A 57,671-nucleotide genomic window follows, 5' to 3' on the forward strand; every position below is an offset into this window, starting at 1 on the left:
TCCTACCGCCCTGACCGGCGCCCGTACGCGGTGTTCGACTGGGATAACACCTGCATCATGAACGACTGTGAAGAAGCCCTGCTGGTCTACCAGATCAATCATCTGCAGTACAAACTGACGCCCGATGAGTTCGCTGGGGTGGTGCGTCAGGACGTGCCGAATGGCGCGTTCATGAAGGACTACACCACGGTGGACGGCAAGCCGGTCAAGATGGAAGACATCGCCAGCGACGTAGAAGCCGATTACCGCTGGTTGCACGCCAACTACAAGGGGCTCGCCGGCGACAAGAGCCTGGAAGAGATTCAGGCCAGCGAGCAGTACAAGGACTTTCTCGCCAAGCTCTACTTCATGTACGACGCGATCTGCGACAGCTACCCGGTGGAGATCGGCTATAAGTGGATTCTGTATTTCTACAAGAACATGACCACCGCTGAATTGCAGGCGATGGCCGAGGCTTCCAACAACTACGCCATCGGCGACGCGCTGCGCAAGGTCACGTACGAGAGCTCGCGTACGTCGCCGGGCAAGGCCGGGGTGGTGGCGGCTACGCACTTTCATGGCATCCGCATCCATGAGGAAATCCGCGGCCTGATGCACACGCTGCGCGCCAACGGCATCGACGTCTATATCAGCACCGCCTCGATCGACGATGTGGTACGCGTGTTCGCGGGCAATCCTCACTATGGATACGGCGTGCCGCCTGAAAATGTGATTGGCCTGCGCATGGCGATGGAAGGTGGCAAGTACACCACACGCTATCTGCCGGACTGGCACTTCAACTACGGGCCGGGCAAGACCGTCGGCATCAAGAACGTGCTGGTTAAACACAAGGGCTATGGCCCGGTGTTGGTGGCTGGCGACAGCGACGGCGACGCCTGGATGCTGCGCGACTTCAACGATACGGCGGTGGGGGTGATCGTCAACCGCATGAAGAAGGGCGAGATCGGCGCCGACAGCCAGCAGGCCGCGACCCAGTTGGGCACCCCGAACGCCCGCTTCATCCTGCAGGGGCGCAACGAGCATACCGGCCTGATGATTCCCGACGAGAAATCGCTCAAGTACGGTAAAGACGAGCTTAAGCTGCTAGCTTGAGGGCACTGGTTCGCGGGTGGTTGGCGGCCATCCGCGAGCTGCGGTTTCGGATAAGAGCTTCGTTGGCGCATGGAAATCCTGGCGATAAGGGCGATCGCGTCCGCTTAAAATACGCGGACACCATCGCCCTTAAAGCTGGAGTTCGGAAGGTGAGTTCGCCGGACGCTTACGGCACGCATTACTCCTTTTCCCTTGTAGCGCCATGAGCCATCACGCAGTTCAAGGGCTTCTCGGGAGCCAGTGGAAGCGAAGGCGGCTGCACCCCGGAGTTGACACCCAGGTAAGTACCCGTAGCGTGGCGCCGCCTTATATATCCTACAAGGAGTAGAGACAGGAATTTTAGAACATCAAAACTGATGACTCTGCCTCTAGTGCTCTTTCAATATACTGAGAGTTAAACTTGAAGAAGTTTCATGCCGTTTGTACCGCCCACCACATTATAACTGTCACCTTTAGTGAGAATGATCCAATCGCCAGGCTGTACCAAGTCACGTTTCAGCAATTCGCCAATGGCTGCTTCGCTTACCATTTCAGAGGGCAATGAGGCAGGATCAAACGCTATTGGATAAACGCCACGGAACAGGGAGGAGCGAGCCTGGGTAGCGCGATGGGGTGAGAGCGCATAGATCGGCACATGAGAACGTAGCCGAGACATTATCAAGGGTGTGAAGCCACTCTCGGTGAGCGAAATAATTGCCTTAACACCTGGAAAGTGGTTCGCCGTGTAGAGCGCGGCCAAGGCTATACTTTCGTCACAACGCCCGAAGGTTGTATGCAGTCGATGACTGGATTTTATATTAGTTGGATGCTTTTCAGCCCCGACGCAAATACGAGACATGGCACGCACTGCCTCGATGGGGTATGCCCCAGCAGCACTTTCAGCGGACAGCATTACGGCGTCAGTGTTGTCCAGCACCGCATTGGCCACGTCTGACACTTCAGCGCGGGTAGGCATCGGACTGGAGATCATCGACTCCATCATCTGGGTCGCGACGATCACAGCTTTGTTGTTGCGCCGGGCATGCAAAATAATCTTCTTTTGGATAGCGATAAGCTCTGCATCTCCAATCTCCACCCCAAGATCTCCCCGAGCGACCATTACCGCATCACTGGCTGCGATCAGCCCATCAAGCGTCTGATCATTGGCAACAGCCTCGGCTCGCTCGATTTTTGACACCAGCCAGGCTGTCCCCCCTGACTCATCACGCAGCTTGCGGGCGTACTCCATGTCCTTGGCGTCCCGCGGGAATGAAACGGCCAAGTAGTCGAGATCCATTTCCGCAGCCAGCTTGATATCAGCTTTGTCTTTTTCGGTAAGGGCAGGCGCAGTAAGCCCGCCCCCCTTGCGGTTGATACCCTTGTGATCGGACAGAGGCCCGCCCACAGTGACGATGCAATTCAAGGCCTCGGGCGTAGTCGACTCAACACGCATAACCACTCGCCCATCATCAAGCAGGAGCTCGTCGCCCACGCCACAATCGTTCACCAGATCGGGGTAGTCGATTCCTACAACTCGCTCATTGCCCGAGGTAAGGGGATGGCTCGTGGAGAACGAGAAAGTATCGCCAACCTTCAGCTCGATCCGTTTGTTAGTGAATTTCGCAATCCGAATTTTAGGGCCCTGCAAATCACCCAACAAAGCCACATGCCTACCGTGTTTGGCAGCAATCTCACGAATCAAGCGAGCTCGAGCAATATGTTCACTTGGAGTGCCATGAGAAAAATTCAAACGCGCCACATCTAATCCGGCCAAGATCAGTTCTTCAATCACTTGCGGCGAGTTACTAGCTGGGCCTAGAGTTGCAACAATCTTTGTTCTACGGAGAGTCATGCCGATACCTTCCAGGGACGAGGATGCCCTCATCTCTCTGAGTAAGTTCGAAAATTTATTGCTGGCTGAGTACCTAGCAATTCAGGATGGGATTGATAGCCGAGACTGCGTACCCCAAAGAAAGTACGCAAATGCCTGAGTCACTCTTCGACGATGTCCACGTCTTTTGTCTCAGCAGATAGGTATACGCAGAGTCCAGAAAACGCCGCGAGAACTATCGTGAGCATGGAGATCGCATAAGGCGTACCGTAATGGCTCAGGAGGAACGCCCCTACAATCGGAGCAGTACCACCACCCACGATTCCACCAACGTTAGTAGACATCGCGAAACCCGTGAAGCGAGCGCTAGGCCCGAAAGCTTCGCCAGTAAACGAAGGCACTGCACCGTATACCAAACCATATCCGGTCATGAACATGCATGACCCAGTGACCATTGGCCAGAACTCGCCGGTTGAAAAGAGGTGCCAGAAAGGAAAAGCTGCGAGCGCGGTCACGATAAAACCAATCAGCATCATGGTACGGCGGCCAATACGATCTGCCAGCGCGCCTGCAAAAGGTACGACCACCAAGTGAGTACAAATTGCAACCATTGCGACTGACAGCACGAAAGCATTGGACAGGCCTAACTCTCGCTGGCCATAGCTCAGTGCAAATACAGTGAAGAGGTAGAAAGTCGAGAAGTGGCAGATATTAGCACCGGCAACCAACAACAGTTGCTTAGGATAGCGAGTGAACAAGCGAAGCGCTGGAGATTGCGACTCGCCAGGCGTGGCAGCCCTCTTCTCGGCAGTCTTTTCAAACACAGGAGACTCGGGAACTTTGGAGCGGACAAACACCCCTACTATCAGCAACGCAAGGCTGGCGATGAAAGGAATACGCCACCCCCAAGCGGTGAAATCTTCTTTGGAAAGCAAGGTACTGACGATCAAAAGCATGCCAGCGGATGCAATGAAGCCAAAGACTGGGCCAATGTTATTGATCGCCGCATAGAAGCCCCTCCTTCTTCTTGGAGCATGTTCCAAGAGCATCAGCACAGCGCCACTGTACTCGCCTGCAAAAGCAAAGCCCTGGATGAAGCGGAGCACGCAGAGCATGATAGGTGCCCAAATGCCAATGCTGGCATGGGTAGGTAAAAGACCAATACCTACAGTGCTCAAACCCATAATGATGAGAGTGAGATACAGCAACTTTTTACGGCCAATCCTGTCCCCGAAATGACCAAGGACAAGCGACCCTAACGGACGTGCGACGAAAGAAATTGCGAATGACGCAAGAGAAGCCAGCCGGGAAACTGTTTCGTCAGTACCTGAGAAAAACAGAGGTCCAAAAATAAGGGCAGCGGCAGTGCCATAGAGGTAGAGGTCGTAGGTCTCTAATGCTGTTCCGAACAGGCTTCCGGCTACAACATTTTTCATGGATTTTTTCTCGCCTTCATCGATGTGATCAAGTTCACTTTCGATAGGGCTCGATATAGAGGTATGCATGGTTTCACCTTTTTTATTGTAGATATGCAAGTATTTTCTTGCTGAAAAGCCCTCAGAGCTTATTCAACACCTCTGAGTGCTTTGACGAAATAATCTCGATCTCCCATCTGCCCACCTTTGAGCGCAATTTCCACATCTTTCAGGTACGGCTCGTGGGAGTGCATTTGGCACAAAGGAGCGCCAGGAGAAATATCAGATTTGATAACCAAGGCATCGGGCGCGAGCACTTTGGTTACTTGGCTCGATGTGTCCCCACCCGAGACCACCAATCTTTTCAACGGGAATGCCTTAAGGATTTCAAGTGCAACTTGGCCTACTTCCATCGCTAGCTGCTTCCCTCCCTGAATCCGCGCTTCATCCCGAGGCAAGCCTTTTTGCAGCATTGCCTTGATCATCTGCTCAATCCGAGAGTCGCCAGGGCCTTTGGCAGTGTGAATCAGCACCGACCGACCCTCTTCAAGGTGAGATACTGCGGCCATGACCACATCTCGTATCGCGGCGCTTTTTCGGGACTCAGTAATCAATGCGGCAGCATCGACTTCAAGCTCCACAAAACCGTAATCAATTGCCGTTTCAATCTGGGACTGACTCAACGGCGAAGCACTGCCTGAGATCACCAATACCTGGTCCGTAGATTTCAGAGGTGCGGCCAGCGACGCTCGTGCCGGAAACACCCCAGCGGTACGCCAATATTGTGTGAGGCCATACTCCACGCCGGATGAACCGACGACAAATACGGGAGCCGCCACTGAGGAAAGCTCTGTCAACACTTGGCCAGCGGTGGTCATATGAGATTCATCGGAACCATCAAACAACACTGCATCGTGCTGCAGTGACATCTCGTCGACTAATCGGCTGAGCTCTGTACTATTTTCGAGTTGACGGATATCAATCTTGCCAATCGACAAGTTTTTTTGCTTGCCGATATGGATACTCAAGTCCGCTTCATGCATCGGGGTGATTGGGTGGGCACTCATGATAGGGTGCCGGTCAATCCTGTGAACCTTGTGATCCGTCTTGGACAAGGCATAGAGGTTGCCGAATACGCAGTAGCGGCCCAGTGCAGGGTTGCCCGCGATGATCGGAACGCCTTTGACATCATAGATGCGGGATGCCAATTCAATAACGTGGCCGATGCTGCCCACGGAGTCGGCGCTGTCAAAAGTAGAGCACACCTTGTAGTGAATCAGCGCTGGCGACAGACGCTTGATGCTCTCAAAAATCTCGGGCAGCACCGCATCCATTTCTGCATTGGACAAAGCACGGCTGTCACCGGCGATGCCGATGGCGTCAAACCCGCCGAGTTCTGCCAGGAGCTCCGGGGTCGGCGGAGCGAGGAACAGGGCACATTTGAGTCCAGCAGCCGTCAGAACCTCTAGAGCATCAGTCGAGCCAGTGAAGTCATCGCCATAAAAGACCAACGGGGGTTTGGGAACTTGGGGGGAGCTCATGACTTATTTGCCTCCAAACTTCTGGAGGGCAGCTGACAGCGCTGGCCTACCCTCTGCATAACGCTCCAGAGGCACTCGCTGTACAGCGGCCTCCCAACCTTCACGCATGCTTTGAACGCCTGCTTCGATACCCATCGGATGACCAATAATGCCGCCGCCAGCGAGGTGCATCAGGTCAACAGATTGAAGCCTGTTGAAAAGCTCAGGTGCCTGGGCCGCCCACTGACCGGAGGAAAACACAGGCATTAGTGGACGCATGCCGGCAAATGGAGCAAGGCAGCTCTTGGCAGAAGAGATTACGGAATCGTCCGCCTCATAGAACTTGCCCTGAATTCCATTAACGTGCAGATGATCGATCCCGGCCAACCGCCAGATCTTCTGATACACCTCGAAAGAGAACCCTAGCTGGGGATAACGGGTCAGAGCTCCCCAGCCATTACGATGACCGTGAATTGGCAACTGGGCATGCTTTCGAATGTGCTCAACCGCCGAATGCCCAACCCAATTCAGGCAAAGCATCACGCAGGTACCACCCGCCTCAAGCACTGCATCTTGGCGACGCATCATCTCGTCGACGCTGCCTGAGATGTTGATTGCATACATGGGCATGCGTCCGAGGCGATCTGCATGCTTGTGAAGCACAGGCATCACTGCACTGAGACGAGCATCAAAAGAAGCGTAGGCAGGATCGATGAGCAGTTCATCATCCTTGATGAAGTCAATACCTGCGGCGCAGAGTTCATCGACCACAGAAGCAGTCTGCTCTGGCGTAAGGCCGATACTCGGCTTGACGATGGTTCCTATGATCGGTCGGTCATCAACACCGGCTAACGCCCTGGTGCCTTCGATTCCGAATTGAGGGCCGATGAATCCGGATGCGAACCGTTCGGGAAGCTCCAGATCTAGCACCCTCAGCCCGCTGACCTCGCCAATCTCAAAGAGATTGCCAGCAATTGTGGTCAGCAACGCAGGGATGTTCGCTCCGATATTGGCTGTGGGGAACGCGATAGTGACCTCACCTCGATGGTAGGTCTGAGAGGGGTTGTGGCGGGCCAGGTAGTCACTTTGCAGAGAAGGGCTCGAAACGGATGGCAGCGGCTCGATAGCTACTACACGAGCACGAGAGCGTTCTTTAAGCTCCGCCGATTCGCCAGGAAGGGAGAGGAAGGTACCACTGGATTGCTCCCCTGCTATTACCTCGCTAACCCGTTCAATCGGATAGCTGCTCTCTACAAAAAATCGGGCAGCAAACTCCTCTCGCCCGGCCTTATGATCGACCATGATGGGTGCCTCAAATCTATTTGTTATTGTAAATCTGCCCGTAATACCCAAGGCGGTTTCAAATCAATATACATTGACCCTGCGTCAATCCAACCGATATGATTTCCGTCGAGCGTGAGAAAAACTCACATTAGAATAGTAACCAGGACCGAGACTTCGGTCTTACGGAGATGCATAGATGACGTCGCCAGTCAGGCCTTCGCTCAATGCTCTACGAGCGTTTGAAATGATCGCCCGCAAAGGGTCGTTCAGCGATGCAGCGGATGCCCTGTGCGTGACTCACGGAGCTATCAGCCGTCATGTCCGAAGCCTGGAAGATTCGTTAGGCGTAATTCTGCTCACCCGAAATGCGCATGGCACCAAACTGACCCCCGAGGGATCACGCCTCGCCTCGGGCCTGGCCAGGGCTTTTGCCTTGATACAAGAGAGCATTGATGAGGTTCGCCCTCGCCCGCTGGAGCTCTCCTGCTCGGCCTCGATCATGATGCATTGGCTGCTACCTCGACTCGCGAAGCTACATAGCAGCTTTCCCACCATGGAATTAGGCTTGAAAACGGGTCACGGCCCTATTGATTTCGCACATGAAGGCGTCAGCGTAGCGATACGCCTCGACAGCATCGAACTACCTCCAGGGATCGAGCCAATACCTTTAACCAGCGAATGGATAGGTGCGATTTGTTCGCCTGCTTATCTGGTTGCGTCCGGCGTCACGGAGGTGAGCGACTTAACCAAAGAGCGCTTGCTAACCACGAAAACGCGCCCCCACGCATGGAAGGACTGGTACTCGACTATTGAGGAAGAACCTGGTGAGCTGCTTGAGATGGAGTATTTCGAGCACTTTTACTTACTGATCCAGGCAGCCAAGCTTGGCTTGGGCTTCGCCTGTGTGCCGCGCATGCTAGTGGAAGCAGAGCTTGAGAGTGGTGCCTTGGTGGCTCCATTTGGCTTTGTGCAAGGGGCAGCCAAATTGGTTCTGTGGGTTTCACCCAATGCAAGGCTACGCCCCGATACAGCAGATTTGGAAAAGTGGATAAAAAACGAGATGGCGCAAAGCTAGACAAGCGCCCGCTTGGGCGCTTGTGATATTGCCGATTACAGGTCGCCTGCGCCCCAGGCCAGGAACCCGCCATCCACAGGCAGAACAACACCATTTACGTAGGCGGCAACGTCAGATGCGAGATAGCTGACTGCGCCGGCAATTTCTTGAGTCGTTCCGTAGCGCTTGGCCGGAATAGCATTGCTATAGGCCTGACGGAAGCTATCGCTGTGCAATTCCTTGGTCATCGGGGTGTCGACCGGGCCCGGTGCGATGGCGTTAGCAGTGATACCATACTCGCTGAGCTCCACAGCCATCTGCCGGGTCAGCGCAATGACTGCACCTTTAGAGGTACCGTAAGCGGTTCGACCCTTGCCCACGGCACGCAGCCCAGCGACCGACGCAATATTGATGATCCTGCCGAACCCATTTTTTCGCATGATTTGAGCGGCGAGCTGGCAGCACATGAACGTGCCAGTGACGTTGATGTGCATGGTCTTGTTGAAAACGTCGAGATCAAACTCCAGGAACGGCATGGTCTTGGCGATACCTGCGGAATTCACCAGCACATCGCATCTGCCGAACTCGGTCTCGATCCAAGAAAATGTATCCGTTACAGACTCCACCGAGGCTACATCTACCTGGCACGCGTCAGCCGTGTACCCCTCCTCTCGAAGCTGTCGCGAAAATCGCTCAGCCGCATCGACGTTGATGTCACAAATGACGACATGATGCCCGTCCTTTGCCAGTGAAACGGCAGCTTCAGCACCGATACCCATCGCACCGCCTGTAACCACGGCGATTTTCTTGTCTGCGTACTTCATCGAAACCCTCTCTTGTTATGATCGCCAAAGCCTTATCGGATCGCTGAAGGCTAGAGCTGCCAGGGTCTTTGCGCAATGGATAAAAACTCGTGCCCAGCATAGGAAAACTCACACAAGCCATCACGAGTAACGGAGTCTGAGTCGCGCCGGATTCTCTAGACACCTTGCAAGCTCATTGCGTCTCGATGTAACCAAATACATCGCTACAAGCATCTTGCCGCGTTGTGCAGATTTCGAGAGCATGGAGTCATCTGTCCCCCACCTCAAGCCATTCGTAAGCATCAACAGCCAGAAGCCAAATCCTCAGTTTTGGCTAGACTCTCTTCGACATGGATATCTGGCGCTTGGAGGGAACGCTATGTGTGATGACGGCAGCACCCATAAACACTCACGAATTGTGATATCTCCCTTTTCCCAGCAGTCCAAACAATGGATCAACACGAGGGAGAACTGGCGTAAAGCCAGGCGCTCAAAAATTGAAGCCAATGCAGAAAGGACCGACCTGGCCGACTATGAATTCTTCACCTTCGACGGGCCTTCGAAAAAGAGGCTCAAAGAGCGTCTGCACAGTTGCATCGGGCCTGATGAGGTCATCTACATCCTGGGACATTGCGCACCAGGAAGCATCAACTTGTCTAAAGAGGTCTCTGCTGACAGCGAATCCATCACTGCCTTTGCGCTAGCTAAAATCTTAAAAGATGACGTCCTGCTAAATAAAAGCTTTGCCGGAAAAATAAAAATTTATGGCTGCAACTCTGCGCTGCCAAACGGCCAGGAAAAATCTTTCGCTCATTCATTTGCCTGCATCATGAAGCTCTATCTGTATCATAACTGCGAGATACATGGGTACGCGGAAACACTCGTGGATGGCTATGTAGGCGCGCATAAAATTGCCACCAGCGATGACGCATTGCTTAAAGCGCTGAACATAATGATTCAAAAAGATATAGCTTTCGGCTCAGGAATAGATTCCAAGTACAACGAGGACCACGCTTTGCGCCCTAGTAAATTCCGGCAAAAAATGGAAATTTCCCAAGAGATGTTGAGCGAGTTCTACAACGGACTAAAATCAAAATAATAGCGGTCGCATTATGCTTAATGCGACTACAGCAAGACGACAGAGACTCATGATGACTGCCACCTGTTGTCCCCAATGATCAACGTCCGGTACCGGACTGGACTAAACCTGCCGTTACTGACCGAAGAACATATTCACTCATGTTCCGGATAGTTTTCGAAATCTCACCGCGCGGTCGACGCTGTTAACCATCTGGGAAGCCGCATGAATTGTCAAAGGGTGCTGGGTAAAACCCGGTCTTGGCGTAATGTACCCAGCCATTTCGCGTGCGACAGTAAGCTGTTGGTCTGTGCCTTGCGCGAGCAAAGCGATAACCAGATTTTCCAGAGCAATCACACGAACACGAAGATGAACCAATTCAGCATTCGACAATTCAGGAATCTCATTAGCTTCCTGAGTCTGGAACGCTTTGGCTGCGTCTTCAGTTTCCCATTTCGAAAGCATAAGCTGGAATTGTTCTGTAATCACCGGCGAATCGGTTTTGTGATTAGGCATAGAGGATTTACCAAAGAGAGGTGAAGGGTGAAACATCAAACCATGATCAGCTGCCAGCAACCAGCAATCAACCACCCTCCTCTTACACAACCTGACAGCCCTTCCCTTGTTCCGCAGCGACAATCAATCGCAACACCTGGAGAGCTCCGACTCCTCCTCGGCTCCCCAGGCTTTATGCCTATTATTCCTCCGATGCAACCAGTCGAGGACCTTTGCGCGTGACCTGTTGCCCGACCGCAAAACGCGCATTGGGCGAACGCACCGTACTCATCTCGCCTTGGGCGTCTTTCACCTCGTAGGCGGTTTCAGTTTTGCCGATGCCTGTCTGCACTGCACTGCCCGCGAAAAAACCGCCTGCTGCGCCGATGATTGCGCCAATCGGGCCGCCTGCTGCGCCCGCCATCATTCCGGTCAAGGCGCCGAAACCCTTGCCAGCGGTTGTGTCAGGGACTTCACGGACGACCTGGTCTGCCTGGCATAACGGAGCCAGCAGTACACACAAGGTAAAACTGAGCGCGATTGAACGAGTCATAACATTGCCCCTTTGGATTGGCGTTAGGTTCTCTACCTAATACACAAACCGGGCCAATATTTTTATCGTTAAATATCAGTAAGTTAGAGATATAAGTGGTCATTATGACTTAACCCGGAATAGGTCATAGTGACCGACAAATAGTCAATATGACCTAGGCTCTGTACGAAAAGGCTTGATACTCGTTCATGCTGCGTTGAAAACAGCCTCGGAATGCTCATGTACTCCAGTACACTCCGCTTCCTCGGCTGTTTTCGCCTTGCCTGACCTTCGTCTCAAGACTTTTCGTACAGACCCTAGCGACGGCCGTGAGCGCTATTTCAGACCCAACCGCTTCGCCAATCGGTGCAGGTTGGCCACGTCCATATCCAGCATTCGCGCACAAGCTGACCAGTTCTCGGCGCAGTTTTTCAGTGTGCTTTCAATCAGCTGACGTTGGAAATCGTCCGTCGCATCCCGCAGCCCCTGGTCAACGCCGAGGGTGGGAACATCCAGTGCAACAGGCGGCATATCCACCTGCTCGGGCAGTTGATTGAAATGCTGCGCTTCGAGCAGCAACTCGTTACTTTGCTGAGTCGCACGCGCAATGATGGTCGCTCGATAGACCGCATGCTCCAGTTCGCGAACGTTTCCTGGCCAGGTGTATTTTCTAAGCAACGACAGGCTGCTGGCAGCCAACGCCACCCTCTTCAACCCCATGCGTTCCCTGCTCTGCTCGCAGAAAAATCCCGCCAGCAATGTGATGTCCTGCTCACGCTGCCGCAGAGGGGGCACGTGCACAGGGAATACGCTTAGACGGTGGAACAGGTCGGCGCGGAACCGATTGTTCAACACCTCCTGTTTCAGATCACGGTTGGTGGCGGCAAGCACTCGAACGTTGACCCGCAGGACGTTATCGTCACCGACCCTTTGCAGGTCGCCGTATTGCAGTACACGCAACAGTTTCGCTTGCAGATTCAGTGACAGCTCACCGATTTCGTCGAGAAACAGTGTGCCGTTATCCGCCATTTCGAACTTGCCGGTGCGATGATGGATAGCGCCGGTAAACGCCCCTTTCACATGGCCGAACAACTCACTCTCGGCCACTGACTCCGGCAGCGCAGCGCAGTTCAGATAGACCAGGGCCTGGCCGGCGCGCGATGAACCTTCATGGATAGCCTTGGCGACCAGTTCCTTGCCGACGCCGGTTTCACCGGTGATCAAAACGTTCAGGTGCGAACCCGCCACCATCTCAATCTCTTTTTTCAGCTGCTGCATGACTTCGCTGAGTCCGACCATTTCGGTGCGGGGCTTGCTCACCGGGGTACGACTGATCGAGACAGGCGTAATGGCCTGACTCTCCAGCTGCTCCACCAGCAACGCATTGGTCAATGCTGCAGACGCGAGGGCTCCCACCAGTCGCAGTTCTTCGTCGCTGAAGTGATCGAACTGTAGCGGGTCCATGCCGTCGATCGTCAGCGCTCCGATCAGCGCCTGGTCCGCGAACAACGGCAAGCCAATGCAGGCGTGCACTTTGAGATCCTGCCGGCTAGGGATCAGTCCGTCATAGGGATCGGGCAAATGACTCTCGGCTGGAAAGCGCACCACGTCCCCGGCGCGGGCGATGGCTTCGAGTCGCGGATGTGCGTCGAGGCTGAAGCGGCGCCCCAGAACATCCGGTGCCAAGCCGTCAATCGCCAGCGGACGGAACTGTCGCTGTTCGTAGCGCAACAAGGCGGAGGCGTCGCAACCCAACAGCTGGCGCAAGGTATTGATCAGGCGTTGAAAACGGTCCTGATGGGAGTTGCCGCTTTGCAGCTGGATAGCAATGCGCGTAAGGGATTCAACGGAAAGACTCATCGCTATGTCACTTTGACCATAAATTAGTCATACAGACAGTAATCGCGCTTTGTCAAAAAGACAATCGATGTTTATTTTATCAGCAAAAACAATGACTTATGACATGGCACGAAGGTTGCCATCTTCCGTGTAGAACTTCATTTCGACACCGAGGTAGGACATGTCAATTCACGTCAAAAACAACATTCATTGGGTCGGCCAGCGCGATTGGGAAGTGCGAGACTTCCACGGCACAGAATACAAATGCCACAGAGGTAGCAGCTACAACAGCTACCTGATCCGTGAAGAAAAGACCGTATTGATTGATACCGTCGATCACAGGTTTAGCCGGGAGTTCGTAAAGAACCTGGCGATGGAAATAGACCTGAACACGCTGGACTGTATCGTCATCAACCATGCCGAAGAGGACCACGCCGGGGCGCTGACGGAGTTGATGTCGCTGATACCCAACACGCCCATCTATTGCACCGCCAATGGCGTGGACTCGATCAACGGCCACCACCATCATCCAGAGTGGAATTTCAACGTCGTACATACCGGCGACACCCTCGATGTCGGCAATGGCAAACAGTTGGTTTTCGTGGAAACGCCCATGCTGCATTGGCCGGACAGCATGATGACGTACATGACCGGCGATGCCGTACTGTTTAGTAACGACGCCTTTGGCCAGCATTACTGCGACGAACATCTGTTTAACGACGAAGTGGACCAGAACGAACTGTTCGAACAGTGCCAACGCTACTACGCCAACATTCTCACGCCGTTCAGTCGTCTGGTCACTCCGAAGATCACCGAGATCCTCGGCTTCAATCTGCCGGTCGACATGATCGCCACCGCCCATGGCGTGGTGTGGCGTGATAATCCGACGCAGATTGTGCACCGCTATCTGGAATGGGCGGCGGACTACCAGGAGGACCGCATCACATTGTTCTACGACACCATGTCGAACAACACTCGCATGATGGCCGATGCCATCGCACAAGGCATTCACGAAGTCGACCCGGGTGTAGCGGTGAAGATCTTCAACGTGTCGCGTCACGATAAGAATGAGATTCTGACCAACGTCTTCCGCTCAAAAGGTGTCCTGGTGGGTTCGTCCACCATGAACAACGTCATGATGCCGAAAGTCGCCGCCCTCCTGGAGGAAATAACCGGGCTGCGTTTCCGCAATAAAAAAGCCTCGGCGTTTGGCAGCTACGGCTGGAACGGTGGTGCGGTAGACCGCATCCAGACGCGCCTGATGGACGCGGGTTTTGAAACCACGCTGTCGCTCAAAGCCAAGTGGCGCCCGGACGGTGACTCGCTTGAGGTTTGCCGGGCCCATGGACGCGAAATCGCCCGGCAATGGGCGCTGCAACCAGCGTCTCTCGCACCGGCCGCACCCGTCGCGCGACCTGCCGCCCCCGCACCTGCGGCCCCCGTATCTGTCGCCGCGGCACCTGCCCAGGCAGAACCCATCGCGGACAATGGCGCGCGCATGCAGTGCAGTGTCTGCCAATGGGTTTACGATCCGGCGATCGGCGAGCCGATGCAGGATGTGCAGCCGGGTACGCCCTGGAGCGAGGTGCCGGATTACTTCCTGTGCCCTGAGTGCTCAATGGGTAAATCGGTGTTCGATGAGATGGCTTCGGAGGCGAAATGAGCAACGAAATTGTCATTGTGGGCTCCGGCTTCGCAGCGCGTCAGGTGGTCAAGAACTTGCGCAAGCTTGATGCAGCGGTACCCATTCGGTTGATCGCCGCAGACAGCTGCGATGAGTACAACAAGCCCGACCTGAGCCACGTTATCAGCCTCAATCAGAGCGCGGACGACATGACTCGCCAGTCTGCGGCGGACTTTGCCGAGATGTATCGGTTGACCCTGAATGCGGGGTGCCAGCTGACTGCGATCGACCGGAAAAACAAGTGCATCAACACGGATGACCAAACATTCAGCTACGACAAACTGATTCTTGCCACGGGGGCGCAAGCCATCGTTCCACCGATTCCCGGGCAAGAGTGGATGGTGACGCTGAACAGTCAGCAAGAATACCGTGATGCACAACAGGCCCTGAGGGACGCACGACGCGTGCTGATCCTGGGGGCCGGCTTGATTGGCAGCGAACTGGCCATGGACATGAACCGGGCCGCAAAGCAGGTGGTGTTGATGGATAAGTCCTGCAGCCTGCTGGCCTCGCTGCTGCCTGCGGAGGTAAGTAGCCGTCTACAGCACCGGTTATGCCAGATGGGTGTGGAAACGCTGTTTAACCAGTCTTTGGTGTCCATTGAAAAGAGAGACGATGGCCTGTTGGCGACTGTGTCCAATCAGCGGCAAATCTCCACCGACGTGATCATTGCCTCAATCGGGTTGAAACCCAATACGGCGATAGCAGCGCAGGCTGGATTGCAGGTGGATCGTGGGATTGAAGTGGACGAGCGCCTGTGCACCTCCGATCCGCACATATTTGCCATTGGCGATTGCGCGCAAATCCAGGGCAAGCTGCTGCCGTTTCTGCAACCCATCCTGTTAAGCGCCACGACCCTGGCGCGTAACGTGCTCGGTGGCGATGAGCAAGTGAAGTTCCCGGCGATGCTGGTCAGGGTCAAGACCCCTGAGATGCCACTGCACCTGGCCGGAGAAACCAGCCGCCAGGACTTGCAATGGCAGATCAACCTTGAGTCGCAGGGGCTGGTAGCCAGGGGGCTGGACATGGCGGGACAGCTACGGGCGTTCGTTGTGAGTGAAGACCATATGAAACAGGCCTTTGCATTGTTGCGGCAACTTGCGTTGTAAACCGAACTTGAAGAGTTCATCCGGACCGCCCCATCAAAAGGCCGGAGTTGTTTGATCGCGATGTGCAGATCGTGCAACCCGGCCCCTCCTCACCTCGACATCCGCAGTATCTGGCTGGAGTTTGGAGATTCTTCCTTGATGGCTTAACGCCATCCGTTGATAATCACGCCCCCAAACAAGCATCCAAGGATTCGATGTGAAAAAGCTCTACCTGGCCCTACCGTTCTGCGCCCTCCTCCTGCAAGGCTGCGGTGTGACAATGGCGCGCTATGAACCCAATTACCAGAATGTCCAGCAGCTCAAGCAACACGCGCCGATGCAGCCCGTGCGCGAAGCGCAGGTGAACGCTGATTCTGGCCAAGGCTCGTTGATGGTGCGCATGAATCCGATCTCTTCGCCTACCGGCAGCGTTCCGTTGCACATTCAGGCCGCGATCAACGATGAGCTCCGCCAGGCTGGCCTGCTCGATCCCCGGGCCGATAGGGAGTTGCAAGTTCAGTTGGTCAAGAACCAGCTCACCGCTGGCATGAGCGACGGCCACGGCGAGTTGGCGGCGCGATTCACGCTGCGCAAAGGTGATCAGGTGTTGTATGAGACCACCAAGGACGTGACGCGTGAGTGGGACAGCAGTTTCATCGGCGCGATTGCCATTCCGGCCGCCGCGAACAACTACAACCCGATGGTGCAAGACTTGCTCAAGACCCTGTACAACGATCCACAGTTTACCCAAGCCCTGAAGTGATCAAATAAAGTGATCAAAAAAAAGAGCCGCAATTGCGGCTCTTTTTCTATCGGCTATCAGCCCCGTGGAATGCGGGCATCGACAGCGGAATATTTCATGCGGTTGTTGTCGACCCAGTTCTTCAGCAGCGCATTGACCTGGCGGTTGAAGGTGTCATTGACAGCAGCCTTCGGCGTGTTGCCTGCCAGCGGCAGGAACCAGATGCCGATCCAGGTGTTGATCGCATCGTGATTGCTGGCCTTGCCCAACGACTGACCACGGTCGTCCAAGGTTTCCAGACTCAGGGTGTACTGGTCGGTTCCCAACGCTGGGATGATCGTGAAGGTGAGGCCGCTGATGAAGGCCAGGACCATTTGCCCGCCATTGGGCGCGTGGTTGTAGAGCTTCAACCGAAGACTGTAGTCGCCTGGTTGTTTTTCGAATTCGTCGAAGGTTACGCGACCAAAGAGACCGGATTCATTGAAGGCGCGCTTGAGCTCCGGCTTTAGCATGTCCCGGGCTTGCGGCATTTCGTTGGCCTTGGCGTTGTCGGGATCGCCCTGATAAAAGTCGAAGTCAACGTAGACGTTCGGCTTGTTCGAGTAATTGGCCATCGACGGCAGATTCACCGGTGCCACTTCGTCTTTGGTGAAACTGGCGCAGCCACTGAGGCTCAAGGCCAGGGCGAGGCCTAGGACTTTTCGCAATTGCATATCGACTTCCTTGCGTAATGAATAAGCGCCTCCCAGGGAGGGCGCGCGAATTCTAGCGGGATCCGCTCGGAATCAAAAGGCCATCATGTCATGCAAGCGGCCCCCCTGCCCTTGCCGCTGTTTGAAACCTACAACGAAGCGCGTTCCTAATCCGGAATGCGATGCCCGAAGAAATAACGCACACCATTCTTGAACCGGCTGGCCTGAGCGTCTTCGAGAAAGGTTTCCAGAAATGCTGACGCATGCATCGGTCTGAACACCCGGTCATGGTAGAAGCAAGAGCAGTCGATGCCCGTGGCACACTCGAAGCGCCGTCGCAGCTCGAAGGGGAAGTAAGGCTCACGCAGGCGCCTTAGAATCCGCTGAGCCAGGCCAACCACACTCAACGGCTCGCCGCCGTCCACACAGACTTGGTCTGTACCGAATCTACCTGCCAGTTCGGCGCATCGGTTCAGCACCGCGTGGCGATAGCTGTCGAGCGAGTCATAGTCCTGGTGATCGCAGAATTCGTATCCTGTCTCCAGGCATTCCGAGAGATGCACCGGCAGGATCTCGGCATCGCTGAGGGTCGCGACCCGTTCGAATGCCGCGAGAACGATGGGAATATCGGCCAGTTTTCCACGTCGCGTCAGCACTGCGCCCCAGGCCAGCGTCAGCTCAAGGCCCACTTCTTCGCAGGCCAGTCGTTTCGCGATGGTGTCGACAGTGGAAGCCGGTCCGGCATCGCCAAGCAGTTCTGCGCACAGGCGACGGTTTACCGGGTGGGTGTCGCCGCTGCCCAACTCTACGAGCCCTGGCATTTGGCTGAAATCGCCAAGCTTTGCCCGTCCCAGGGCTTGCAGCCATGCAAGGTAATCGTCCCTCTGGGGAGGCGTGGTCATTCCGTCAGGGTAGGCAAAATAGCCGCGCCCTTGCCAATCAACCATTTCGGGGTTGCCATAACGACTCCAGTCCATTGTCACTCCTCACAGTCGTCGCTTGCGATGGGTCAGGCTTTTGAAGCCAATGACTGCAGCGTACCAAAGCGCTTGTCCAGATTCCGACATACGGGACACAAGTCGCCATTCTTCTCAAGATTACCTTCTCCGACGGGGCAGCCACCCGCCGCGGCCTTGGGAACCAGGTGATTGACTTGTCGCTCGTCTTGAATCTCGGCCTGCACCGGTGCGCGCCCCAGCTTCGGCGTCAGGTTTGCAACCACCTGGGCTTCACTCGGTACGTTGAACACCCCTTGGTAGGTGTCACGCAGACTGTTCCAGGCACTTTTGTTCGCCGTCCGCTCCGCCGGCGTCACGGGTCGCCTGAATACGTTACACGGCGGAGACGGAACAAGCCGGCTGCTGCAAGTGCAAGGAGGCGTTGCCGTCTTGCGATTGGCCACATCGCTCATCAAGGCGGTGTAAGTAGGCGCATGGGGGGCCACATTGCCGGCGGAGTCCTTCATGTACCAGTCGTCCATCGTCATCGGTTTGCCGGCTGAGTGACGAGGCCCGTTGCAACAGGCGCATTTGTTAGGGCTTTCGTCCTCCAGTTCGCCCCAGCCCACCGCTTCAAGGTTCGGGTTGGGCGCCCCCACGCCAGGCGCGCTGGCGTGATTGCTGGTGGTGATGTCGCAGTGTCGGCAGACATACTTGCCCTCGATCTGAACGTCCATCGACCAGGCCTGGAAATAGGTCTTGCCTGTGATCTGGTGCGTGATCACCGACATTCCCCAGGCCCGGGTTGCCGCTTCGTCGCCGAGCATGGAGGGCTGGTAATAGGACTGCTGTGACAACGCCGCCGGCTTGCGTTGCAGCATGACGGTCTTGGAGCCCTGTTTCAGCGTCGACGAGAAGGACGTATCCGGATAAGGAATCGGAATCGGCCCGGCAGGTGGCCCGGGCGGCGAAAGGCAGACGTCGGGGAACGAGGCAACCACTTTGCCCATGCCGGCTTTTCCGGCGATCTCATTGCTGTTGGCATACACCTCGTGGGACATCTCAGCGCTCCCTCACTGTGGCACTGATAACCGCTGCCGCGCGCGCGCCGTTCGCGGATGAGCTGTGCACCAGGGCAATCGGACCGGGGGCATAGCCACGCGCAAACGCTTGCTCGATCCAAGCCAGTTGTATCGCCCCCAGCGCTGCGCCACAGTCACCGACGTAGCTCGCGGGGTGCCAGAGATCCTGGGTCGCACGCGGTTGCTGCATCAGGCGCGACTGGACCAGTGCCAGGTCCTCGAACCCATAGGCTTCGCCCGACGCGTCACTCAAGCGCCAGGCGATGTCGTGCATGGCCACGCCGGCTTGTGCGATGGCCGCAGCGACAGCCGTGCTCATTCCCAGGCCGAGTTGTGGATCGTCGTTGAACACCGTGGCGGTCTCGTTCCCAATGCCCACGCCACGCACGACCAGGGACGCCGCGCTCATCGGCCGGCGACTGACGAGCAGCACCGCTGCGCCTTCACCGGGGATCACGCCGTCTGAGCGTAGCGAGGTCTTGAGCCGACCGCTCTGCTCCAACCAGAGCAGGCAACGGGGATCCGCGAGCGAATCCACGGCCACGATCAGGCAGGCGTCACGGTCGGCCTGCTCCATGGCGCTCCCTGCCAGACTCAACGCTTCAATGCTTGCGACATGCCCACGGGCCACATGGGCTGCGCCTTTACGTTGCAGCTGCCAGCCTGATCGCGCCTCGACTTGCGTCACGATGCCGTCGATGCGCGAGCCGGGCCTTTCCGGTTCGGACGTACAGAGCAGAAGCGGAAACTCGCCCAGATCCGCGCGCCCCGCCAAGGCGGCACGGCTGTGATCCAGCACCTGAACGAGCATTTCCACGAGCCGGGCACGCCCGTGGAGATCCTCCGCCACCGTGGGCACCCTCGCGCCGATGATCGGTTCCAAGCCGTCTTCGACCCACGGCAACTCCTCGAAGCCGCTGATCCCCGCACGCATGGCCGCTGCGGCCGCCGCAGGTGACAAGCCGACCGCGCAGACCAATCCCAGGCAAGACAGGTAGACGGGCTGCATCATGCCTTCGTCTCCCCATGCCCGACTGCGGTGACCAGGTCAGCCAGGTTGGCAAAATGCGGTTTGCCGGGCTGGTCGGCATAACGGCGCTGGCCGACCTGTATCTCTCGCAGTTGCGCCAGTTTTCGAGGCAGCGCTACCGATGTCCGGCCGAGCAATGTCAGCCGGGCGCCACCGGGGTCGAGGATAACGGTGTCGGCGTGGATGACCGCCTGTACCTGGCGGCTTTCGAAGCGAAAGGTGACCGGGATGTCGAAGGCCGGCGTGTGTGCGACGAACGTTCCACCCGGACTCATATTGGCGCAGGTGAAGCGTGTGTCAGCCTCCAGGCGATCCAACTGCTGGTCGAGCGGCGCCGCCTGGAAATAACGAGTGTCGAAGTTTTCCGGCAGAAACGGACGGCGTGTCTCGAACCAGTGCCGGTCGTATGTTCCGGCGAAACCGATACGCGGGTGCCAGCCCCGGCCGACGGGCGTAAAACCGATGGGTTGCGGCTTATCCGTCCAAGCGCTCATCAGATCGCCGTGGCGCTCCACGTTTGGCAGCCTCGTGTTGAGGATGCTGTCGTCTCGGTCATTGAGATGGAAGCCAACGCCGGTGAGATTACGAAGATCGCTGCCACGTTTCGTCTGATCGTCATGGGACAAGTCGCTGCCACCAAAGGCGCGGTCCCAGGAAAGCGGCATCGAGGTGAAGGGCAACGGTGGCGACGCGATGATGCCGGTGACACCGAGTGTCCACACGCGGTCGCCGCTCACCACGGCGACCTTATGGATACCAGCACCCGCGAAGCCCACCTGTAACCGGGTCACTGGCTCACCGCTTGAAGAAACGGCCAGAGCGTGGACCAGCACATCGACCCGTGGCTTCACCGGTGCAAAGTCAGTCTCGAAACGGACCGAGGTCGTGCCCGGATCGCCGTGATGCTGATCGCAATAGACAAAGGGCACCTGCTCCGGTGCCGGCACGCAGCGACCCTGATCGTTAACGTCAAAGGTCGCCCTGACCACCACAACGCAGTGTTTCTGTCCGCTCTTATCTGTTGAAACAAAGCGTTCGGCGAGAAACGGGGTGGTGTTGCTGGTGATCTGCATGTGCGTGTCTGGCGGCTCGCGCACAACGCCTGGCAGCATAAGAACCCTGTGCCGTGGCGCTACGAGCCCGCGCCTCCTTTTTTGTGGTGCACATTCCTTCTGGTTGTTTTGAACGATAGCACGCAGCTGGCTTTGCGCTTTGCCCGAGGCGTTGGCGACGAGCCGCCAGCAAGATGAAGCGATTCACTGAATCGCTCGCGTTGACCTCAATGCCTCGATAAGCCCAGCCGAAGCACCGTACAGCGGGACATCGCCACGCATGAGCACCTGGGTGCTTCGGCGATAAGCCGCTGCTTCAATCTCGATGCGCTCCCCCACGCGCTTGGCGGTGACGGTGGCGTCCAGCTTGCCGGCCGGGTTCTCGATGCTCACTTCGATATCGGAATACGCTGTTGAGAGTCCTGCGACTCCGGTCGCTACCTGGTTCGCAATGCTTCCTGGCAACAAACACGCCGCCGCGAGACAGCAACCTCCCGAAACCGCCATGGAGGCATGTCCTGTCTGGGGAGTGAAGTATCGCACCGAGATATTGCCGCCATTGCGCGGCGCCCCGACGATGCAAGCTTTCGGGATCGTTTCGCTCCTTTCGATCTCGGCTCGGGTCATCAGCACGCCATCGCGGCGGCGAAGCTGCATCTTGAGCCCCGCCGCTACCCAGACCTTGCGAAGCTCGGCCATGAAAGCGGTATCGTTTTCAAGATCGGCGATCGGCTCATGGCCGGTCTTGCCGAAGCTCGAAGCCTTGGCGATCACCATGGGCACCGCGACATCCACACAGGACACCTCATGCCCTTCAACGGTGTCGACCACCGCGCCGGTCGGCAGCAGCGCGCCGGTCTTGTTACCGACCGGGGACTGCAAAAAGAGATCGACCTTGGGAAATGCCCCAAGCACGCCGGGAATCTCGGCCAGCGCAAACCGCCCATCCTCCTCGCGAAACATCCGGCTGAGGGTGACGACGCCGGTGTTGGTGTTGTGGATTTCGATTTCACACACACCGCTTGCCGGAGGTTCGATCAGGCCACTGTCGACCGCCCAGAGCGGCAACGCCGAGGACATGTTGCCGCAGTTCACACTCCAGTCGATGTCGCCGTGGCCACTGGCAAGCTGCGCGAGCGTGCTGACGATTCGGCGCCCGCCCGGTGTTGGCTCGATGTTCGCCAAGAACACTTTGTTGCTCGTGGCCGGCCCTCGCCCCAGTCCCGATATCTGCCGATTCCCCGGCGCCTGCCCCGTTTGGGGCACGCCCATCAGGTGCCTGAGCAGCTCCGCGCGAAGCTTCTCGTCACTGGGCACCAGTGGCTCCCAGATCACGATCCCCGTAGAAGTTCCCCCTCGCATGTGATGCACCGGGATCTCCACGACGCCACGCCTGAACCGGCAACGGAGATCGTTGCGATCAATCTCCAGACTGATGGACTCGTGCATGCGCGGTTCCCATTGGATAAAGGCTCCATTCGATAGAGCGCCATGAAACCACCAAGTAACGGGCAAAGATACCCGCCGTGCCAAGATCAGCCGCCTGCGTAGCCGGTCGTCGTAATCCCCTCTCCAAACACTCGTGTCGATCCTGCTGGAGAATGCGGTTTAACTGGAGCAACGCAGGGGCCTGCCTTGCAGGCCAGCGGGAGCAAACTCCCTCGCCACGGGGTTGTCGACTGCCTTATGGACAGCATTACCGCCATTCCCGTCTACGCTTGCTGAGGAGACGGATAGGACCGAGCGTCGAATCGATAGACCGATACGGAGATCATCCTGTGGTGGAAAGACAGCAACATGCAGTCAAGACGGCCCACTGACGCCCGAACCCGAGCCAGAGGACGCCGTTGATGCCAATCACGCAAAACAACCGCTTGGTGCAGGTCGACAGCCCCCTCGGCGACGATGTCTTGCTGCTGCAAGGCATGGACGGCAGCGAAGAGCTGGGGCGGCTGTTTCACTATGAGTTGGACCTCACCTCGGAAGACCGGGCGATCACGTTCGACCAGTTGCTGGGCAAGCCGATGGGGCTGACCCTGGAACTGCACGACGGCGGCAAACGCTATTTCCACGGCATTGCCAGCAGTTGTCGGCAACTGACCGGTCATGGTCAGTTCGCCGGTTACCGCGTCAGCCTGCGGCCGTGGTTCTGGCTGCTGACACGCACCTCGGACTGTCGGATTTTCCAGAACAAGACGGTGCCGGACATCATCCAGCAGGTGTTCCGCGACCTGGGTTTCTCCGATTTCGAAGACGGCCTGAGCGGCAGCTATCGCGAGTGGGAATATTGCGTGCAATACCGCGAAACCAGCTTCGACTTCGTCAGCCGGTTGATGGAACAGGAAGGCATCTATTACTACTTTCGCCATGAAAAAGAACGGCATGTCCTGGTGCTGGCCGACGCCTATGGCGCCCACACCACAGCGGCGAACTACGACTCGGTGCCCTTCTACCCGCCCGATCGGCAAATGCGCGAGCGCGATCATTTCTACGACTGGCAACTGGCGCGGGAAGTACAACCCGGTTCCCTCGCGCTGAACGACTACGACTTCCTGCGCCCGCGTGCCAGCCTGGAAGTGCGCTCCAGCGTGCCTCGCGACCACAGCAACGGCGATCACCCGCTCTACGACTACCCCGGCGAATACGTACAAGGCAGCGATGGCGAGCACTATGCGCGCACACGCATCGAGGCGATTCATAGCCAGTTCGAACGCGTGCAGTTGCGTGGCCGCGCCCGTGGGTTGGGCTGCGGTCATCTGTTCAACCTGACCGGCTACGACCGTGGCGACCAGAACCGCGAATACCTGGTGGTGGCCGCCCGTTATCAGATTCGCCAGGATCGCTACGAAACAGGGCAGGAAAGCGGGCAGTCGGAGCAGGACGAGCCGTTCATCAGCGAACTGGACTGCATGGACGCCCGGCAAGTGTTCCGTCCCCTGCCCATGACGCCCATACCCATTGTCCGCGGGCCGCAGACCGCCGTGGTGGTGGGGCCGGGCGGCGAGGAAATCTGGACCGACCAGCATGGCCGGGTCAAGGTGCATTTCCACTGGGATCGCCATGATCAATCCAACGAAAACAGCTCCTGCTGGATACGCGTGTCCCAGGCCTGGGCCGGCAAGAACTGGGGCGCCGTGCAGATCCCGCGGATCGGCCAGGAGGTGATCGTCAGCTTCCTCGAAGGCGATCCGGACCGGCCGATCATCACCGGCCGCGTCTATAACGCCGAACAGACCGTGCCCTACTCGCTGCCGGCCAACGCCACCCAGAGCGGGGTGAAAAGCCGCTCGAGTAAGGGGGGCTCCCCGGCCAACTTCAATGAAATCCGCATGGAGGACAAGAAAGGCGCCGAGCAACTGTTTATCCACGCCGAAAAAAACCAGGACATCGAAGTCGAGAACGACGAGACCCACTGGGTTGGCCACGACCGCCGCAAAACCATCGACAACGACGAGACCGTGCACGTCAAGCACGACCGCACCGAAACCGTCGATAACAACGAAACCATCACCATCGGTGTGGATCGCAAGGAAAAGGTCGGCAGCAACGAAAAAATCACCATTGGCGCCAACCGCACCGAGAACGTGGGGAGCAACGAGACCATCACCATCGGTGCGGACCGGACGGAAAAGGTCGGCGCCAACGAACGCATCAGCATCGCCAGCAACCGCACCGAGGACGTCGGCGGCAACGAGACCATCGGCATCTCGGGCAACCGCAACGAAACGGTCCAGGGCAACGAAGGCATCGAGATCAATGGCAACCAGAACACCCAGATCGGCCAAAGCGAATCCCGCGACGTCGGCCAGAACCGTTCCACCAACATCAAGCAGAACGACAGTCTGGACGTCGGCAAGCACTTTTCCCTCACCGCCGGCGACTCCATCACCCTGACCACGGGCGCGGCCAGCATCACCCTGAAAAAGGACGGCACCATCACGATCAGCGGCAAGAACATCACCGTCGACGGCTCCGGTGCGATCAAGATCGAGGCCAATCGGAACGTGATCGTCAAAGGCCAGAAAATCCTGCAGAACTAGCCATGGAGCGTGTGTCATGACCGTCTCATCCCCGCTGCCCGCCTCCTGCACACCCACTCGCCTGGAGGGCGTCGTCATCGGTGTGCTGCTGGATGTACCCGAGGCGGACGCGCCCGTGGTGGGTTTTCCCGGCTGCCCCGGCGACACGGGCCTCGTCGCGCGCACCACCACGCCCCTGAACCGCGAGGACATTGGCGCCCAGGTGGCGCTGATGTTCGAAGCCGGCGACCCGGCCCGCCCCCTGGTGATCGGTCGCATCCAGCGCCTGCCGCACACCACGACGCCCGTCGTCGCTCACCTGGATGGCCAGCGATTGGAGTTCAGCGCAGAACGCGAAATCGTCCTGCGCTGCGGCAAGGCGAGCATCACCCTCACCCGCGAGGGCAAGGTGCTGATCCGCGGCGCCTACCTGTCGAGCCGATCATCCGGAGTGAACCGCATCAAGGGCGGTTCGGTGCAGATCAATTGAGACCGTCTGCGTAACGAGACACGACCGCCATGGCCCCCCTCTCGTCAATGATCGAGCAACACGCCGAAGAAGCCTGCTTCCTCATCCTGCTTCACGATAACGCCGTGCGTGGGCCCCACTACGACCTTGACGACCTCGGCAAACTGGACGAACGCATCGAAGCCCATCTGGACGGCTTGCGCATCGCCGGCCCGGCGGGCCTGGAGATCCTGCTCGCGCAGCTTGGTCCCCATACTGTCGGCGAGATGTTCGCCAGCGCGGTGCTGGCTTTCGAAGCAGCAGAGGCAAAGGTTTTGTCGCGACTGAGCGGGCATCTGCGAAACGCCGTCGAAACGGAGCGCGGTTATCTGATGGCCTTGGGCTGGCTCGACTGGGAACGAGTGGCGCCCTGGATCGACCTGATGCTCGCATCCCCCGAATCGCTGTTCCGTCGCCTTGGCCTGGCCGCCTGCGGCATGCATCGTCACGACCCTGGCCCCGTCCTGCTGAGCGAACTGTCCCATGCCGATCCCAGTGTGCTGGCACGGGCGGCTCGCACGGCCGGTGAACTGCGCCGGCACGACTTGACGCCGGTCATCGCCGCACACCGTCTCCACACAAACCCAGCCACGCGCTTCTGGGCCAATTGGGCCATTGCGCAGATGGGCGACGGGCCGGCCCTGGAACTGCTGCGCCCGTTCGCTGAACAGCCGGGCGCGCACCAGTACCGCGCGCTCTGCGTCTTGCTGGCCTGGCAACCTCGCGATTACAGCATCGCGTGGATCCGCCAACTGATCCAGAACCCCACGCAACGACGTGTTGGCATCCAGGCCATCGGACTGCTGGGCGATCCTGTCAGCGTACCGTGGTTGATCCAACAGATGAGCGACCTGCCCTATGCCCGCGTCGCTGGCGAAGCGTTCAGCCTCATGACCGGCGCGGACCTGACGTTGCTCGATCTGGAACGGCATGACCTGCCGGATTTCGACGCCGGCCCGAACGACGACCCGGAAGATCCCCATGTCGCCATGGATCCCGACGACAACCTGCCCTGGCCCGACCCGCCGGCAATCGCAGCCTGGTGGCAAGCCCACGGCGCCGACTTCCAGACGGGCATCGGCTATATCCTCGGGCAGCCGCACAGCGAAGGCAGTTTTCAGCAAGCCCTTGCCCGAGGCCTGCAACGCCAACGCATCACTGCCGCCTGCGGCCTCGGCCGTTTTCGGCCGAGCGACGTGCTTTTCCCCACCAGCGCGCCGGCGTGGCGGCAACAACGGTTGTTGGGAGCGCTACAGAATAAGGACTGAGTTGCACCTTATCGGCAATACCGCTCACTCAAGGAAAGTGGAGAAACCCGTGGGAGCAAGGCTTGCCCGCGATACAGACCACACGGTCTGGCGGGGGGAACGAGGCGCCTGCATCGCGGGCAAGCCTTGCTCCCACAATGGAGACACAGTCCCTCGTCACAAATATACTCACGTCTTCGCACGCCACCCCCATGTCTGTTTCAGACCCATACACTGCGATTTCAGGCAAGCTTTTACCCCACCAATTGCCTGATAATGCCCCTCCTGCCCCAACCAGGTAACCGTCCTCGATGAGTGTTTTGAAGACCGCGCTGCGCGACAAGACCTTCGTCTGCGTCATGGAATTCGTGCCCAAGCCCTCCAGCGCCCGCTTTGCCACGCTCGAAGCGGTGATGGCCCGCACCCGGCTGTGCGACTGGCCGCTGGCAGTGTCCATCGCCGATCGCGTCGGCAGCAGCCTGGACATGTCGCCGCTGGACGCTTGCAACAGCCTCACCCAACCGGTGCCGACGCTGCTGCATTTTTCCGGCAAGGATCGCGAGCGCGGCGACCTGCTCGCCCAGTTGCCGCGCATGGACACCGCCGGCCTGGAGCAACTGTTGCTGCTCACCGGCGATCGGTTGCCCGGCCATGTGCCTGGCGAGCGTCCCGTGCGTTATCTGGAGTCCGTCGCGGCGTTGCAGATCGTCCGTCAGGCCCGTCCCGATTGGTTGCTCGGCGCCGCGCTGAATCCATTCAAGTACCGTGAGGAAGAAGGCGGCGCCCAGTATTTCAAGGCCGAGAAGAAACTCGCCGCCGGCGCAGACTTCCTCATCCTGCAATTGGGCTTCGACATGGCGAAGTACCGTGAAGCCCTGGACTGGATGAACCATCAGCCACAGCCCAAGCCCCTGTTGGCCTGCGTCATGGCCCTGACCGATGGCCGCGCCAGGATGCTCGAACACGTCGCAGGCGTGACCGTCAGCCCGTCGATCCGCGCCGTGCTGGCCGCCGAGGTCGCCGTCTCCAAGCAATACGCCAAGGACCGGGCGACCGAACGCCTGGCCTTGCAGATCATCGGCCTGCGGCTGATGGGGTATGCCGGGATCAACCTGTCCGGCGTCCATGAACTCGAACAGTTCCAGGCGCTGGAGCGCGCCCTTGAACCCCTGCTTGGGCAAATTCACACCCTGGAGCAATGGGAAGCGGCGTGGAAAGCCGCCTGGATGCAGGGAAATTTGCCGACCGTCACCTTTCACCCGCCCGAACACGATTGGCACACCGGCCAGCGCCAGGTCAGCGCCTCCACCCGGGAGAAACTGCGCTACCGCCTGCTGGACGCGATGCACCACCAGTTTTTCAGCCGCACCACCGCCCTGAGCAAGGCCTTCGGCTGGGCCGTCACTCGGCCGCTGTGGAGCAACCCAGCGCCTGCGCAGTGGCTGCATCAGCTCGAACGCCGGATCAAACGCCCCTTGGTGGGCTGCGACACGTGCGGGCGTTGCCGGCTTGAAGACACGCTCTACATCTGCCCCGAGACCTGTCCAAAAGGGTTGGCTAACGGCCCCTGTGGCGGAACAAGCCTCAACCGTTGCGAGTTCGGTGATCGCGAATGCGTGCACAGCGTCAAGTATCGCCTGGCGGTCAGCGTGGCGCAGACCCAGGTGCTCACCGACCGACTGATCCCCTGCGTGCAGATCGAGCACCGTCATCGCAGTTCCTGGCCGACCTGGTTCGATGCCGCAGCACCCAAGCCTCAACCCGTGTTGCCCGACGGGTTGCCCGAACTCAACGACTGATTCACTTGCTACTCGATAATGGGACGATGCCCTGGAGCGCAGACAATGGAAAAATGGGTGATCTACGCATGCATCTCGATGTTTTTCGCCGGCTTCACCTCCGTCATCGCCAAGATGGGGCTCAACGGGATAACCGCTGAACTGGGGCTCACCGTTCGCACGCTGTTCGTCTGCCTGTTCGTCCTGATGTTTGCGGCGTGGGCGGTTCCGGTCCAGCAGATCACCCAGGTCACGTCGCAGAACCTGCTGTGGCTTGGCCTCTCCGGCGTGACCACGGCGCTGTCGTGGATTTTCTACTACAAGGCCCTGAAGCTCGGTGACGTCGCCACGGTGGCGTTGATCGACAAAGGCAGCGTTGTCGTCGCGATGCTGTTGGCTTGGCTCGTCCTGCGGGAAGTCATCTCGGTGCGCATGCTGATTGGCGCGGGGCTGATCGTGGCGGGCATGCTGGTGATTGCGAAGAAGTCCTGAGCAGGCGGCCGGCTCGCTTTCGGCCTAGTCGAGGCCCTGCACATTTGCAGGATCGAGCAATCATCCGCTCAAATCGTGCAACCCACGTTGAACATTCCTTCCTATAGTCAACCAGAGCCAATCCCTCTGGAGCTTCGCCTATGAGCGCCCTCAATATCAATGGCCGTGAGTACACGGTCGATGTCGACCCCGGCACCCCGATTCTCTGGACCCTGCGCGACACGCTGGGCATGACCGGCACCAAGTTCGGTTGCGGCGCGGCCCTGTGCGGGGCTTGTACCGTGCATCTGGACGGCCAGGCCATTCGCTCCTGCGTGACGCCCATTGCCGCCGCCGAAGGCAAGAAAATCACCACCATCGAAGCAGCCACCGACGGCAGCGACCCGGTCGGCAACGCCGTGCACGAGGCCTGGGTCAAGCACGACGTGGCGCAATGCGGCTACTGCCAGAGCGGCCAGATCATGAGCGCGACCGCGTTTCTCAAGGCCCAGCCCAAAGGCAAGCAGCCCACGGCGGCCGAAATAGACTCGGCCATGGCCGGCAACATCTGCCGTTGTGGCACCTACGCCCGTATCCGCGCCGCGGTGGCCGATGCCGCCAAAGCCCTTGCCTGATCGGAGCCGACCATGTTGAACGAGATTTTCCCGAACGAGCTCCCCCGCGCCTTGCAGCACATGCTTGACCGCGACGAGGCTGACCGCCCCGCTACACTGCCTCGCCGCAGCTTTCTCAAGATCGTCGGCATCGGCGGGTTGGCCTTGGGTGCGTTCCCGCACCTGGCCCTGGCGCAGCAAACCAATGGCGCCGCAGCCGCGCCGCTCAAGCCGACCCAGCAACCCTCCGCCTTCGTACAGATCGCGCCCAACGGCGAGGTCACGGTGACCATCAACCGCCTGGAGTTCGGCCAGGGCGTGCAGACGGGCTTGCCGATGATTCTCGCCGAGGAACTCGATGCCGACTGGAGCCTGGTGCGCAGCCGCAACGGTAACAGCGACGCGGCCTACATGGACCCGGCCTTCGGCATCCACCTCACCGGCGGCTCCAACTCGATCAAGAACAGCTATACCCAGTACCGCGAACTGGGCGCCCGAGCTCGCGCCATGTTGCTGAGTGCCGCCGCTGCGCGCTGGAACGTCGATGTGGCGAGCCTGAGCACCCAAGCCGGGACGGTGCTGGGCCCGGCGGGCCGTAAAGCGAGCTACGGTGAGCTGGCCGAAGCCGCGATGACGATGCCGGTGCCCGAACAGATCACCCTCAAGGATCCCAAGGATTTCCGCATTATCGGCCATGCCACCAACCGTATCGATGCCAAGGCCAAGAGCAGCGGCCAGCAGGCGTTCGGCATCGACATGCACCTGCCGGGGCAACTCACTGCTGTCGTGGCTCGGCCACCGGTGTTCGGCGCCAGGATCGCTACGCTGGATGACAGCGCCGCGCGTGCCGCCAAAGGCGTCAAGGCCGTGCTGCGCGTGCCGTTGGACGGTGGCGCCGAAGGCGTTGCGGTGGTGGCGGACAGTTACTGGCAGGCGAAACTGGCACGCGATGCGCTGAAGGTGGAGTGGAACACCGCAGACGTCGAGAAAGTGGACAGCGAAAAACAACTGGCGCAATACCGCGAACTGGCCGGACAGCCGGGCCCGCGCCACTTCGATGCCGACATGGCGCCGCTGGCCGGCGCGCCGCATCGGCTGGAGGCCGAGTTCATTTTCCCTTATCTCGCCCACGCCCCCATGGAGCCCCTTAACTGCACCGTGCAGCTGGCCGGTGATGGCGCTCAATTGTGGGTCGGCACGCAGTTCCCCGGTGGCGACGGCGCTGCGGCCGCCAAGGTGCTGAACCTAACGCCCGAACAGGTCCAAGTGAATGTACAGACCGCCGGCGGAGGCTTTGGCCGGCGTGGCGTGCCCACCAACGACTTCGTCGTCCTGGCGTGCGAAGTCGCCAAGGCCGCGCGCACCGCTGGGATCAACGCGCCGATCCGCACCCTCTGGAGCCGGGAGGATGACATCAAGGGCGGCTACTACCGCCCCATGCACCTGCACCGTGCGCGCATCGGTTTCGATGACAGCGGCAAGGTGCTGGCATGGGATCACGTGCTGGTCGGGCAATCGATCCTCAGCGGCACGCTGTTTGGTGGACGGGTGAAAAACGGTATCGACCCTACCGCCACCGAAGGTCTGCGCGACCCTTACCCTTTGCCCATGCGCCTGACGGTGCATCATCCCAAGCTCAATGTTCCGGTGCTGTGGTGGCGAAGCGTCGGCTCCACCCACACGGCGTTCGTGATGGAAACGTTAATCGACGAGATCGCCCGCACGACCGGGCAGGACCCCGTGGCCTATCGGATGAAGCTGTTCGGCGAGCAAAGCCCGCGCCATCGCGCGGCGCTGCAATTGGCGGTGGACCAGAGCGGATACGGCAAGCACCAACTGCCAGCGGGTCGAGCCTGGGGCGTGGCGGTGCACGAGTCGTTCAGTTCGGTGGTGGCCTACGTCGTCGAAGCCTCGGTACAGGACGGTCGCCCGGTGCTGCACAACGTAACGGCCGGCGTGCACTGCAACCTGGCGGTCAACCCGCGCAGCGTCGAGGCGCAGGTGCAAGGCGCGGCGCTGATGGGCTTGTCGATGTGCCTGCCCGGCGGTGCCGTCACCCTGAAAGACGGTGTGGTGCAGCAAAGCAACTTTGCCGATTTCAGTGTGCCGCGCATCACCGACATGCCGCAGATTGCCGTGCACATCGTGCCGAGCGCCGAGCCCCCCACCGGGATGGGTGAACCCGGCTTGCCAGCGCTGGCCCCGGCTTTCGCCAACGCGGTGGCCAGCCTGACCGGCAAGCCGCTGCGTGAGTTGCCGTTCAGGCTGGCGTGACGAGCGCATGAAGGCTGCGCGGCTGCATCGCCACGCCGCACAGCCTTCTTTTGACCAGCACCGTCACAAACGCATTCGCTTGATGTCCCGCTGCGGCGGTGCCCCGAACAGGCGACTGTATTCACGGCTGAACTGCGAGGCGCTTTCATAACCCACCAGCCCTCCCGCACTGCTGGCGTCGACTTTCTGGCTCAACATCAACTGCCGGGCAGTTTGTAGCCGCAATTGTTTTTGGTACTGCAATGGGCTCATGCCTGTCACGGTACGAAAATGCTGGCGAAACGTGGAAGGACTCATGTGGGCTTGTGCCGCCAGATCGTCCATGCGCAACGCCTGGCGAAAATTCAGCTTCAACCACGCCACCGTCTTGGCAATGTGCTGGCTCGGCGAGCCGGCCGCGATGACATGCAGCAATTGCGGCGCGTGAGCACCGCTCAACAGGCGCGCGACGATCTCTTCCTTGATCAGCGGCGCCAGCACGTCAAGCAGGTGAGGTTCCTCCAGCAGGTTGATCAATCGCCCCAGGGCATCGAGCACGGTGCCGTCCAGTGCCTGCACGGTAATCGGTCGAAACGCGTCGTCCTTCATGCGTTGTGACAACTGCAGGCGCTCTGCCACTTGCATCACCAGCGTGCTTTCGAACCGCAGCATCATGCCCAGGAATGGCTCGGCGACGCTGGCTTGGGAGACACGTGAAATGACGGGCAGGTCCACGCAAGCCACCATCGACTGGCCGGGCGCGCAGGCAAGTATCTCGTCGCCGATCATGGCTTGCTTGCAACCTTGCAAGGCAATGCCGATGCCCAAGCCATAGAGGCAGTGTGTCGGTTCAGTGATTGCGTCGCGCCGATGCAGGCTCAAGCCGGCAATGGCGGTCACCTGATCGCCGTCGCCAGGCAAAATCCGGCTGACCGAAGCGGCCAGGCGACGGATGTCGCCAGCGCCCGGGTCGCTGATTGAATCGGTGTGCACATCCCACTCCTTGAAAACATCGGCCCACGACCGATTGCAGGTCATGGACAACACCGTTGGCCATGACCTGCAAGTCGTTGATCCGTTTGAACGCAGTATGCTGGATCAGCGGCTCGGGCCGCTTGCCTGATCGGCGAAATTTCTTGCACGATCCGACGAGCCGAAACGGCTTTGAGTAACACCGAGCCATGTATGACAAGATGTTTCAGGAGTTGTGACTGCACAAAACGAGGGTTTCGCCGAAAACCTAGAGGTTCTGGAAGATGTAGTCGGTGGAACGCCGATCATCCAACGCCACACCCGCCCGCTGCAGTTGTTCGGCCAGCGCCGGCGTCTCGACCCTTACCGTCCAATCCAGGCCTGCCGGTGTCACGGGCGCCTGGTCATGGCGGGCGATCGCTTCAAGCCACCGCGCGCGGTCCGGCTGATACACCGCCAGCGCGTTGCCCTTCCAGGCGGCGACGGTGATGCCCATGGCTTCACACAATGCGAGCTTGGCCTGCGCGTCATCCCTGTCGGCCTGACGGGAGCGTTCGATCTGGTCGGCCAGGATCGGATCGACCACGCGGTCAGTGAATATCACCTCCCCCTCCTCCCAGACCTCGGGAGGACAGATCTTGTCTTTGGTATTCAGGGCAATGAGTGGATTGATTTCCATCGGGTAGATCCGGCAAACCAACGGCCGCTCTTCATAGATTCCGCAACGACCGTCGTCGCCGAGGTTGCTGCATTGCGTCAGCGCATTACCGGCCAGTACTGCAACGACTCGGATTCGAGCATCGCCACTGGTGACCTCCACGGCTCTTTGGGCGCTGTGGGCAAATTGGCGCGGTTGCGTAGGCCAGGTCGACTCATCGAATGCCTCCAGTACCACGGCCACCTCATGCCCGCGCTTGAGCCACTGCCGTGCCTCGTCCAGCGTCAGCGGAATCAGCCGGCCTTTGCAGCAGATTCCACAGCCATTGCAGGCAAAGCGGATCGTGTTGTTTTCCATATCAGCTACTCGTACATATTTTCGACCGCCCACAAAGAAGCCCCGTCACGCGATACGTCTGCGACGGGGCCTCGGGCCGCGAGAGTATGTGGAGCGAAGCGGCGATCCGCTTGCCGGATCCGCCGGCATTTTTGCCTGATCCGAGGGAATTTCAGGTGATCAATCGCGATCGAAACGAACGTGCCACGTCGCAACCGGTCTTGCTCTATGATGTCCAGCATCCCAAAGCCCTGATTGATGGAACCCTCATGACTTTCGATTTCGACCCGGTGTTCGAGCGCCACGGTACCGGTAGCACCAAATGGAGCCGCTACCCGGCCGATGTGTTGCCGATGTGGGTGGCCGATATGGATTTCCCCGCCCCGCCAGTGATCATCGACGCACTGCACAAACGCCTCGAACATCCGATGCTTGGCTACAGCGTGGCCCAGGACAACCTGCGGGCCGCTGTGGTGGCGGACCTGTGGAGCAAATACGCCTGGCGCGTCGAGCCGCAACAGATCGTGTTCCTGCCCGGCGTGGAACCGGGTTTCAACATGGCGCTGCATGCGCTGGTGGAGCCCCGGCAGAATGTCGTGGTGCAGGTGCCCAATTACCCGCCGCTGCGCAATGCGCCGGGCCACTGGCAATTGAACAAGGTCGAACTGCCGTTCACCCCGGTCGGCGGTGAATTCCAGACGCCCTTGGCCGCACTGCGCGAAGCGCTGCAAGGTGGCGGCGCGCTGCTGTTGAGCAACCCGCACAACCCGCTGGGCAAGGTGTTCGACCGTGAAGAACTGCAAGCGGTGGCGGACATTTGCCTGGAGCAGGACGCCTGGATCATCTCAGACGAGATCCATGCCGAACTGTGTTTCGACGGCCGGGTGCACATTCCGACCGCGTCCCTCAGTCCGCAGATCGCCGAGCGCACCATCACCCTGATGTCCGCCAGCAAGGCCTACAACATCGCCGGGTTGAAGACTTCGTTCGCCATCATCCAGAACGCCGAGGTTCGCGAGCGGGTCAACAACGCCCGGGCCGGCATGGTCGACAGCGTCAATGCCCTGGGCCTGGAAGCGACCCGGGCGGCCTACAGCGAAGCGGGTCCGTGGCTCGATGCGTTGAAGGTTTACCTGCAAGCCAACCGTGATTACCTGGTCGATGCAGTGAACACCCGCCTGCCGGGCATCACCATGACCGTGCCCCAGGGCACTTACCTGGCTTGGCTGGATTGCTCCGGCCTGGGGCTGGACGATCCCCACGGTTTCTTCCTGGAACAGGCCAAGGTCGGGCTGAGCGCCGGACTGGATTTTGGCGACGATGCCAAGCAGTTCGTGCGCCTGAACTTCGGTTGCCCACGGGCGCTGCTCGAAGAAGGCATCGCGCGGATGGAACGCAGCCTGAAGACCAGAGGCTGATCACATCCCAGTGGCGAGGGCGCTTGCTCCCGCTGGGGCGCGAAGCGGCCCCAAAGTCTGGCAACTCGGTCTATCAGGCATCTCCGGGGGCTGCTTCGCAGCCCAGCGGGAGCAAGCGCCCTCGCCACAGGATGAGTGCTCGACTTTATTGCATTGCGCTTTTGGCCATGTGGCTGACAATCGCATGGCTGAAGCCCTTGACCTCGTCCCAGCCCAATATCGAACTATTGTCTTGAGACCGCCAGCCATCAGGCTTTGCTCGAAATACTTGCGGCGAGGTCAGTGCCGCTTCAACGGAACTCGAAAAGTTCGACGTGCAGATTGGCTTCCGGAATCCGGCTGATCCGCATCAATTCACGCACCTGGGTCAGCAAGCCCTTGGGCCCACAAAAACTGACATGGACCTTGTTCGGTTCGGCCTGGACCACCGCTTCGCGCAAGGTGTCGGCGAGTTTTTCGACACCGCCGGCATTGCCGACAAACTTCATGCCACGTTCCTGCGCCATCGTTTGCAACCTTGCGGCAGGCGGAAACGCCCGTGAGGGATTGAAGCAATACACCAGGGTGGCCTTGTCGAAATCCTCGCCTTTCGAATCTTGTAACCAAGACACGAACGGTGAGATCCCTACCCCGGCGCCAATCCAGATTTCCCGTTCGGCCTGGGCCTGGCGCCTGAAGCGACCATGAGGCGCGTAGATGTCAGCAAGCATTCCCACCTTGACCTGTTCTCGCAACGTTTCGGTGTAATCCCCCAGCGCTCGGATCACGAATTCGATCTGGCCTTCGGGTCCATGGGCATTAGCGATGGTGAATGGATGCGGTTCACGCAGGCCTTTCTCCTTCATAGCCAGAAAAGCGAACTGCCCGGCCTTGAACGGAAACCCTTTATGCACCGGTTCCAAGGTCAGGTGCACGGCACTTTTGTCGCTGGAAACCGCTGTGACCTGATATTCCCCGGCACGGGCAACAAAGGGATAAAACAGCAGTTTGTAGAGTGCCGCCACCACACCCAGCCCACAGAATGTTGCCACCCAAATACCGGCGGGACTGTTCAGGGTGATCGGTGATTTGAAACTCAACCAGTGCAGGACCACCAGCAGAAACAGTGGCCCGGACAACTTGTGCCACCAGCGCCAGACCTTGTAAGGAATATTACGGTTCAAGGCCAACAGCACAATCATCACCAGGGCGGCATAGCTCAACTGCCGCACCAGCCGTGTCCAGTACTTGGGCAGCTCCATGATCGGCACGCTATTCCACACATCCAGGTTGGCCTTGAACACAAAGTGGTAAGTGGCAAATACCAGCGCCCAGATCCCCATCCACTTATGCACGTCATAGACCCGGTCCAGGCCACCAAACAGATGCTCCACCACCGACCAGCGGCTGGCCAACAGGCACGCGGTCGCCATGTAGATCAATGCGGTCGTGCCAAGCACCAGGCTCAAGGTTGCCGAGGTCAGCCAGGTATAAACAGGTATGTCGATCAGTAACGTCACGGTCGTGATCAGCAGCATGCCGACGATGCTGTACCAGCTTTTCATTGCGAGTGCTCCTATCAGCCATCCGTGGTGATGAGACGGAAATATAGTCGTCCTTGACAATTCCAGAGGAGCCGCATCTTAGGTGACTTGTCGCGAAGAGAGATGATTTCGATCAGTTCTCTTCTGACCTGCAAAACGGTCAGATTTTTTGCGCCCCCAAAATTCCTTGTCTATCCTCCTCGTTGCGTCTCGATTAAGTTTCGTCACGTGCATCGGTACCCCGCTATCCAATAGCAGCATCAAGTGTGATTCGGCCTTCGGATGACTCTTTTTGTCGTGGATCGGTTATCACCGTTCCCAGGTCCGCTTGGCTGGTCCGCAAGGTGTTGTTCCCGAAGTCTGCCCAAGGGACAGTGCTCATGGCTACGATCGTTCCGGCTCGCGACCAGTACCGTGCCTTGGGCCTTTCGACCCTCGCCTTCACCCTCTGCTTTGCCGCCTGGACGTTGTTCTCCATCCTCGGCTTGCAGATCAAGGATGAATTCAGTCTCTCGGACACACAGCTCGGCCTGCTGATGGCGACGCCGGTGCTCACCGGTTCCATTTCCAGGCTGTTGCTCGGCGTGTGGACCGACCGCTACGGCGGACGCTGGGTGTTTGGCCTGGTGATGCTCACTTCCGCTCTGTGCGTGTACCTGCTGACGTTCGCCAACAGCTTCACGATGCTGTTGCTGGCGGCGTTGGGTGTGGGGTTGGCCGGTGGCGGATTCATCGTTGGCACCGCCTATACGTCCGCCTGGTTCGAGCCGGGCCGCCAGGGCACCGCCCTGGGCATCTTTGGCGCCGGTAACGTCGGCGCGGGCGTGACCAACTTCGTCGCGCCGTTCCTGCTGCTTGCCCTGGGCTGGCGCGGCGCGGCGCTGGTGTATGCGCTCGTGCTGGGCGGTATGGGCGTCCTGTTCATCCTGCTGGCCAAGAACGACCCTCAAAGCCAGGACCGCACGGCCCGGCCAATACCGCTCAAGGATCAACTGGCGCCGCTGGCGGAGCTGCGCGTCTGGCGCTTCTCGCTGTATTACTTCTTCGTCTTCGGCGCCTTCGTCGCGCTGGCGCTGTGGTTGCCGCACTACTTGATGGAGGTGTTTGGCCTGGGCCTGGCCGCCGCCGGTTCTGTCGCCGCGCTGTACACCGTGCCTGCCTCATTGTTTCGCATCCTCGGTGGCTGGCTGTCCGACCGTTACGGTGCGCGCAAGATCATGTACTGGACGTTGAGCCTGTCGGTGCTGTGTGCGTTCTTGCTCAGCTACCCACCGACCCGCTACGTCGTCACCGGAGTGCGCGGTGAGGTTGAGTTTTCGATGCGGTTCAGCCTGGTCGGCTTCGCCGTGGTGTTGATGGTGCTCGGGTTTTTCATGTCGCTGGGCAAGGCGGCAGTGTTCAAGCACATCCCGACTTATTACCCGAAACACGTCGGCGTGGTCGGTGGCCTGGTGGGCATGATCGGTGGCCTGGGTGGCTTCCTGCTGCCGCTGACCTTCGGAATGCTCAACGATGTGCTCGGCATCTGGCAGAGCTGCTTCATGCTGCTGTTCCTGATCGCCAGCGGGGCGTTGCTGTGGATGCACTACTCGATCCGCAGGGCCGAGCGCGTCGAGTGGGCCGAACACCGCGAAACCCGCGACCTGCCGGAGCTGTCCACGCCCAGCGCCTTCGTGCTGCGCGAATGGCACCCCGAAGACCCGGCGTTCTGGGCGCAGACGGGCAAACGCATCGCGACGCGCAATCTGTGGATTTCGATCCCCAATCTGTTGCTGGCCTTCGCCATCTGGATGGTCTGGTCGGTCGTGGTGGCGAAGCTGCCCCTGGCGGGCTTCGCCTACACGGCCAATCAATTGTTCTGGCTGGCCGCCCTGCCCGGTTTATCCGGCGCCACCCTGCGAATCTTCTACAGCTTCATGGTGCCGATCTTCGGCGGCCGGCGCTGGACCGCGCTGTCCACCGCGTTGTTGCTGGTGCCGGCGCTGTGGATCGGCTTTGCCGTGCAGAATCCACAGACGCCGTACCTGGTCATGCTGATCCTGGCCTTGCTCTGCGGCCTGGGCGGCGGCAATTTCTCATCGAGCATGGCGAACATTTCGTTCTTCTACCCCAAGCAGGCCAAGGGCAGTGCCATGGGCCTGAACGCCGGGTTGGGCAACCTGGGCGTGAGCACCATGCAGTTCCTGGTGCCACTGGTGATCACCGTCGGCGTCTTCGGCAGCCTGGGCGGACAACCGCAGATCACCCAGGCAGGTACGCCGCTGTGGTTGCAGAATGCGGGGTTCATCTGGGTGCCGTTTATCCTGGTTGCCGCCATTGCCGCCTGGTTCGGCATGAATGACATCGCCAGCGCCAAGTCCTCGTTCAAGGACCAGATGGCGATTTTCCAACGCAAACACACCTGGCTGATGAGTGTGTTGTACACCGGCACCTTCGGCAGCTTCATCGGTTTCTCCGCCGGTTTCCCGTTGCTGGCCGGACGCCTGTTCCCCCATGTCGACGTGCTGAAGTTCGCCTTCCTCGGGCCACTGATCGGTGCCCTGAGCCGCGCTTTCTCCGGTGGCCTGGCGGACCGTTTCGGCGGTGGACGGATCAGCCTATGGGTGTTCGTCGCCATGAGCGGCTGTGTCTTCGGTGTGCTGTTCTTCATCGGCATCAAGGATCAGCCTGGCGCGTTCTGGGGGTTCCTCGCCATGTTCCTGCTGCTCTTCCTGTTCTCCGGCGTCGGCAACGCCAGCACCACGCAGATGATCCCGGCGATCTTCCGCACCCAGACCCCACGCCTGTTTCCCCACCTGCCTGCCGCCGAGCAGGCGCTGCAAAGCGAGAAGGAGTCCGCGGCTGCGGTGGGCTTCATTTCGGCGATGGCCGCCTACGGTGGCTTCTTCATTCCGAAGTCGTTCGGCAGTTCGTTCGAACTGAGCGGCGGCCCGGAATGGGCGCTCTACGGTTTCATCGTTTTCTACGTGCTGTGTATTGCGATGACCTGGTTCTACTACACCCGTCGCAATGCCGAGGTTAGCTGCTAGTCCCTGCCGAGGAGCAACACATGAGCTTCTTCATCGATCGCCTGCGTTATTTGGTCAAGCGTCCGCCGGAATTCGCCAACGGCCATGGCGAGACTCGCGATGAGAGTCGCCAGTGGGAAGACGGTTACCGACAACGCTGGCAATTCGACAAGATTGCCCGCTCGACCCACGGGGTCAATTGCACCGGTTCGTGCAGTTGGAAGATCTACGTGAAGAACGGCCTGGTGACCTGGGAAACCCAGCAGACCGACTACCCGCGCACCCGCCCCGACCTGCCCAACCATGAACCGCGAGGCTGCCCGCGTGGGGCCAGCTATTCCTGGTACCTGTACAGCGCCAACCGGCTCAAGTATCCGCTCGTGCGCAAGGCCCTGGTGCAGCTCTGGCGCGATGCGCTGGCGGTGCACAGCGATCCGGTGCTGGCCTGGGCGAGCATCGTCGAAGACCCACAGAAGAGCCAGCAATACAAATCCATCCGCGGCCGGGGCGGCTTCGTGCGCACCGACTGGGAGGAAATGCAGACACTGGTCGCCGCCGCCAATATCTACACGATCAAGCAGTATGGCCCGGACCGCATCGCCGGCTTCTCGCCGATCCCGGCGATGTCGATGGTGTCCTACGCCTCGGGGACTCGCTACCTGTCATTGATCGGCGGTGTATGCCTGTCGTTCTACGACTGGTATTGCGACCTGCCGCCGGCCTCGCCGCAGGTCTGGGGCGAGCAGACCGACGTGCCGGAATCCGCCGACTGGTACAACTCCGGCTATCTGATTGCCTGGGGCTCCAACGTGCCGCAGACGCGCACCCCGGACGCACACTTCTTCACCGAGGTGCGCTACAAAGGCACCAAGACCGTCGCCATCACCCCGGACTACGCCGAGATTTCCAAGCTCTGCGATGAGTGGATGAGCGCCAAGCAAGGGACCGACTCGGCCCTCGCTATCGCGATGGGCCATGTGATCTTCAAGGAGTTTCACCTGGAGACACCCAGCGCCTATTTCACCGACTACCTGCGCCGCTACACCGACATGCCAATCCTGGTCGAGCTGGAAACCCGCGAAGACGGCAGCCTGGTGCCCGGCAAGCAACTGCGCGCCAGCGATTTCGCCGCCAACCTGGAACAGGCCAACAACCCCGAGTGGAAGACCGTCGCCTGGGACGAAAGCGGTGAACGGTTGGTGGTGCCGCGTGGCTCCATCGGTTTTCGTTGGGGCGAGAGCGGCCACTGGAACCTGGAACCGGTCGATGCCGACGGCGGACAAGTCAGCCTGCGCCTGTCGATGCTGGGCCATCACGACGCAGTGGCTCGTGTTGCGTTCCCTTATTTTGGCGGCATTGAACGCGAGCATTTTCCCAGCGTGCCAGTGCGCGATGTGCTCTACCACCATGTGCCGGCCAAGCGCCTGAAGCTGGCCGACGGTCGTGAGGTATTGGCCGTCACGGTGTTCGACTTGACCGCGGCCAACTACGGCATCGACCGTCACCTGGAGGCCACTGTCGGTGGCAGCGGGACGGACGACGGTGCCAGCGACTACACCCAGCTCAAGCCCTACACACCGGCCTGGCAGGAGGCGATTACCGGTGTACCGGCGGAGCAGATGATCCGCATCGCCCGTGAGTTCGCGCACAACGCCGACAAGACCCACGGTCGTTCGATGATCATCGTCGGCGCGGGGATGAACCATTGGTACCACATGGACATGAACTACCGCGGCTTGATCAACATGTTGATCCTCTGCGGGTGTGTCGGCAAAAGCGGCGGTGGCTGGTCGCATTACGTGGGCCAGGAAAAACTCCGTCCGCAAACCGGCTGGACGCCCCTGGCCTTTGCGCTGGACTGGCACCGTCCGCCCCGTCACATGAACGGCACCTCGTTCTTCTACAACCACTCCAGCCAGTGGCGCTACGAGAAGCTGGACGTGTCCGAGCTGCTCTCCCCGCTGGCCCGCCCCAAGGACTTTCCTGGCAGCCTGGTGGACTTCAACGTGCGCGCCGAGCGCATGGGCTGGCTGCCCTCGGCCCCGCAACTGGATACCAACCCGCTGCGCTTGGCGGCTGCGGCCCAGGCTGCCGGCAAGAGCACCGCCGATTACGTCGTCGATCAACTGAAAAGCGGCCAGCTGCGCTTCGCCAGCGAAGACCCGGACAGCCCGCAGAACTATCCGCGCAATATGTTCGTCTGGCGGTCCAACCTGCTGGGTTCTTCCGGCAAGGGCCACGAGTACATGCTCAAGTACCTGCTCGGCACGCGCAACGGCGTACTGGGCAAGGACCTGGGCAAGGCCGGCACGCAAAAACCGGAGGAAGTGGTGTGGCGTGACGAGGCGGTCGAAGGCAAGCTCGACTTGCTGGTGACCCTGGACTTTCGCATGTCCACCACGTGCCTGTACTCGGACGTGGTACTGCCCACCGCCACCTGGTACGAGAAGGACGACCTCAATACGTCGGACATGCACCCTTTCATCCATCCGCTTACCGCCGCCACCGACCCGGCCTGGGAGGCGCGCAGCGACTGGGCGATCTACGACGGGATCGCGCAGGCGTTCTCGCGCCTCTGTGTGGGCCATCTCGGCGAAGAAACCGACCTGGTCACTCTGCCGCTGCAACATGACAGCCCTGGCGAGCTGGCCCAGCCCGAGGTCCGCGACTGGAAGAAAGGCGAATGCGAGGCGATCCCCGGCAAAACCATGCCGTCGCTGATCGAGGTCAAGCGCAATTATCCCGAGACCTACGAGCGCTTCAGCGCCATCGGCCCACTGCTGGACACGATCGGCAACGGCGGCAAGGGCATTGCCTGGCAGACCCAGGAAGAAGTCGACCTGCTCGGCAAGCTCAACTATCGCAAGCAGGACGGCCCGGCCAAAGGCCGCCCGAAACTGTCCTCGGCCATTGATGCAGCGGAGATGATCCTGGCACTGGCGCCCGAAACCAACGGCCAGGTGGCCGTAAAAGCCTGGGCGGCCTTGTCGAAGATCACCGGTCGCGACCACACGCACCTGGCACGCCCCAAGGAAGAAGAAAAGATCCGTTTCCGCGACCTCGTCGCCCAGCCGCGCAAAATCATTTCCAGCCCCACCTGGTCAGGCCTGGAAGACGAGCACGTGAGCTACAACGCGTGCTACACCAACGTCCATGAGTTGATCCCCTGGCGCACCCTCACCGGCCGCCAGCAGTTCTACCAGGACCATCCGTGGATGCGCGCCTTCGGTGAAAGCCTGATGGTCTATCGTCCGCCGATCGACACCAAGGCCGCCGTCAGCGTCGCCAAGCCCCACAGCAACGGTAACCCGGAAATCGCCCTGAACTGGCTGACGCCGCATCAGAAATGGGGCATTCACTCGACCTACAGCGACAACCTGTTGATGCAGACGCTGTCCCGTGGCGGGCCCATTGTCTGGATGTCCGAGGACGACGCACGGGCCATCGGCGTCAGCGACAACGACTGGATCGAGCTGTACAACGCCAACGGCGCCATCGCCGCGCGAGCGGTGGTCAGCCAGCGGGTCCGGCCGGGCATGGCGATGATGTACCACGCCCAGGAACGCATCCTCAATGTGCCTGGCTCGGAGGTGACCGGCACCCGTGGCGGCATTCACAACTCGGTCACCCGGATCTGCCCCAAACCGACCCACATGATCGGTGGCTACGCCCAGCTCTCCTACGGATTCAACTACTACGGCACGGTGGGCTCGAACCGCGACGAATTCGTCATTGTGCGCAAAATGCACAAGGTCGACTGGCTGGACGGTGAAGGCAACGACTATCAACAGGAGGCAGTGAAATGAAGATTCGCTCTCAGGTCGGCATGGTCCTGAACCTCGACAAGTGCATCGGTTGCCACACCTGTTCCGTCACCTGCAAGAACGTCTGGACCAGCCGCGAAGGCGTCGAGTACGCCTGGTTCAACAACGTCGAGACCAAGCCCGGCATCGGCTACCCCAAGGAGTGGGAAAACCAGAAGAAATGGAACGGCGGCTGGATGCGCAACGCCGACGGCTCGATCAACCCGCGCATCGGCGGCAAGTGGCGGGTGCTGGCGAACATTTTCGCCAACCCCGACCTGCCAGCAATCGACGATTACTACGAACCCTTCACTTTCGACTACCAGAACCTGCACACCGCCAAACAGGGTGACCACCAGCCCGTGGCACGACCGCGCTCGCTGATCTCCGGGCAGCGCATGGACAAGGTCGAATGGGGGCCGAACTGGGAGGAACTGCTGGGGACCGAGTTCGCCAAACGGCGCAAGGACGTCAACTTCGAGAACGTGCAGGCCGACATCTACGGGCAGTTTGAAAACACCTTCATGATGTACCTGCCGCGCCTGTGCGAGCACTGCCTCAACCCGGCGTGCGTGGCGTCCTGCCCGAGCGGCGCGATCTACAAGCGCGAAGAAGACGGCATCGTGTTGATCGACCAGGACAAGTGCCGGGGCTGGCGGATGTGCGTCAGCGGCTGTCCGTACAAGAAGATCTATTACAACTGGAAAAGCGGAAAGTCCGAGAAATGCATCTTCTGCTACCCACGCATCGAAAGCGGCCAACCCACCGTGTGCTCGGAAACCTGCGTCGGGCGGATCCGCTACCTTGGCGTGTTGCTGTATGACGCCGACCGCATCGCCGAAGTGGCAGCGTCGACCGATGACCGCGACCTGTACCTTCGCCAATGCGAGATATTCCTCGACCCCAATGACCCGCAAGTCATTGCCCAGGCCCGCAAGGACGGCGTGCCGGACAACGTGATTGCCGCCGCCCAGGCCTCACCGGTCTACAAACTGGCCATCGATTGGAAACTGGCCCTGCCGCTGCACCCCGAATACCGCACCTTGCCGATGGTCTGGTATGTGCCGCCACTGTCGCCGATCCAGTCCGCCGCCGAGGCCGGACATGTCGAGTTCGATGGCATCTTGCCAAAAGTCGAATCGCTGCGCATTCCCGTGCGCTACCTGGCCAACATGCTCACGGCCGGTGAAGAGGAGCCTGTGGTGCTGGCCCTCAAGCGGTTGATGGCAATGCGTGTGTACATGCGCGCCAAGCACGTCGACGGCACGCTCAACACCGCCGTGCTCGATCAGGTTGGCCTGAGCCAACAGCAGGTCGAAGAGATGTACCGTTACCTGGCCATCGCCAACTATGAAGACCGTTTCGTCATACCCACCGGCCATCGGGAAAACATTCCCGAGGCGTACGGTGAGCGCGGTGGCTGCGGCTTCTCGTTCGGTGACGGCTGCAATGGCGGCAAGAGCCAGGTCAGCCTGTTCGGCGGGCGTAAACAGACCACTACGCTGGTCAAGCCGGTGCAGACCTTCGACCCCCTGGAGGACGGCCGTCATGAATGAACACGCCCCTGGCACACCACAAGGTTTGTTGAGCCTGCGGGTACTGGCGCGTCTGCTCGACTACCCCAGCGCGCAGTTGCAAGCCAACAGCGCCGAACTGATTGCCCTCCTCGACGCCGAGGAGCGCCTACCCGTGGCATTGCGTTCGCAGCTTTGCCACTGGTGTCGGGAGCTGGCGGGCAGCGATCTGCTGGACCTGGAGGAAGCTTACGTCGAACTCTTCGACCGGGGCCGCGCCACCTCGTTGCTGCTGTTCGAGCATGTGCATGGCGAGTCGCGCGACCGCGGCCAGGCCATGGTCGACCTGCTGGCCGAGTACGAAAGCGCCGGGTTCCAACTCGATGCCCGTGAACTGCCGGACCACCTGCCGCTGTTCCTGGAATACTTGTCCACCCGTAGCCAGGCCGAGATCGGCCAGTGGCTGGGGGAAATCCGGCACATCCTCGCCCTGCTCACCGCGCGCCTGGAGGAGCGCAGCAGCGCCTACGCATTGATCCCCCACGCCTTGCTGGCGCTGATTGGCGCCACTGACGCCATTGCCGCGCAGCGCGCCACGGCCTCGGAGGAACCGCCGGACAACACGCCGCAGGCACTGGATGCCGTCTGGGAAGAAGAAGTGGTGCGTTTCAAGGCCGACTCCGACCAGGACTGCGGCCTGCAATCGGCCGAGGGTCGGCGCCTGGCCGAGCGCAAGTACGAAGCGGTCCCACAAGTCATCCAGGTCATGCCGTCCGCCACGGCGGATCGTCAATGAACGGAGGTTCATCATGTTCGAGGACTATGTGCTCCATTTTATCTACGGCTACTACCCCTACCTCGTCGGCACGGTGTTCCTGCTCGGCAGCCTGCTGCGCTACGACTACGGCCAATACACCTGGAAGACCGGTTCGAGCCAGATGCTGTCGACGCGGCACATGCGCCTGGCCAGCAACTTGTTCCACATCGGCATCCTGGCGATCTTCTTCGGCCACTTGATTGGGCTGCTCACGCCGCACTGGGTCTACGCACCGTTCCTTTCCGCCGGGCACAAACAATTGATGGCCATCGTGTTCGGCGGCATCGCCGGGGTGTTTTGCGTGATCGGCGGTGCCATGCTGCTGTGGCGACGCTTGTTCAACCCTCGGGTGCGGGCTTCCTCCAGCGTCATGGACAACCTGATCATCACCCTGCTGTTGCTCCAGGCGACTCTCGGGCTGGTCACCGTGTTCTTTTCCCTGGACCACCTGGACGGCGGAATGATGTTGGCGCTGGCCGGCTGGGCGCAGTCCATCGTGTTCTTTCGAGGCGATGCAGCCAGCTTCATGATCGGCACCCCGCTGATCTTCAAAGTGCACATCTTCCTCGGGCTGACCATCATTCTGTTGTTTCCCTTCACGCGCCTGGTGCATGTCTGGAGCCTCCCGTTGGGGTACTTCGGACGACGCTACCAGATCGTACGGCGCCGCGGCTGAGGAGCCTTCGTCATGGATATGATCGCTGTCGAAAACCTGCCCGATGCTCCCGCCCCGGTGATCCGCGTGGGCGACACGCTGCTCAGCGAAGCCGACATTGCCCGGGAGACACCCTTCCACCCCGCGGCCTCGCTGGTCGAAGCGCAACTCGCCGCCGCGCGCGCGCTGGTGGTGCGCGAATTACTGGCACAACGCGCGGCGATGCTTGGCCTGACCACACTCAGCGAAGCTGAAAACGACCAGGCCGTCGCCACCCTGCTGGAGCGTGAGCTGCAAGTGCCCGAGCCCGATGAAACCGCTTGCCAGCGCTACTTCGATACCCACCGCGAGCGCTTCTGCGAGCCGACCCGGTTGCGGGTCCGGCACATTCTGCTGCCGGCAGCTCCCGACGATGCAGTCTTACGGGACGCCCATTACAAACTGGCTCAGGAGTTGCTCAGCGAATTGCAACCGCACCCCGAGCGCTTCACCGAGCTGGCGCAACGGCACTCCGCCTGCCCGTCGAAAGACCAAGGCGGCGAGCTGGGTTGGCTGACCTCCGGGCAGACCGTCGCGGAACTCGACCAGGCGCTGCACCGTCTGCCGGTCGGCTTGTACGACCGCCCCTTGGCTTCGCGCTACGGCTGGCACGTCATCGCCGTTGACGACCGTCAGGAGCGCAAGCCACTGCCTTACGCGCAAGTGGTGACCCAGGTCCGACAGAGCCTGCGCGAAGAAGCGACGCGCCAGGCTTTGCGTCAGTACCTGCTGGCCCTGGAGTCGGACATCGGTGTTCAAGGCATCCAGCTGGAGGACGACCAAGAACAGGGTCGTTCATCAAGGTAACGCCCACCGTCATCGCCGGGGGCTCGCTGTTCAGGTCCCCCCTGCGACTTGCTGCAAGGCCGGAGCAGCCACCGGCATTCCGGCCGTTTCCGACAACAATTGATCCACCACGCGGCTCAAGGCCTGCTGGGTCGAATCGCCCAGCAGCAGCCCTTGTTCGTAGATAACAATTTGCCGATCGGCGCTGGTGCCCTCCTGCACAATCCGCCGGGCCAGCTTGAACACGTCCTGGGCGCCCAGTTCGGCAGCGGTTTCGCCGAACGTCTGTTCCGCCAGCGTGAGCCATTCGCCGGTCAGCATCGGCTGTTCCTGTCCCTCGGCGATGAACTCGGCGAGGATCCCGTGGCGTTTGGCCCGCCAGCGGTTTTCCTTGAGGATCCAGTAGGACATCGGGTTGTAATGGGCCCCGGGCTGGGGGTGGGCGATGGCGTAAGCCACCATCACGCGAAACAGCGAGACGAGGCACAGAGCGTCTTCTACCCGGGGGCAAGCGTCGCAGATCCGCAACTCCAGGGTGGGATAGTGCGACGAGGGCCGCAAAATCCACCAGCAGTCGCTGGCCTGGCGAATGGAGCCGGTGCGCATCAGCAGGTCGACGTAACTGGAGAACGCCGCTTCGTCCGGGAAGAATTCCGGCACGCCCATGCGTGGCCATTCATCGCAAGCCGTCTGGCGGTAGCTGCTGAAGCCGCTGTAGGCGCCGTTCCAGAATGGCGATGATGTGCTCAGCGCCAACAGCATCGGCAGCCACGGCAGGATCTCGTTCATGACCCGCACCCGATCGCGGTCCACCGGCACCTCCACGTGCACGTGCAGGCCCGACAGCACGCTGCGCCGCGCCACCCGTTGGTAGTCATCGAACAGTTGCTGGAAATGCAATTCGTCGGTGGGTTGCAGGTCCGGGGTCGCCATGGGGTGCGAGCCGGCGCTCAACAGCCCCAGGCCGTGGGGCGCCAGGCGCCGTACCAGGCCGCTGCGCACCTGGGCCAGGTAGTCGGCGGCCTCGGCCATGTTGCTGAAGATGGGCGACGCCATCTCGACCTGGCATTGGAACATTTCATGGGCGTAGTGCTTGCCCAACTCGGCTCGGCAGGCCGCGACCACCGCCTCGGACGGGTGCGCGGGCATGCAGCGGGTTTGCAGGTCGGTGATGAAGTATTCCTCTTCAATGCCGAATTTCAGACGCCTGTTCATCGATGTTCCCTCCGATACCTGCGCCGATGCGCGTCACGACCAACGCGACCACGGCGATCCTTTCCACGTCCTGGTAACCCGGGGTGAGCAGCTCCTCGCCGAACACATCCGGGTCCAATTCCTTATAGGTCCAGCCAAACTCCGACGAGTCGCACCAGCGCCCCAGCGCGTCGAGGAACGGGTCGCGCCCCTCCACCATCGCCACGGCCAGCACCTGGGCCTGCCGCCGCGCCCGGGCGGACGGGGTGCACGGTGGCAGGCCGGGATTGCAGGGGTGTCAGCGCAGTCATAAGGGCCTCTTGGGTTCTTGGCGGACGCTGAGTCAGTACGTCTCTTCTTTTGCAGAGCGCCGGCAACGGCGAAAAATTCCCTTGGGTTGAGAAGTGTGCGGATAAACGGGGCGTCTTCACAGGGCGGGCTCCCTCATCTCACGCCCACTCTCGAATGTTCTGTTCAATCAAGAAAAACGCTGGCCCCGTGGCGAGGGAGCTTGCTCCCGCTGGCGTGCGAAGCAGGCCCCTGCATGTGTTCAGGAAAATTCTACTTCATCGTCTGGCCAATGATTTGCACCAGATCGATCTGCTTGAAGGGCTTGGTCAGCCTTGGCAGTTGCGTGGCAAAACCCTCCAGGCGTTCGGCGTAACCGGTGGCGAGGACAATCGGCAGGCTCGGTTGGCGGTCGCGCAGCAGTTTTGCCAACTGCGCGCCGTCCATCTGCGGCATGGCCATGTCGGTGACCACCAGGTCGATGTCCGGATTGCGTCCGTAGGTTTCCAGGGCCTGCACACCCGACGAGGCACACAGGACCCGATGCCCCAGGTCTTCGAGCAGCAACCGGGTGGAGGTCAGCACCAGGCTGTCATCGTCGACCACCAGGACCAGCAGCTCATTGACTGACGATGCGTTCACGGGCGCGAGAGGCGCTTTGCCCGGCGCGGCACTCTGCGCCACCGGCAGCCACAATTCGGCTCGGGTGCCGACGCCTTTCTGGCTCTTGAGCACCAGGCGGCCACCCAGTTGTTCGGCCAGACCATGCACCATGGACAGCCCAAGCCCCGTGCCCTTGCCGACACCCTTGGTGGTGAAGAACGGGTCCACAGCCAAGGCCAGCGTCGCCTCATCCATGCCCTCGCCTTCGTCGGTGATCGACAGGCAGATATAGCGCCCCGCCAGCGTCGAGGCATCGGGCCCCAGTTCGCTGCCTTGGCGTTCCTGGGCGGCAATCACGATCCGCCCGCCTTGGGGCATGGCATCGCGGGCATTGGTCGCGAGGTTGAGGATCGCCAACTCCAATTGATTGACATCGGCCAGGACGGGCGACAGCGGTGAGAAATGCGCCTGGATGTCGATCGACGGCCCCATGGAGCTTTGCAGCAAGCCGCTGATGCCGTGCACCAGCGCGGACAGTTCCACCGGTTCGGCCACCAGTTTCTGCCGACGGGCGAAGGCCAGCATCCGCTGGGTCAGGGACACGCCGCGCTGCGCGCCCTGGGTCGCGTTGTCGAGCAATTGGGTGAGCTTAGGGTCCGCCGGCAGGCGCTTGCGCACGATTTCCAGGTTGCCGAGGATCACCGTCAACAGGTTATTGAAGTCGTGGGCGATGCCGCCGGTGAGCTGGCCGATGGCTTGCAGCTTCTGGGACTGGAACAACGCTTCGCGGGCTTGCTCAAGGGCCAGTTGGGCCTGGGTAGCATCGGTGATGTCGCGGGTGATCTTGGCGAAACCCAACAAGGTGCCGGTGTCGCTGCGAATGGCATCGATGACCACATGGGCCATGAACCGCGTGCCGTCCTTGCGCACCCGCCAGCCTTTCTTTTCGAAACGCCCTTCGCTGCTGGCAGCACCCAGCGCCCGCTGTGGTTCCCCGGCGGCGCGGTCTTCGGGGGTGTAGAACATGGAAAAATGCCGGCCGATGGCTTCCGTCGGAAGATACCCCTTGATCCGCTGCGCACCCTGGTTCCAGTTGGTGACCAGGCCCTCGGGGTTGAGCATGTAGATGGCGTAGTCGGTGACGCTTTGTACCAGCAGGCGAAATTGCTGCTCGCTTTGCTTGAGGGTTTCCTCGGCCATCTTGCGATCGGTCAGGTCACGGGTGATCGTGGCGAAACCCAGCAGCTCGGCGTTCTGGCTGTCGATGATCGGGTCAATGACCACATGGGACCAGAACAACGTGCCGTCCTTGCGCACCCGCCAGCCCTCGCCTTCGAAACGGCCCTCGCGCAAGGCGGTGTCCAGCGCCTGTTGCGGCAGGCCGACGGCGCGGTCCTGTTCGGTGTAGAAGCGGGAAAAATGCTGGCCGAGGATCTCGGACTCTTCATAACCCTTGAAACGCCGTGCGCCAGAGTTCCAACTGGTGATGATGCCCGAGGGATCGGTCATGTAGATGGCGTAGTCGACCACGGCGTCGATGAGCAAGCGAAAGCGCTGTTCCTCAATGAGGCGGGTGGTCTTGCGGTGATTCTCGAGCATGTTGGCCGACGCATCCGTGTGAGTTTTTTTTTGCAGTATGGAGCAAGTCCCCATCAGGAAAAACTCTTGCCGCCCAATGGGGGGTGCCGGTCATGGGCAGGTTGAAAGTGCAGCCGTCATCGCGAGCAAGCTTTGCTCCCACCGGGATCTGAGGCGGATACCAGTTCTCTATACACCCGCAAAACCACTGTGGGAGCAAAGCTTGCTCGCGATGGGCTGCCAAGCAGCCTGCCTGCCTTCAGGCGGATTCGAGTGTTTCCCGTTGGATCAACCACCAGCGCGGCAACAATCGCTGCACCTTCGCCTCACCGAAACGGTCGTCGATCAACATCACCACCCCCCGATCCTGCTGGGTACGGATGACCCGGCCTGCGGCCTGTACGACTTTTTGCAGCCCGGGATACAAGTAGGTGTAATCGTAGCCATCGCCAAAAATCGCGGCCATGCGCTGCTTCATTTGCTCGTTGACCGGGTTGAACTGCGCCAAGCCCAGCGTCGCGATGAACGCTCCGATCAGCCGCGAGCCTGGCAAGTCGATCCCTTCGCCGAACGCTCCGCCCAGCACCGCAAATCCAATGCCTTGGCTGTGTTCCATGAAACGCTCGAGAAACGCCTGCCGAGGGGCTTCACCCATGCCGCGCGATTGCGTCCAGATGCCGATCTGCGGGTGTCGCTCGGCAAACAGCGTCGCCACTTGCTGCAAATAATCGAAGCTGCTGAAGAACGCCAGGTAATTGCCCGGGCGCTCGCTGAACTGGCGGGCCATCAGCGCTACGATCGGGTCGAGGGACGCCTGGCGATGGGCAAACCGGGTGGAGATCCGGCTGACGACGCGCACGTCCAGTTGTTCGGCCTGGAACGGCGATTCGACGTCGATCCACACCGTGTCCGCCGGCGTTCCCAGCAGGTCGGCGTAGTAATGTCGCGGACTCAAGGTCGCGGAAAACAGCACGCTGGCGCGGGACGCGGTGAACCTGGGCCGCAGGAAACCGGCGGGCACCACGTTGCGCAAGCACAGTGTCGATGCGCTGCGCTGGCGACCGTATTCACGCTTGTGGATGTCAAACAGAAAGTGCTCATCGAACGATTCCGCCACCCGGCCAAACTGCAAGGCGTCGAAGTAGAACGCCTGCAACTCGCCATCCAGGCCCTTCACTTCAATCAAGTGGTGATGATCGTTGAGGTAATCGCCGATGGCCGTGGTGCACTGCGTCAACGCCTGGAGCAGTTTTTCCGGCGGCTTTTCATACGCCTGATAGGCCGCGACCTGGGGTTCATGCAGCGCCTTCCATTGGCGGTTGACCCGCTGCAAAGGCTTCTTCAGCGGCTCGGGGGCGCTTTTTTGCAGCGTCGCCAGGGACGACTGATCGAGCGTCGCGCTGTACATCTGCCGGCCCCGCTCCACCAGGTTGTGGGCTTCGTCCACCAGCGTCGCGACCCGCCAACCGTTGAACTGGGCCAGGCCGAAGAGCAAGGCGCTGAAATCAAAGTAATAGTTGTAGTCGGCCACCACCACGTCGACCCAGCGGGCCATTTCCTGGCTGAGGTAATACGGGCACACCCCATGGGCCTGAGCAATGGCCCGCAACGCGGCCTGATCGAGCAGCATCACCTGGCTCGCCGCCGCACGGACCTGGGGCAGACGGTCATAGAAACCACGGGCCAGCGGACAGGACTCGCCATGGCAGGCTTTGTCCGGATGCTCACAGGCCTTGTCCCGGGCCACCATCTCCAGCACCCGCAACGGCATCGCCGGCGCGCTTTCGCTGATCACCCGGGCGGCATCCAGCGCCAACTGGCGCCCCGGGGTTTTCGCCGTGAGGAAGAACACCTTGTCCAACTGCTGCGGCGCCAGTGCCTTGAGCATCGGGAACAGTGTGCCGACGGTCTTGCCGATGCCCGTCGGCGCCTGGGCCATCAGGCAACGGCCGGTGCTGATGGCCTTGAACACCGACTCGGCCAGGTGCCGCTGTCCCGGGCGGAAGCCGGCGTGGGGAAACACCAGCGCTTGGGCACCCAGGTTGCGCGCCTGGCGGTGGGCCATTTCCTGTTCGGCCCAGGCCAGGAACAACGCACATTGCTCTTCGAAAAAGAGCTGCAGTTGCGCCGCCTCGAAGCCTTGGGGCAGGCAGGTTTCCTTTTCGCTGACGATGTCGAAATACACCAGCGCCACGTCGATGCGGGGCAACTGCAGTTGTTGGCACATCAGCCAGCCGTAGATTTTCGCCTGGGCCCAATGCAACTGGCGGTGGTTGGCCGGTTGCTTGGCCAGGTCGCCCCGGTAGGTCTTCACTTCTTCCAGGCAGTTGCGGACCGGATCGTAGCCGTCGGCCCGGCCTTTGACCTTCAAGCGCTGGTAGCGCCCCTCCAGGCTCACTTCGACCTGATAACCCTCGCTGCGCCTCGACGCCACGGTGCGATGGCCGACGATGCCTTCGAGGGCCGTGGGCGAAGGGGTGAAACGCAGGTCGAGATCACCGGTCTTGGCGGTGAACTCACACAGTGCCCGCACCGCGATGCTGTAGCCGGCCGCCTCGGTCATGCGCCCTGCTCCGCGCTCGTTTCGGTCCACTGCACGTAACAGACGGCAACCGGCATCTGGTGCTCCTGGCAGAACTCCAGCCAGCGCAGTTGATTGTCTTGCAGGCGATCGCCGGGGCCCTTCACTTCGATCATGCGGTAGGTCTTGTGTTGCGGCCAGAACTGGATCAAGTCCGGCATGCCGGCGCGATTGGCCTTGATGTCCAGCAGCAGGCGCTCGAACCAATGCCGCAGGTGCCGGGCCGGCAGGCACTCCAAGGCTTGTTCAAGCAGTTCCTCGGACAACGCGCCCCAGAACACGAACGGCGACTGCACACCCCACTTTTCGCCATAGCGACGGGTGATGGTGGCTCGGTAACGGCCGTCCTCCAACTCTTCCAGGCACGTGGCGAACAGCTCGGCGCGCCGGGCATGGAAATCTTCATGGAGCAGGTCCACCGGCCCGCGCTGGAACGGATGGAAAAACGCCCCGGGCAAGGGGGCGAAAATGGCCGGCCAGCACAACAGGCCAAACAGCGAATTGACCAGGCTGTTCTCGACGTAATGCACCGGCGCGTGTTCGTCGTGCAGGTGAGCCTGGACGTGGTATTCCACCGACAGGTCCGGATCGACGCGGGGCAAGTGCAGATCCAGCCGCTCCACATCCCGGGCCATGGTTCGTGGTACCGGCGGCCCACCCAGCTTGCGTCGTAGCCGGGGCACGATCCTGAGCAGTGCCTGGGTCTCGGCGGCACTCTGTGGCGATTGCATCGCCACTTCGCCCACTTCGAGGGCCAGGGCATATTCGCCCACACGCTCCAACACGCGAATCATCCGCAGCCGCGCCCCCGGGTACGCGCAATCGCGATAGATACCCAGCGCCAGGGCGAAATCACCGATGCGTTCGCCATGCTGGCCGATCTGGAACAGCAGCTTGCCCCGGCGCCGTTCCAGCCAGGGGTTGTCCAGGACTTGCCCGTTGACCTCGGCCACGATCTGCGCAATGGGCTCCCCCGCTTCGAAACGCTGCTGGCAGGCGTGCAGGAACAGGCAGGCATCGACATCCTCGCGGCTGCGCAGGCCACGGGACTGGTCGCTGAACTCAACGCTTTCATAGGTGAAGATGCCCAGGTCTGCGAGGACGAACTCAGACCAGTCCTGGTAAAGGTTGCCGAAAAACAACAGCCGCAAGCGGTCGCACAGCGCCATGATCGTCAGGCTGTACAAGCGTTCCTCAAGCTGCGGGCACCAGGCCTTGAACGGCTGCGGTTGGCTGCAGCTTTGCGCCAGGCCCTCGAGCCATTGGCCCTTTTTCGACCGGGGTTGCTCGATCAAGTGGCCCAGGCACAGGAGAATTTCCTCCTTGAGCAGGACCTGGAACAGCTCCTCCACCCCCAAAGGCGCATGCTCGTCGACCCACCCCAAGGCCAGCAGCGGCTCGACAGCACTGGCAATCTCGCCGATCTCCCCATAACGCAGCTTGCTATGACGGAATCGCAACCCCTTGCGCATGACCATCCGCACCAGCAGGCCCTGGGATGGACGAGGCAACGCGGCGAACTGCTCGACGAAGCGCTGTTCCTCGGCGCTGAGCACGTCGGCATAGCGCTGGGTCAACCAGGCGAGCACCTGCTGGAAGTTGTTCAGGTAATAGAAAGGATCGTCGAGCGGAGTGGCTGTCACGGGAGAAGCGCCAAGGGTGCCGAAGTACTGGTTATGCGTACAGATAACAGCTAGGACGGGGTCAGGCAACTGCAAAAGATGAACGGTCCCCTATATTTAAGGTGAAATCCTGCACGGAACGATGAACTTTCCTACGGCAAGCGGGACCAATGGCGATTAACTAAGTGATGGCGCGGTCGAATCAGTGGACTCGTGCCTTTTTTTGAGAGGTTATGGTTATGAACATCAGGTTACTCAGCCTGCCCTTGGTCGCTGCGACATTCCTGGCCCTGGCCGGTTGCGCCTCGCCGACCGTGGTGACCTTGCAGAACGGCACCCAGTATCTGACCAAGGACATCCCCAACACCCGCACTTCTGATGGTTTCTACGAGTTCGAAGACATTGCCGGCAAGAAAGTCCGCGTCCGCGCCGACGACGTGGCGACCATTCGCAAGGAAGACTGAAGCACACAGTTCAAACTATGGGAACCAGTTGCTCTAACCCAGACGCTGCCAAACCTGTGGCGAGGGGATTTATCCCCTCGCCACGGGGCCTGGTTCACTGCGCAACAGCGGAGCGTCGAAGACTCGACGACCATTCCCTCGCCACAGGGGATTTGTTTAAGGTTCTGGGTTTGAGCCTAAGGCTGATGCTGGGCCTTGCGCCCGCACACTTCCCGCAAGCAACCACGAAGCCAGCGGTGCGCCGGGGCGGCGTCCATTCGTGGGTGCCACAACATCGCGATGGTGAACTCTGGCACCGGAAACGGCAGCGTGAAGCTGTGCATGCCCGTCCGTAAGCTGGCGGTGTAGCGTTCGGGCACGGTCGCGATCAGGTCGCTGGCCCGGGCAAGCCCCAGCGCGGAAGAAAATCCCGGCACGGTGGTGATGACTTCCCGGGACAGGTTCATCGACTCCAGCGCGAGGTCGAATGGACCTTGATCGAGGCCGCGCATGGAAATACCGATGTGCTGGCCTGCCGTGTACCGGACCGCGCTCATCTCACGCTCGCACAGCGGGTGCCCTGCGCGCACCACGCCGATAAGACGGTCGACGAACAACGCCTGGGTCCGCAACTCCGGGCTGGTGTCCCGGTCCACGACCGCTGTTTCCAGGTCCACGGTGCCCTCGCGCAACGCGGTGCTGTCCTTGTTGGTTTTCTCCACGAAACGCAGGCGCACGCCAGGTGCCTGTTCGTTTATCCGGGCAATCAAGTCAATGGCAAAGTTTTCCACGAACCCTTCGCGGGTGCGCAAGGTGAAGGTTCGCTTCAATCGCCCCAGGTCCGGTGCCTGCACGGGGCGCAGCACGGCCTGGGCGTCCTGGACCAACTGACTGACCTGCTCGCGCAACGCTATCGCCCGCGGCGTCGGGACCAAGCCACGCCCTGCCCGCACCAGCAGCGGATCACCGGTGGTCTCGCGCAAGCGCGCCAATGCCCGACTCATGGCTGACGGGCTGAGTCGCAGTCGTCGTGCGGCGCCGGCCACGCTGCCTTCCGCCAGGAGCACATCGAGGGTGAGCAGTAGATTCAGGTCGGGTGAAGACATAAGCATGGTTCCACACAGATGGCGTTACATGCAGCTATAACCTGCAAATGCTGCGTCTTCCGCCATGTTAGCCGCGAGCGTAACGTTCTGACAGCTGCATTTTTCAGCACCGCCAGACCGTGAGGACGCCATGAAACCCACCCATACACCCCAAGACACACCTCCTCCCCTGGATGCGCCACGCTGGGCATTGGCCAGCCTGGCGCTCTCGACCCTGCTGGCTTCGCTGGGAGCCAGCATCACGTCGGTGGGCCTGCCCGCGTTGGCCCAGGCGTTCGACGCTTCGTTCCAGCAGGTCCAATGGGTGGTGCTCGCTTACCTGCTGGCCATCACCACACTGATCGTCAGTGTCGGACGCCTGGGTGACCTGTGGGGGCGTCGTAAGCTGTTACTGGCCGGCATCGCGCTGTTCACAGCGGCCTCGGCCTTGTGTGCGGTCGCACCCACGCTCGGGTGGCTGACGGTGGGCCGCGCCGTACAAGGCCTCGGGGCTGCCGTGATGATGACGCTGACCCTGGCGCTGGTGGGCGAGACAATCGCCAAGGAAAGAACCGGCAGTGCCATGGGCCTGCTCGGAACATTGTCGGCGGTCGGCACCGCCCTGGGC

Annotated in this window: 44 protein-coding genes and 2 pseudogenes (2 of these 46 cut by a window edge); 22 read left to right on the forward strand and 24 right to left on the reverse strand. The window is 60.3% G+C overall.

Going from position 1 to position 57,671, the window contains the following annotated elements:
* Positions 1 to 1,092 carry the 3' portion of a haloacid dehalogenase-like hydrolase gene (locus ACODSJ_RS05110; RefSeq protein WP_489100693.1) on the forward strand. The gene continues 189 nt to the left of window position 1, outside the view, so the window shows 1,092 of its 1,281 coding nt (coding positions 190-1,281); the start codon falls outside the window, past its left edge; its stop codon occupies positions 1,090 to 1,092.
* A 164-nt stretch (positions 1,093 to 1,256) separates the two neighbouring features.
* Here the strand turns inward: ACODSJ_RS05110 and ACODSJ_RS05115 are convergent.
* The 5 genes and pseudogenes from ACODSJ_RS05115 to ACODSJ_RS05135 form a co-directional block, all read right to left on the reverse strand.
* A pseudogene (locus tag ACODSJ_RS05115) lies at positions 1,257 to 1,352 on the reverse strand (hypothetical protein); the annotation flags it as partial.
* A 134-nt stretch (positions 1,353 to 1,486) separates the two neighbouring features.
* Positions 1,487 to 2,923 carry a pyruvate kinase gene (gene pyk, locus ACODSJ_RS05120; protein WP_489100694.1) on the reverse strand — a complete coding sequence of 479 codons (1,437 nt, stop codon included), beginning with the start codon at positions 2,921 to 2,923 and terminating at the stop codon, positions 1,487 to 1,489.
* Positions 2,924 to 3,063: 140 nt separating this feature from the next.
* Positions 3,064 to 4,437, reverse strand: a complete 1,374-nt coding sequence (locus ACODSJ_RS05125) for an MFS transporter (protein WP_489100695.1) — start codon at positions 4,435 to 4,437, stop codon at positions 3,064 to 3,066.
* A 29-nt stretch (positions 4,438 to 4,466) separates the two neighbouring features.
* Positions 4,467 to 5,858, reverse strand: coding sequence for a four-carbon acid sugar kinase family protein (locus ACODSJ_RS05130; protein ID WP_489100696.1), 1,392 nt, complete (start codon positions 5,856 to 5,858; stop codon positions 4,467 to 4,469).
* 3 nt (positions 5,859 to 5,861) lie between these two features.
* Positions 5,862 to 7,139, reverse strand: a complete 1,278-nt coding sequence (locus ACODSJ_RS05135; protein ID WP_489100697.1) for a ribulose-bisphosphate carboxylase large subunit family protein — start codon at positions 7,137 to 7,139, stop codon at positions 5,862 to 5,864.
* Positions 7,140 to 7,317: 178 nt separating this feature from the next.
* Between ACODSJ_RS05135 and ACODSJ_RS05140 the strand changes: the two genes are divergently transcribed.
* Positions 7,318 to 8,196 (forward strand): LysR substrate-binding domain-containing protein, encoded by an 879-nt coding sequence (locus ACODSJ_RS05140; RefSeq protein ID WP_489100698.1) that lies wholly within the window; start codon positions 7,318 to 7,320, stop codon positions 8,194 to 8,196.
* A 35-nt stretch (positions 8,197 to 8,231) separates the two neighbouring features.
* On the opposite strand, the gene ACODSJ_RS05145 is transcribed toward ACODSJ_RS05140, so the two are convergent.
* On the reverse strand, positions 8,232 to 8,999 hold the full coding sequence (locus ACODSJ_RS05145; protein WP_489100699.1) for an SDR family NAD(P)-dependent oxidoreductase: 768 nt from the start codon (positions 8,997 to 8,999) through the stop codon (positions 8,232 to 8,234).
* 358 nt (positions 9,000 to 9,357) lie between these two features.
* Between ACODSJ_RS05145 and ACODSJ_RS05150 the strand changes: the two genes are divergently transcribed.
* Positions 9,358 to 10,077 (forward strand): hypothetical protein, encoded by a 720-nt coding sequence (locus ACODSJ_RS05150; RefSeq protein ID WP_489100700.1) that lies wholly within the window; start codon positions 9,358 to 9,360, stop codon positions 10,075 to 10,077.
* 138 nt (positions 10,078 to 10,215) lie between these two features.
* Here ACODSJ_RS05150 and ACODSJ_RS05155 read toward each other — a convergent pair whose 3' ends face one another.
* The 3 genes from ACODSJ_RS05155 to norR form a co-directional block, all read right to left on the reverse strand.
* On the reverse strand, positions 10,216 to 10,572 hold the full coding sequence (locus ACODSJ_RS05155) for a hypothetical protein (protein ID WP_489100701.1): 357 nt from the start codon (positions 10,570 to 10,572) through the stop codon (positions 10,216 to 10,218).
* A gap of 181 nt (positions 10,573 to 10,753) precedes the next feature.
* Positions 10,754 to 11,104, reverse strand: coding sequence for a hypothetical protein (locus tag ACODSJ_RS05160; protein WP_489100702.1), 351 nt, complete (start codon positions 11,102 to 11,104; stop codon positions 10,754 to 10,756).
* A 315-nt stretch (positions 11,105 to 11,419) separates the two neighbouring features.
* Positions 11,420 to 12,943: a nitric oxide reductase transcriptional regulator NorR gene (norR, locus tag ACODSJ_RS05165; RefSeq protein ID WP_489100703.1), complete on the reverse strand. Its 1,524-nt coding sequence runs from the start codon at positions 12,941 to 12,943 to the stop codon at positions 11,420 to 11,422.
* A gap of 160 nt (positions 12,944 to 13,103) precedes the next feature.
* Here norR and norV point away from each other — a divergent pair, with 160 nt between their 5' ends.
* The 3 genes from norV (at position 13,104) to ACODSJ_RS05180 (ending at position 16,457) form a co-directional block, all read left to right on the forward strand.
* Positions 13,104 to 14,585 carry an anaerobic nitric oxide reductase flavorubredoxin gene (gene norV / locus ACODSJ_RS05170; protein ID WP_489100704.1) on the forward strand — a complete coding sequence of 494 codons (1,482 nt, stop codon included), beginning with the start codon at positions 13,104 to 13,106 and terminating at the stop codon, positions 14,583 to 14,585.
* Entirely contained in the window at positions 14,582 to 15,715 is a 1,134-nt protein-coding gene (gene norW / locus ACODSJ_RS05175) for an NADH:flavorubredoxin reductase NorW (protein WP_489100705.1), read from the forward strand. The genes norV and norW overlap by 4 nt, the downstream gene beginning before the upstream one ends.
* A 196-nt stretch (positions 15,716 to 15,911) precedes the next feature.
* Entirely contained in the window at positions 15,912 to 16,457 is a 546-nt protein-coding gene (locus ACODSJ_RS05180) for a hypothetical protein (protein ID WP_489100706.1), read from the forward strand.
* A 56-nt stretch (positions 16,458 to 16,513) separates the two neighbouring features.
* On the opposite strand, the gene ACODSJ_RS05185 is transcribed toward ACODSJ_RS05180, so the two are convergent.
* From ACODSJ_RS05185 to ACODSJ_RS05210, 6 genes are all read right to left on the reverse strand, one after another.
* Positions 16,514 to 17,149 (reverse strand): hypothetical protein, encoded by a 636-nt coding sequence (locus ACODSJ_RS05185; RefSeq protein WP_489100707.1) that lies wholly within the window; start codon positions 17,147 to 17,149, stop codon positions 16,514 to 16,516.
* A 146-nt stretch (positions 17,150 to 17,295) separates the two neighbouring features.
* Positions 17,296 to 18,105 (reverse strand): hypothetical protein, encoded by an 810-nt coding sequence (locus ACODSJ_RS05190; protein WP_489100708.1) that lies wholly within the window; start codon positions 18,103 to 18,105, stop codon positions 17,296 to 17,298.
* Between the two features lie 32 nt (positions 18,106 to 18,137).
* Positions 18,138 to 19,127 carry a PAAR-like domain-containing protein gene (locus ACODSJ_RS05195; RefSeq protein ID WP_489100709.1) on the reverse strand — a complete coding sequence of 330 codons (990 nt, stop codon included), beginning with the start codon at positions 19,125 to 19,127 and terminating at the stop codon, positions 18,138 to 18,140.
* Position 19,128: 1 nt separating this feature from the next.
* Positions 19,129 to 20,160 (reverse strand): hypothetical protein, encoded by a 1,032-nt coding sequence (locus ACODSJ_RS05200; protein ID WP_489100710.1) that lies wholly within the window; start codon positions 20,158 to 20,160, stop codon positions 19,129 to 19,131.
* A complete protein-coding gene (locus ACODSJ_RS05205; protein ID WP_489100711.1) occupies positions 20,157 to 21,251 on the reverse strand; it encodes a DUF2169 family type VI secretion system accessory protein in 1,095 nt (364 codons plus the stop codon). Before ACODSJ_RS05205 ends, ACODSJ_RS05200 begins: the two co-directional genes overlap by 4 nt.
* 183 nt (positions 21,252 to 21,434) lie before the next feature.
* Positions 21,435 to 22,679 carry a PrpF domain-containing protein gene (locus tag ACODSJ_RS05210; RefSeq protein WP_489100712.1) on the reverse strand — a complete coding sequence of 415 codons (1,245 nt, stop codon included), beginning with the start codon at positions 22,677 to 22,679 and terminating at the stop codon, positions 21,435 to 21,437.
* A gap of 401 nt (positions 22,680 to 23,080) precedes the next feature.
* Between ACODSJ_RS05210 and ACODSJ_RS05215 the strand changes: the two genes are divergently transcribed.
* The 7 genes from ACODSJ_RS05215 to ACODSJ_RS05245 all read left to right on the forward strand — a co-directional run bounded on the left by ACODSJ_RS05215 (position 23,081) and on the right by ACODSJ_RS05245 (position 32,141).
* On the forward strand, positions 23,081 to 25,270 hold the full coding sequence (locus ACODSJ_RS05215) for a type VI secretion system Vgr family protein (RefSeq protein ID WP_489100713.1): 2,190 nt from the start codon (positions 23,081 to 23,083) through the stop codon (positions 25,268 to 25,270).
* A 16-nt stretch (positions 25,271 to 25,286) separates the two neighbouring features.
* The gene (locus ACODSJ_RS05220; protein WP_489100714.1) at positions 25,287 to 25,739 is read left to right on the forward strand and encodes a DUF6484 domain-containing protein; all 453 of its coding nucleotides are present in this window, start codon (positions 25,287 to 25,289) and stop codon (positions 25,737 to 25,739) included.
* A 29-nt stretch (positions 25,740 to 25,768) separates the two neighbouring features.
* The gene (locus ACODSJ_RS05225) at positions 25,769 to 27,025 is read left to right on the forward strand and encodes a TIGR02270 family protein (protein ID WP_489100715.1); all 1,257 of its coding nucleotides are present in this window, start codon (positions 25,769 to 25,771) and stop codon (positions 27,023 to 27,025) included.
* A 290-nt stretch (positions 27,026 to 27,315) separates the two neighbouring features.
* Positions 27,316 to 28,803: a methylenetetrahydrofolate reductase C-terminal domain-containing protein gene (locus tag ACODSJ_RS05230; protein ID WP_489100716.1), complete on the forward strand. Its 1,488-nt coding sequence runs from the start codon at positions 27,316 to 27,318 to the stop codon at positions 28,801 to 28,803.
* 45 nt (positions 28,804 to 28,848) lie between these two features.
* The gene (locus ACODSJ_RS05235; protein WP_489100717.1) at positions 28,849 to 29,274 is read left to right on the forward strand and encodes an EamA family transporter; all 426 of its coding nucleotides are present in this window, start codon (positions 28,849 to 28,851) and stop codon (positions 29,272 to 29,274) included.
* Between the two features lie 140 nt (positions 29,275 to 29,414).
* A complete protein-coding gene (locus ACODSJ_RS05240; protein WP_489100718.1) occupies positions 29,415 to 29,888 on the forward strand; it encodes a (2Fe-2S)-binding protein in 474 nt (157 codons plus the stop codon).
* A gap of 12 nt (positions 29,889 to 29,900) precedes the next feature.
* A complete protein-coding gene (locus tag ACODSJ_RS05245) occupies positions 29,901 to 32,141 on the forward strand; it encodes a xanthine dehydrogenase family protein molybdopterin-binding subunit (RefSeq protein WP_489100719.1) in 2,241 nt (746 codons plus the stop codon).
* A gap of 63 nt (positions 32,142 to 32,204) precedes the next feature.
* Here the strand turns inward: ACODSJ_RS05245 and ACODSJ_RS05250 are convergent, their stop codons facing one another.
* Entirely contained in the window at positions 32,205 to 33,113 is a 909-nt protein-coding gene (locus ACODSJ_RS05250) for an AraC family transcriptional regulator (RefSeq protein WP_489100720.1), read from the reverse strand.
* 247 nt (positions 33,114 to 33,360) lie between these two features.
* Positions 33,361 to 34,107 carry a YkgJ family cysteine cluster protein gene (locus ACODSJ_RS05255; protein ID WP_489100721.1) on the reverse strand — a complete coding sequence of 249 codons (747 nt, stop codon included), beginning with the start codon at positions 34,105 to 34,107 and terminating at the stop codon, positions 33,361 to 33,363.
* 248 nt (positions 34,108 to 34,355) lie between these two features.
* Here ACODSJ_RS05255 and ACODSJ_RS05260 point away from each other — a divergent pair, with 248 nt between their 5' ends.
* Entirely contained in the window at positions 34,356 to 35,504 is a 1,149-nt protein-coding gene (locus ACODSJ_RS05260) for a MalY/PatB family protein (protein ID WP_489100722.1), read from the forward strand.
* Positions 35,505 to 35,794: 290 nt separating this feature from the next.
* On the opposite strand, the gene ACODSJ_RS05265 is transcribed toward ACODSJ_RS05260, so the two are convergent.
* Entirely contained in the window at positions 35,795 to 37,048 is a 1,254-nt protein-coding gene (locus ACODSJ_RS05265; protein WP_489100723.1) for a ferredoxin reductase family protein, read from the reverse strand.
* A gap of 359 nt (positions 37,049 to 37,407) precedes the next feature.
* Here ACODSJ_RS05265 and ACODSJ_RS05270 point away from each other — a divergent pair, with 359 nt between their 5' ends.
* Genes ACODSJ_RS05270 through ACODSJ_RS05295 form a run of 6 tightly spaced genes read left to right on the forward strand, consistent with a single transcriptional unit; the run spans position 37,408 to position 47,670 of the window.
* Positions 37,408 to 40,056, forward strand: a complete 2,649-nt coding sequence (locus ACODSJ_RS05270) for a nitrate/nitrite transporter (RefSeq protein WP_489100724.1) — start codon at positions 37,408 to 37,410, stop codon at positions 40,054 to 40,056.
* Positions 40,057 to 40,076: 20 nt separating this feature from the next.
* A complete protein-coding gene (locus tag ACODSJ_RS05275; RefSeq protein ID WP_489100725.1) occupies positions 40,077 to 43,841 on the forward strand; it encodes a nitrate reductase subunit alpha in 3,765 nt (1,254 codons plus the stop codon).
* Complete coding sequence (gene narH / locus ACODSJ_RS05280) at positions 43,838 to 45,394, forward strand: nitrate reductase subunit beta (protein ID WP_489100726.1); 1,557 nt, start codon at positions 43,838 to 43,840, stop codon at positions 45,392 to 45,394. The genes ACODSJ_RS05275 and narH overlap by 4 nt, the downstream gene beginning before the upstream one ends.
* Positions 45,387 to 46,148 (forward strand): nitrate reductase molybdenum cofactor assembly chaperone, encoded by a 762-nt coding sequence (narJ, locus tag ACODSJ_RS05285; RefSeq protein WP_489100727.1) that lies wholly within the window; start codon positions 45,387 to 45,389, stop codon positions 46,146 to 46,148. Before narH ends, narJ begins: the two co-directional genes overlap by 8 nt.
* Before the next feature lie 13 nt (positions 46,149 to 46,161).
* On the forward strand, positions 46,162 to 46,845 hold the full coding sequence (gene narI / locus ACODSJ_RS05290) for a respiratory nitrate reductase subunit gamma (RefSeq protein ID WP_489100728.1): 684 nt from the start codon (positions 46,162 to 46,164) through the stop codon (positions 46,843 to 46,845).
* Positions 46,846 to 46,857: 12 nt separating this feature from the next.
* Positions 46,858 to 47,670 (forward strand): peptidylprolyl isomerase, encoded by an 813-nt coding sequence (locus tag ACODSJ_RS05295; RefSeq protein WP_489100729.1) that lies wholly within the window; start codon positions 46,858 to 46,860, stop codon positions 47,668 to 47,670.
* A gap of 30 nt (positions 47,671 to 47,700) precedes the next feature.
* Here the strand turns inward: ACODSJ_RS05295 and ACODSJ_RS05300 are convergent, their stop codons facing one another.
* The 5 genes and pseudogenes from ACODSJ_RS05300 to ACODSJ_RS05320 form a co-directional block, all read right to left on the reverse strand.
* The gene (locus tag ACODSJ_RS05300) at positions 47,701 to 48,864 is read right to left on the reverse strand and encodes a carboxylate-amine ligase (RefSeq protein ID WP_489100730.1); all 1,164 of its coding nucleotides are present in this window, start codon (positions 48,862 to 48,864) and stop codon (positions 47,701 to 47,703) included.
* Positions 48,836 to 49,069 (reverse strand): annotated as a pseudogene (locus ACODSJ_RS05305) (SAM-dependent methyltransferase); the annotation flags it as partial. The gene ACODSJ_RS05300 and the pseudogene ACODSJ_RS05305, both read right to left, overlap by 29 nt.
* 335 nt (positions 49,070 to 49,404) lie before the next feature.
* The gene (locus tag ACODSJ_RS05310; RefSeq protein WP_489100731.1) at positions 49,405 to 51,333 is read right to left on the reverse strand and encodes a hybrid sensor histidine kinase/response regulator; all 1,929 of its coding nucleotides are present in this window, start codon (positions 51,331 to 51,333) and stop codon (positions 49,405 to 49,407) included.
* 238 nt (positions 51,334 to 51,571) lie between these two features.
* Positions 51,572 to 53,875, reverse strand: coding sequence for an ATP-dependent DNA helicase (locus ACODSJ_RS05315; RefSeq protein ID WP_489100732.1), 2,304 nt, complete (start codon positions 53,873 to 53,875; stop codon positions 51,572 to 51,574).
* Positions 53,872 to 55,536, reverse strand: coding sequence for a VRR-NUC domain-containing protein (locus ACODSJ_RS05320; RefSeq protein ID WP_489100733.1), 1,665 nt, complete (start codon positions 55,534 to 55,536; stop codon positions 53,872 to 53,874). Before ACODSJ_RS05320 ends, ACODSJ_RS05315 begins: the two co-directional genes overlap by 4 nt.
* Positions 55,537 to 55,754: 218 nt before the next feature.
* Between ACODSJ_RS05320 and ACODSJ_RS05325 the strand changes: the two genes are divergently transcribed.
* Positions 55,755 to 55,979: a YgdI/YgdR family lipoprotein gene (locus ACODSJ_RS05325; RefSeq protein WP_489100734.1), complete on the forward strand. Its 225-nt coding sequence runs from the start codon at positions 55,755 to 55,757 to the stop codon at positions 55,977 to 55,979.
* Positions 55,980 to 56,155: 176 nt separating this feature from the next.
* Here the strand turns inward: ACODSJ_RS05325 and ACODSJ_RS05330 are convergent, their stop codons facing one another.
* Complete coding sequence (locus tag ACODSJ_RS05330) at positions 56,156 to 57,064, reverse strand: LysR family transcriptional regulator (protein ID WP_489100735.1); 909 nt, start codon at positions 57,062 to 57,064, stop codon at positions 56,156 to 56,158.
* A 130-nt stretch (positions 57,065 to 57,194) separates the two neighbouring features.
* Here ACODSJ_RS05330 and ACODSJ_RS05335 point away from each other — a divergent pair, with 130 nt between their 5' ends.
* A protein-coding gene (locus ACODSJ_RS05335; protein WP_489100736.1) for an MFS transporter crosses the window boundary here: on the forward strand, positions 57,195 to 57,671 show its 5' end (the start). Its footprint extends 972 nt past the window's final position; the window shows 477 of its 1,449 coding nt (coding positions 1-477); the start codon lies at positions 57,195 to 57,197; its stop codon lies beyond the right edge, outside the window.

The organism is Pseudomonas sp. FG6 (assembly GCF_057809015.1).

Bases quoted from the DNA above. Each gene is read 5' to 3' on its own strand.
- ACODSJ_RS05210 (WP_489100712.1), bottom strand. From the start codon at position 22,679: ATGCACGAGTCCATCAGTCTGGAGATTGATCGCAACGATCTCCGTTGC.
- ACODSJ_RS05215 (WP_489100713.1), top strand. From the start codon at position 23,081: ATGCCAATCACGCAAAACAACCGCTTGGTGCAGGTCGACAGCCCCCTC.
- ACODSJ_RS05300 (WP_489100730.1), bottom strand. From the start codon at position 48,864: ATGAACAGGCGTCTGAAATTCGGCATTGAAGAGGAATACTTCATCACC.
- ACODSJ_RS05130 (WP_489100696.1), bottom strand. From the start codon at position 5,858: ATGAGCTCCCCCCAAGTTCCCAAACCCCCGTTGGTCTTTTATGGCGAT.
- ACODSJ_RS05330 (WP_489100735.1), bottom strand. From the start codon at position 57,064: ATGTCTTCACCCGACCTGAATCTACTGCTCACCCTCGATGTGCTCCTG.
- ACODSJ_RS05205 (WP_489100711.1), bottom strand. From the start codon at position 21,251: ATGCAGATCACCAGCAACACCACCCCGTTTCTCGCCGAACGCTTTGTT.
- ACODSJ_RS05270 (WP_489100724.1), top strand. From the start codon at position 37,408: ATGGCTACGATCGTTCCGGCTCGCGACCAGTACCGTGCCTTGGGCCTT.
- pyk (WP_489100694.1), bottom strand. From the start codon at position 2,923: ATGACTCTCCGTAGAACAAAGATTGTTGCAACTCTAGGCCCAGCTAGT.
- ACODSJ_RS05140 (WP_489100698.1), top strand. From the start codon at position 7,318: ATGACGTCGCCAGTCAGGCCTTCGCTCAATGCTCTACGAGCGTTTGAA.
- norV (WP_489100704.1), top strand. From the start codon at position 13,104: ATGTCAATTCACGTCAAAAACAACATTCATTGGGTCGGCCAGCGCGAT.
- ACODSJ_RS05310 (WP_489100731.1), bottom strand. From the start codon at position 51,333: ATGCTCGAGAATCACCGCAAGACCACCCGCCTCATTGAGGAACAGCGC.
- ACODSJ_RS05240 (WP_489100718.1), top strand. From the start codon at position 29,415: ATGAGCGCCCTCAATATCAATGGCCGTGAGTACACGGTCGATGTCGAC.
- ACODSJ_RS05260 (WP_489100722.1), top strand. From the start codon at position 34,356: ATGACTTTCGATTTCGACCCGGTGTTCGAGCGCCACGGTACCGGTAGC.
- narI (WP_489100728.1), top strand. From the start codon at position 46,162: ATGTTCGAGGACTATGTGCTCCATTTTATCTACGGCTACTACCCCTAC.
- ACODSJ_RS05255 (WP_489100721.1), bottom strand. From the start codon at position 34,107: ATGGAAAACAACACGATCCGCTTTGCCTGCAATGGCTGTGGAATCTGC.
- ACODSJ_RS05135 (WP_489100697.1), bottom strand. From the start codon at position 7,139: ATGGTCGATCATAAGGCCGGGCGAGAGGAGTTTGCTGCCCGATTTTTT.
- ACODSJ_RS05195 (WP_489100709.1), bottom strand. From the start codon at position 19,127: ATGTCCCACGAGGTGTATGCCAACAGCAATGAGATCGCCGGAAAAGCC.
- norW (WP_489100705.1), top strand. From the start codon at position 14,582: ATGAGCAACGAAATTGTCATTGTGGGCTCCGGCTTCGCAGCGCGTCAG.
- ACODSJ_RS05245 (WP_489100719.1), top strand. From the start codon at position 29,901: ATGTTGAACGAGATTTTCCCGAACGAGCTCCCCCGCGCCTTGCAGCAC.
- norR (WP_489100703.1), bottom strand. From the start codon at position 12,943: ATGAGTCTTTCCGTTGAATCCCTTACGCGCATTGCTATCCAGCTGCAA.
- ACODSJ_RS05145 (WP_489100699.1), bottom strand. From the start codon at position 8,999: ATGAAGTACGCAGACAAGAAAATCGCCGTGGTTACAGGCGGTGCGATG.
- ACODSJ_RS05225 (WP_489100715.1), top strand. From the start codon at position 25,769: ATGGCCCCCCTCTCGTCAATGATCGAGCAACACGCCGAAGAAGCCTGC.
- ACODSJ_RS05295 (WP_489100729.1), top strand. From the start codon at position 46,858: ATGGATATGATCGCTGTCGAAAACCTGCCCGATGCTCCCGCCCCGGTG.
- ACODSJ_RS05325 (WP_489100734.1), top strand. From the start codon at position 55,755: ATGAACATCAGGTTACTCAGCCTGCCCTTGGTCGCTGCGACATTCCTG.
- ACODSJ_RS05265 (WP_489100723.1), bottom strand. From the start codon at position 37,048: ATGAAAAGCTGGTACAGCATCGTCGGCATGCTGCTGATCACGACCGTG.
- ACODSJ_RS05155 (WP_489100701.1), bottom strand. From the start codon at position 10,572: ATGCCTAATCACAAAACCGATTCGCCGGTGATTACAGAACAATTCCAG.
- ACODSJ_RS05275 (WP_489100725.1), top strand. From the start codon at position 40,077: ATGAGCTTCTTCATCGATCGCCTGCGTTATTTGGTCAAGCGTCCGCCG.
- ACODSJ_RS05230 (WP_489100716.1), top strand. From the start codon at position 27,316: ATGAGTGTTTTGAAGACCGCGCTGCGCGACAAGACCTTCGTCTGCGTC.
- ACODSJ_RS05235 (WP_489100717.1), top strand. From the start codon at position 28,849: ATGGAAAAATGGGTGATCTACGCATGCATCTCGATGTTTTTCGCCGGC.
- ACODSJ_RS05150 (WP_489100700.1), top strand. From the start codon at position 9,358: ATGTGTGATGACGGCAGCACCCATAAACACTCACGAATTGTGATATCT.
- narH (WP_489100726.1), top strand. From the start codon at position 43,838: ATGAAGATTCGCTCTCAGGTCGGCATGGTCCTGAACCTCGACAAGTGC.
- ACODSJ_RS05200 (WP_489100710.1), bottom strand. From the start codon at position 20,160: ATGATGCAGCCCGTCTACCTGTCTTGCCTGGGATTGGTCTGCGCGGTC.
- ACODSJ_RS05190 (WP_489100708.1), bottom strand. From the start codon at position 18,105: ATGGACTGGAGTCGTTATGGCAACCCCGAAATGGTTGATTGGCAAGGG.
- ACODSJ_RS05315 (WP_489100732.1), bottom strand. From the start codon at position 53,875: ATGACCGAGGCGGCCGGCTACAGCATCGCGGTGCGGGCACTGTGTGAG.
- narJ (WP_489100727.1), top strand. From the start codon at position 45,387: ATGAATGAACACGCCCCTGGCACACCACAAGGTTTGTTGAGCCTGCGG.
- ACODSJ_RS05160 (WP_489100702.1), bottom strand. From the start codon at position 11,104: ATGACTCGTTCAATCGCGCTCAGTTTTACCTTGTGTGTACTGCTGGCT.
- ACODSJ_RS05220 (WP_489100714.1), top strand. From the start codon at position 25,287: ATGACCGTCTCATCCCCGCTGCCCGCCTCCTGCACACCCACTCGCCTG.
- ACODSJ_RS05185 (WP_489100707.1), bottom strand. From the start codon at position 17,149: ATGCAATTGCGAAAAGTCCTAGGCCTCGCCCTGGCCTTGAGCCTCAGT.